Consider the following 56436-nt stretch of genomic DNA (forward strand, 5'->3'; position numbering starts at 1 on the left):
TGGGACATCTTGCCTGATGACAGTGCGGGTCAACCCCTGCAACTGTCACCACCCGGGCGTTTCCTTCGCCATGTGGCCGAGCTGTTCTGCAAACCGTTGGCCGGGGATACTCTGCTGACATTGTTGAAACATCCACTCACCCACGATGGGGGCGAGCGCGGTACCCATTTGCGACACACTCGCGAATTGGAACTGCAACTGCGCGCCTATGGCCCGCCTTTCCCAGACGCCGACAGCTTTTCCCGCTTTGCCAACAACAAAGAGGTGATGGAAGGGTGGACCAATTGGTTGGCCGCCAATTTTGCTGACCAGACTATCTCGCACCCTCTACATCTTACCGAATGGGTCAAACGATTACGCGATTTGGCCGAATCCATAGCCAGTGGTAGCCAAACTGATGGTTCCGGAACACTTTGGGATAAAAAAGCCGGTCAAGAAGCCATCAAAATCATGCAATCAGTTGAAGCCGAGGCCGGATATGGCGGCGAGATGAGCGCTCGGGATTTTGCTGATCTGCTTGGCGCCCTGCTGTCGCAAGGCGAGGTGCGCGATCGTGATGCACCGCATGGCAAAATCATGATTTGGGGTACGCTTGAAGCCCGCGTTCAAGGTGCTGGTCTGGTTATTCTTGGTGGCTTGAACGAGGGCAGCTGGCCAGAAGCAGCCAGCCCCGACCCTTGGTTAAACCGGCAACTGCGCAACCAGGCAGGTCTGCTGCTACCAGAGCGACGTGTCGGATTGTCAGCACATGATTTTCAGCAAGCCATTGCCGCGCCTGAAGTTTGGATCACGCGCGCTGTTCGCTCGGAAGATTCCGATACGGTTGCATCGCGTTGGTTGAACCGACTGTGTAACCTGCTCGAAGGCCTTCCCGACCAAGATGGACCAAGTGTTCTGGCAGATATGAGGAAAAGGGGTCAAAAATGGCTCGACTGGGCTGAAGCACTAGAGGCTCCGACAGCCTCGGCCCCTGCCCTTCGACCTTCCCCCCGGCCTCCGATTTCAGCAAGACCTCGACGCCTAACAATTACTGAAATCCCACGCCTGATCCGCGACCCTTATGCGATCTACGCCAAGCATGTTTTGCGATTGAAACCATTGAACCCACTGGTTCGGGTTCCTGACGCCTTGTTGCGCGGCATCGTAATGCACGAGGTGTTTGAGCATTTTATCAAGCAATCTGTCGACAATCCTGACCTGCTAACACGGGATACTTTGTTGGAAAAATCGCGTGATTTGCTAGCAGAACACGTCCCTTGGCCTGTTGCCCGGTGTTTGTGGCTATCGCGGATTGATCGAATTGCGACAGACTTCATTCTGGCTGAGAAAAGCAGGCGGCAATCTGGCAAGCCCATCGCGTTTGAGGTCAAAGGGGATGCGCGATTGGACCCTCTGGATTTCACCATTTCATGCCGTGCCGACAGGATCGACATGGATGAACGCGGGTTCCTGCATCTGTACGACTACAAAACCGGTGCGCCACCCTCACCCGCTCAGCAAAAGAAATTCGACAAACAACTTCTGATCGAGGCCGCAATGGCAGAACAAGGAGCGTTCAAGGACATTGGCCCTGCCGAGGTTGCGCGTGCTTTGTTCATTGGTTTGGGTTCGTCGTTGAAAGAAGTTTCCGCGCCGCTTGCGGATGAACCGCCAGCCAAGATTTGGGAGGAGTTGCGGTTGTTAATTGAAACCTATTTCGACCCTAACCAAGGCTATTCGAGCCGAAGAATGCTTCATTTAGACACTGACCACAGCGACTATGACCACCTCTCGCGCTTTGGCGAATGGGACCGAAGTGCTGACCCACAGCCGGAGGATCTGACATGACTTCCGGAATGATCAAACGTGACGCCGCCTCCGAGGCGCAGTTCCGCGCTGCCCGTCCTGATGCCTCGACCTGGTTGGCGGCAAATGCCGGCTCAGGCAAAACCAAGGTGTTAACCGATCGCGTTGCCCGTTTGCTGCTGATGGGTGTGCAACCACAGCATATTCTGTGCCTGACCTATACCAAGGCAGCTGCCAGCGAGATGCAAAACCGGTTGTTCAAGCGCCTAGGCGAATGGTCGATGCTACAGGACGAGCCCTTGATTTCAGCCCTGACTGAACTGGGTGCCCAAGATGTGATTTCGCCCGATGGACTAAAACAAGCGCGTACTCTGTTTGCCCGCGCCCTGGAAACACCCGGCGGGTTGAAAATTCAGACTATTCACTCGTTCTGTTCGTCACTTTTACGCCGCTTCCCGCTTGAAGCAGGGGTCAGCCCGCAATTTTCCGAAATGGAAGATCGCGCCGCAACGATGCTGCGATCCGAAGTGGTTGAGGATTTGGCGCAGGGTGAACACGCATCCTTGGTCGAGGCGCTAGCCCGCCATGTTACCGACAGCGATTTTGAGGCTCTAGCCACCGCCATCTGCCACCGACGAGCCGAGTTTGAAGCGCCTTTGAATTGGGCAGGGTTGTTGGACCTCTTCGATCTGCCAGTAGGTTTTGGCGAGAACGAACTTGAGCGCCTCGTTTTAATAGGCGGTGAGGAAGAGTTGCTTCAGCGCACCCGCGATATGCTAGCGACAGGGGGCAGTAACGACCAAAAGGCAGCACAAAAACTGCGTAGTATCACTCAGCCCACAATGGCAGACCTGTCTGTTCTAGAAAGCGTGTTCCTAACCGGTGCCAGCGCCAAGGAACCATTCGCCGCCAAAGTCGGCTCTTTCCCGACTAAGAAACTGCGAGAATCCCATGGTTCTCTGATGGATCAGCTTGAGCCCCTTATGTTGCGAGTTGAAGATGCTCGCGCTAAACGGTTGGGGTTAATGGCCGCTCGCAAGTCACTTGATCTGCACCGCTTTGCTGCGATCTTTCTCCCTGAATACGCCCTCCGCAAGCAGTTGCGCGGCTGGCTCGACTTTGATGATCTGATCCTCAAAGCCCGACAATTGCTAAATGACCCGGCCGTGGCCGCCTGGGTGCTGTACCGCTTGGACGGTGGTATCGATCATATTCTGGTAGACGAAGCGCAGGACACCAGCCCGGTGCAATGGGATGTGATCGAAAAACTGGCCCAAGAGTTCACATCTGGCGAGGGCGCACGATCAGACGTTGAGCGCACCATTTTTGTTGTTGGAGACAAAAAACAGTCGATCTATTCGTTCCAAGGAGCTGACCCCGATGCTTTTGACCGGATGCGCGAGGAATTTGGCACACGTTTGCGAGATACTGGAACGGCATTACAGGATGCTTCGCTCGATTTTTCGTTCCGGTCATCAGCCGCAATTCTGGGGCTTGTTGATCTTGTTTTCCAGGACCTGCCCCGCGCTGGGTTTCACAAAGAGGCGCTACACCGGGCCTTTAAATCCGACCTTCCGGGGCGAGTTGACCTGTGGCCGTTGGTGGAAAAGGTGGACGACAAGGATGAACGCGACTGGACCGACCCTCTGGATCGACCAAGTGCCCGTCATCACAACGTAATTCTTGCAGAACGCATCGCCGACTCGATCAAAGATATGATCGACGGTGGTGTAACCATCCCAATTGACGGCCCAACTCGAGGCAGCTTTGTTCGCCGCCCTGTGCACGCTGGTGATTTCCTGGTTCTAGTACAGCGGCGGTCTGATCTGTTTTCAGAGATCATTCGTGCCTGCAAAAAGGCCGATCTGCCTATCGCCGGCGCTGACCGGCTTAAGGTTGGCGCGGAACTGGCGGTCAAGGATCTCGCCGCACTTCTTTCGTTCCTTGCCACGCCCGAAGATTCCCTTTCTCTGGCTTGCGCCCTTAAGTCACCTTTGTTTGGCTGGTCTGAACAGCAGTTGTTTGATCTGTCACACCGCCGCGATCGACCGTTCTTGTGGCAAGCTCTGCGCGATCGAAGCGAGGAATTCCCCGAAACCATGGCAATTCTGAATGATCTTAGGGATCAGACAGATTTTCTGCGGCCCTTTGATTTGATCGAGCGCGTACTGACCCGCCATTCGGGTCGGCAGAAACTGCTAGGTCGATTGGGGACCGAGGCCGAAGACGGTATCAATGCGTTGCTGAGCCAGGCCTTGGCTTATGAACGCACCGATATTCCTAGTCTGACCGGGTTTCTGGTCTGGATGCAGACCGATGATCTGGAGATCAAACGCCAAATGGGCGCGGCAGGTAGCATGATCCGGGTCATGTCGGTGCATGGCTCCAAGGGGCTGGAGGCACCGATTGTTATACTGCCAGATACCGCCAAACGGCAGGCACCACGCGATGATGAGATCATGCTTGCCGAAGGTGCACCGGTTTGGAAATTGCCATCAGCACAGATGCCGTCAGCGATGACAGCGGCGCGGGAAGCTGCGCAGGATAAGTTGCAGAATGAACGCCTGCGGTTGCTCTATGTGGCTCTAACACGGGCCGAAAAGTGGCTGATCGTCGCAGCGGCGGGTGATTTATCGAAAGACGGGGACAGTTGGTATCAACGGGTTGAAACGGCGTTGACACAAGCGGGCGCTGTATCTCTGGACGCTCCGGGCGGCGAAGGTCTTCGGTTTGGGCATGGCGACTGGGATGGGCTGGAGTTCACAGCTGTTGAACAAAAGGTGCGAGAAAAGCCCGCTCTGCCCGCTGTTTTCACACACCCCGCCGCGCCATATCAGCCCCCTGCTCCTACACTCAGCCCATCAGACTTGGGTGGGGCCAAGGCCCTGCCGGGTGATCAGGGGTTGGATGAAGACGAAGCAAAAGCTCGTGGATCTCGTCTGCATATTTTGTTGGAGCACCTGCCTGGTTATCCAGAACCGGTATGGCCACGCATCGCGGATAACTTGCTGCCAGACGCACCTGACTGTGACGAACTTCTGGCCGAGGCATCTGCCGTTGTTCAAAACCCTGAACTCGCCAATATTTTTGCACCAAGCACCCTCGCCGAAGTTTCGGTTACAGCCAAACTTGGTGATGAGCGGCTGCACGGGATCATCGACAGGCTGATTGTAACTGCTGACACAGTCACCGCGGTAGATTTCAAATCCAATGCAACAGTCCCCGCAGATACGGCCCGGTGCCCCGAAGGGGTGTTGCGCCAAATGGGGGCATATGCCCATGCTTTGGCCAAAATCTATCCCAACCATCAGGTTGAAACAGCCGTTATCTGGACCCGCACTGCGACCCTGATGCCGCTACCACACGATCTTGTGTCTGCGGCATTGATGCGACGTCTGATACCTTGACGATCCGCGAGCCCGTTCTTAGGTTCCAACTCCAGTTGCCACACACTCATGGAGACATGCATATGTCCACCGTTGCCGTCACCGACGCTACTTTCGACGCCGAAGTCAAAAACTCTGATGTACCTGTAGTCGTAGACTTCTGGGCCGAATGGTGCGGTCCTTGCAAACAAATCGGCCCCGCTCTGGAAGAGCTGGCAGCCGAATACGGCGACAAAGTCAAAATCGCCAAGGTTGATGTTGACAGCAACCCTAACGCCGCTGCGGCTATGGGCGTTCGCGGCATCCCTGCCCTGTTCCTGTTCAAAGACGGCCAGGTCATTTCGAACCGCGCCGGCGCAGCCCCTAAGGCAGCGCTGCAGAGCTGGATCGAAGAAGCTCTCTGATCGTTTAAGATCAATGATTTACAAGGGGCGTCCATTTGGGCGCCCTTTTTGTTGGCCCCATGCCCATCGCAAATTTGGCGCTTCCAATCCGCTTGCTCAGCGTTCAATTTCTGGCAAACAAAGGCGAGGATGAAATGGCCAAGACACGTGTATTGGTAGAATTTGGAATGGGAACGTCACTTAGACGTGAAGATTATACCCAGGCCGCAGTCCGGGCGATCAAAGATGCCTTGTGGCACAATTCAGTCAATATGGCTGAGCTCTTCGAGTTCCCAAAAGAAGCCATGATTATTGACGCTGAAATCGGTGTTCAGAGACCTGAACAGGTTGATATCGAAACTTTGAAAGAGATCTTCCCTTACGGCCAACCCAGCATAAACGTCGTACAGGGAGGCTTGGATATCGACAAACCTCAATCAGACGGTCGAACCGTCATCGCCAATGCAGCAATCGTGGTGTCGTTTGAGATGGAGGCCGTGTGATGGCTGATAAACGTATCATTCTGGAAATGGGTACTGGCAACGACCTGTATGGTCAGGATTATACCAAGGCCGCCCGGCGTGCCGTGCAGGATGCACTGCATCACTCTTCAATCACGTTGTTTTCCAAACTTGGCGTTGATCACACCGAAATGCGGGTGGATGTCACCATTGCCGTGCAAAAGCCGGAACAGGTTGATTGCGAACTGATTGCCCAAGATCTGCCACGAGGACGGGCGACTGTGCATGCTGTTATGGGTGGTTTGGATGTTGAAGACACAGAGGCCGAAACCCGGCACGTGGTCGCCACTGCAGCGGTCGAGGCATTTTTGCCAGATATGGCAGGGCGATATAAACTAATGTCCTGAAAAGAAAAAAGCCGCCCAGGGAGGAGGGGCGGCTTTAATCTTCGGGCTGTATCGCGTGATCAGAACAGATCGTCGCGTGTCAGGCCGATGTCCTGAAGTTGTTCGGCACTCAAGCGAGACAGAATCTTGCGAGTTACGCGGGCTTCGTTCCAAGCCACAACAGAGTTTTTCAGGTTCAAAACGCTATCAACAATACGAAGAGTGGCGACTGCTCCCAGAGGAGCTTGAGTGGTGGCGGTTGCATAAGCCATGATGTGCTTCCTTTGATTTATCAGCCGACACTGTGTCGGTGTTGACCCTCATGTAAGACCGCTAAGTGAGTCTCACAATTGCCCGTTCGACAGCCCCGGATTGCGCCCAGTGCATAGCAAGTTAGCAAAAGGTAAACCGTTGCCTCTGCGGCGTCTGGCCCCCATATACAAGTTGCAATCAAACGGAGGCATTCATGGCAGACGATCAATTCCCCGGCTGGCACGGCACAACTATCATTGGCGTCAAAAAAGGCGGTGAAGTTGTGATTGCTGGTGACGGGCAAGTTTCGCTAGGGCAGACAGTCATAAAAGGCACTGCGCGCAAGGTCCGCCGTCTGTCTCCTGGGGGATATGACGTTGTCGCTGGCTTTGCCGGCTCGACCGCTGACGCTTTCACCCTGCTCGAGCGGCTTGAAGCCAAACTTGAGGCAACACCTGGTCAATTGGCACGCGCAAGCGTGGAACTGGCCAAAGATTGGCGCACAGATAAGTACCTGCAAAAACTTGAAGCCATGCTGATTGTCACCGACGGCACCGATCTTTTGGTGATTACCGGCGCTGGCGACGTTCTGGAACCAGAACATGAAGTCGCCGCCATCGGATCGGGTGGTAATTTTGCCCTCGCCGCTGCGCGTGCAATGATGGACAGCGACAAGTCTGCCGAGCAAGTGGCCCGTGATGCGATGGCAATTGCTGCAGATATCTGCGTCTACACAAATGGTCGCCTGACCGTTGAGAGTATTTCTTCGTGATCAACCGTGACGATCTTCGTGCCGCGGTAGGAGCCGGCTTGATCAAAGAAGCACAAGCAGCGTCTTTAGCCGCGCTGGCAGATAGTCGTCGGGGGGCCCGCGAAAACCTAGCTCCAGGAGACGAGCCCTTTGAACTATTCAAAGGCTTCAATGAGATTTTCATCGTTATTGGCCTTTTGATCCTGTCAACGGGCTGGGTTGCGGTGAATAGTGTCGCCATGGTTGGGGAAATCACCAACTACCAGCTCAAGATCGTCTCAACGTCAGTTATTTCGGCAGTCGCCATCTGGATTTTGGCAGAGTATTTCATCCGACGACGACGAATGATCGCCCCTGCTATCGCATTATCACTTCTTTGGGCTGCCAATGCCGGCTCAGGTATCACAGCATATTTTGCACAGCCTTTTATGCTCGCCCAAGATGATTTGTCGAGCCTGCCGTTGCCTTTGGCGTTGACCACTTTGGCCATGGCGTTGTTTTGGCTGCGATTTCGCGTCCCATTTTCTATGGCGCTCATCGCGCTTGGGGTTTTTGCCCTGACAATTATGATGGGGGCCAACCAGGCAGGAACCCCCAATAGTCTCAACGACTTGTTCCTGCTTTCCGCCGATGGGCCCTTTGCCTTTATCACTCTGGCCGTAGGTATCGCTGTGTTTGCCGTAGCTATGGCCTTTGACATGTCCGACCCACATCGGGTGACCCGACGGTCAGCGCAAGGATTCTGGCTACACGTGGTTGCAGCCCCTGCCCTTGTGAACACCATCGCACTGACCTTGCTTACCAGCGAGTCTGACATGGCCCATACTGTCCTAATGGCAGTTTTATTCCTATTTGCTGTGGTGGCCATTTTGATCGACCGACGATCTTTTCTAATCGCAGCCATCGGCTACATCGTAACATTGGCCTGGACAGTTTTTGATGGAGGAAACACCGCGATGGTCGTCCTCTTGCTTGGAATCTTTCTTGTGGTGTTGGGGGCTTTCTGGGCGCGCATTCGTGCTGCCCTGTTGCGGCCTCTTTCCGGTATTTTACCCCTGCACCTCCTACCACCATCCCATTGATCGGACGACTTATGACTGACCTGACTCCCCGCGAAATCGTATCGGAACTGGACCGGTTTATCATCGGTCAAGGTGACGCTAAACGCGCCGTGGCCGTGGCGTTGCGCAACCGCTGGCGCCGCAAGCAATTGGCGGATGACCTGCGTGACGAAGTTTATCCCAAGAATATCTTGATGATCGGCCCCACCGGCGTAGGCAAAACCGAAATATCTCGTCGATTGGCAAAACTCGCCCGGGCCCCGTTCATCAAGGTCGAGGCAACTAAGTTTACTGAAGTGGGTTACGTTGGCCGTGACGTGGAACAAATTGTCCGCGACTTGGCTGACGCTGCTATTTTGCAAACCCGCGAGTTGATGCGCGATGACGTAAAAGCCAATGCGCACCAAGCCGCCGAAGACCGTGTGCTCGAAGCAATCGTCGGTGAAGACGCGCGTGATTCAACGCGTGACATGTTTCGCAAAAAGCTGAAATCAGGAGAGCTGGACGACACAGTTATTGAACTGGATTTGGCCGACAAGTCTAACCCGATGAGTTCGTTCGAAATTCCCGGTCAGCCTGGTTCAAACATGGGCATGATGAATTTGGGCGATATTTTTGGAAAAGCCATGGGCGGACGCAGTGTTCGCCGCAAAATGACAGTGTCTGAGAGCTATGACATTCTAATCGGTGAAGAAGCCGACAAACTGTTGGACGATGAAACAGTTACCCGAGCAGCACTGGAGTCAGTTGAGCAGAATGGCATTGTGTTCCTTGATGAAATTGACAAGGTCTGCGCCCGCCAAGACGCGCGTGGTGGTGACGTCAGTCGCGAAGGGGTTCAACGCGACCTGTTGCCATTGATCGAAGGCACCACTGTGTCTACCAAACACGGCCCGATCAAAACCGATCATATCTTATTTATCGCTTCGGGTGCCTTTCACATCGCTAAACCTTCTGACTTGTTGCCAGAACTTCAGGGCCGTCTTCCAATCCGGGTTGAGTTGCGCGCGCTGACCGAAGAAGATTTTGTTCGTATCCTGACTGAAACCGACAATGCACTGACATTGCAGTACACCGCACTGATGGGCACAGAAGAAGTTGTGGTCACCTTTACTGAAAACGGCATTTCGGCTCTCGCCAAGATTGCTGCCGAGGTCAATCAATCGGTTGAAAACATCGGCGCACGGCGTTTGTACACAGTGATGGAGCGGGTTTTTGAAGAGTTGTCTTTCAGTGCTCCGGACCGTGGCGGAGAAGAGATCACCGTGGACGCTGACTTTGTCGAAGAGAACCTTGGCGCATTGGCAAAGTCTACCGACATCAGCCGTTATGTGCTGTAACCAGAATTTGGGCGACGCCATTGGACAACACCGGTGGCGCCGCTAGCCTGTTGTTAACGGCTAAGGGTAGCAGTTTGATGCATAAATTTTCTCGGGTATTCTTGGGTGTCGCAGTTATTGGCCTGGTAGCCTGCACTGATCGCTCTTTTACCCCCACCACGCCCTCTGCCTTACTGGTTGGCACCCCAAAGACTATTTTCGCCGCAACTACGCGAGAACCAGGGACTGATCTTAGCTTTGGACCTGATCGCTCTGACACTTACAGCCTTCTGGAACTCACCGTTTCGATCCCACCCAATCATCAAACCGGTAAGTTGGATTTTGCTTATTCAAAACCTGACCCAGAAATTCAGTTCACGATGGCCGGCCGTCGCGTATTCGACAATCCCGACGATTTTAAAACCCGGTTGAAAGCTGAAGTTAGCGAACTCCCAAAAGACCAACGCGAAGTGACTGTATTTGTACATGGGTTCAACTCAACCCAGGCCGAAACAGCATTTCGTGCTGCCCAACTGGCAGAGGATATTCAGCTACCAGGGGCTACAATGATCTACTCGTGGCCAAGCCAGGGAAATCCGCTTGGCTATGCCTATGATGGCGACAGCGTTCTGTTTGCCCGAGATGGGCTTGAAAAAATGCTCCGCCAAATTCGGGCGGCGAAAGTTGGACGCATTATCTTGGTTGCCCACTCGATGGGCTCACAGCTGGTTATGGAAACTATACGGCAAATTGAAATCCAGACACCGGGCTGGTCAGCGGAAAACCTGAATGGGGTTGTCTTGATGTCACCTGATCTGGATGTCGACGTGTTTCGCAGTCAAATGAACCGCATTGCGGATGTTCCGCAGCCATTTATCGTCTTTGTGTCTCGCAAGGACAAACTTCTCAACATTTCCGCTCGACTAAGAGGAACCCATTCAAGCGAAAGGTTGGGGAATCTTTCCTCTCTGGAAGCGGTGTCTGACCTTCCAATTAATATCATAGATACAACCGCTTACTCCGATGATGCTGAGTCCTCTCACCTTGTTGCTGGTACTTCGCCTGCCTTGATCGCAATGCTAAATTCTGCCCGAAAAACCGCAGAGGCATTTGGTCGCGAAAACATATCGCTTGAAATTTTGCTTCCTGGCCAAGTTTCTCATGATGGCGAGACGACGCAGGTCAGCCTCTCTGGGGTACCCGTTGATAACAGATAGTCCGGGTTAACGTGTTCTGCGGAGATATACATAGTATGCCCCTCCGCCACCGTGGCTGACATGTGCGGGCGTCACTTGTAATACAGCCTGAGCCAGTGGCGAGAGCGTCAACCATTGAGGCACCTGATGGCGTAGCACGCCGCGAGGCGTTGGGATGGGACCGGGTTCATCACGGTCCTTTCCTTTACCAGTTACGACCAGAACCAACCTCTTTCCTGACGCCTGAGCCGACAAAATAAAGCGGATCAAAGCCGGGTGAGCAGTATCTACACGCATTCCATGCAGATCCAGCTTGCCTTCGGGTTTGATCTTGCCGCGTTTCATACGCGTAAATGCCTTTTGGTCCATCTGAACTGCGGACCTAAACAACCGATCTGTGATTGCTGGTTTCAAATCGTGTCTTAGTGGCTTTTGCTTGGCGCGGCTTCCCAGCTCGAATTTATCAATTCGAGGAATAGGTTGTTTCGTCGGCTTGGGTTTCGGCAAGGGCGCTGCAGCCGGCGTGGTATGTGCTCCGGGATGCATGCGCTCGGTCTTTTTAACGACCTCTTGCCAAAGGTCGATTTCCTCAACTGTCAATTTCCGCCGTGTCATCAGAGATCTTCCGGTAGCAATGCATATGCTCGCTGGATGGGCAACAGGACCACCATGCGCCCCGGATCACGCAACCGCCCGGCTGCCTTCCCTGCTTCATCACCGGTTCCATAAAAGATATCAGCCCGCTGAGCACCCTTGATCGCGGACCCCGTGTCCTGGGCAATCATCAACCGGCGCATACTGTCAGCCCCATCTTTTTCCAGCCAAACTGGCGCCCCAAGCGGTGTATACTTTGGATCAACCGCCAAACTCCGTAGCGTGGTTACAGAACGGTTCATCGCCCCGAGCGGTCCAGCAGAAGCCGCCACTTTTCGTACTTCTCTGAAAAACACATAGGATGGATTGTGCATCAGCAACTCATAGCCATCCTGCGGGTTGCGGCGAACCCAGTTCTTGATCACTTGTGCACTGACCTGATGAACCGAATAAATTCCACGCCGCACAAGCTCTTGTCCTATAGACCTATATTTGTGGCCATTGGCCCCACCATAGCCTATTCGAATAGAGCTCCCATCTGGCAACCGAACACGGCCAGATCCCTGAATTTGCAGAAAAAATAGCTCAACAGGGTCATCCACCCAGGCGATTTCAAGCCCCCTACCCTCCATCACGCCGCTGGATAAAATATCACGACGTGGGAGCCATTGGCCTGCGTTCCGTGCTTCGGGCGGCATTTTGTAAATGGGGTACCGATAACGCGCGCTCTGGTAGCGCGAACCATCTAACTCAGGCTCAAAGTAACCTGTAAACAAGGCGTTCTGACCATCTTCGATCAAGATCGGGCGAAACATCAACTCAAAGAAAGCGCGTGCCGCCTGGGGTTTTTGATGCTGAGCAACTGCACAGAGTGAGCGCCAGTCCGGATCGTCAAAATCCATACAGGTCTGCAGAAACACATCCAGCGCTGCGGCGTGATCATCCTTCTCCCAACCATCGAGCTGGGAAAAGTTCAACAAGCTATAACTTGTTTCCGATTGCGCTTCGGATGCATTCACGGCGGCCCCCAATAGGCATGCAGCACCAAAAGCCCGCCGAAGCGCCCCAATCATGCGTCCGTGGCGACCAGATGCCAGTTTGGATCATCCGTTCCCATGTTGCGAGCAAATGTCCAAGTGTCTTTCTGACGCTTGATTGCCTTGGGATCACCTTCAATAATATCTCCACCACGGTCACGCACGACCGACGTCATTTCGGCGACAAAACGCATAGTCACTTCTGCACGGTTCTGGTCTTCATCAAACTGTGCATCAACAATCGCTGTTTCACGAACGCCAAAAAACTCAGCTTCGATTGTCAAACCCTGATCTTCACGATCAGCTACAGCGCTGACAAAACTGTCAAAAATTTCTTCGGACATGAACGGCTGGATATTATCCAATTCACCTCGTTCAAACCCCATAAGGATCATTTCATACGCCCCACGCGAGCCTTGAACAAATTCACCTACCGAAAATGACGTTTCAACACGTTTCATAGCAGAAAGCGCCTTGGCCTGCTGGCTATCTTCATCCACGTGATCAGTGATATCCCGGTCTGGCCCCCCATCGATCACTTCAAACCCAGAACGTTCCGCACGCCCGTTAGGTTTGGGAAGTGGTGGTTTTTCAAAACCTTCTCGGGAACCCAGCACATTTTTCAGGCGCAGGATTAAAAATACGGCAATACCGGCTAAAACCAAAAGCTGGATCAATGGAGACTCCATCTGGACCTCATATTAAAGACTAGGCTTTGTAACCAAAGCTCTCAGCACTTATGTAGGTGACAGGCGGGATCAAGTCCACCGTCCCGCAAATGTCACAAGGAAACTGTAAATGTACCTGCTTCTGGCCTTTCTGTTGGTGCCAATTGTCGAAATTGCTCTGTTTATTCAGGTTGGTGGGATCATCGGCCTGTGGCCAACTCTGGCGATTGTGGTTTTAACCGCGGTCTTGGGGACCTGGTTGGTTAAAACGCAGGGCCGCATGGCGTTAGGTCAACTACAATCTTCGTTTCAAAAACTTGATGACCCAACTGAACCACTGGCGCACGGGGCCATGATCCTTGTTGCCGGCGCATTATTGCTGACGCCCGGCTTTTTCACAGATGCCGTTGGGTTTTCTTTGCTGATGCCCCCGGTACGAATGGCCGTTTTTCGTTTTCTCAAGTCGCGTATCACCATGACACAGTTTCAAATGGGGTCCGGCTCGATGCACTCACGAAGCTATTCTGGGGATCAGGGTGATATCATTGATGGTGAATACAAAGACGTTTCCCAAAAGAATCCAAACCAACGCGCTTCGGGTTGGGTAAAAGGGCCAGATCAAGGTTGACCTGACCCGTTGAGGTGCAGTGGCCAAGCTGATATGCACAGCGCGAATATTATTTCAGGAGTAGTCCCATGGCCGAAAACGGCGTAACCGAAGGCGCACAGCCGCAAATCCAGATGAACGTTCTGGGCCAATACATCCGCGACATGTCGTTTGAAAATGTCATGGCACAAAAGGGTGCCAGCTCGGACGCACAACCCGATGTCAGCGTTCAAGTGAACCTGGATGCCAAAAAGCGCACTGCAGAAAACCAATACGAAGTTCTGACCAAGTTGATCATCGAATCCAAAGTTAAAGATTCAGATGATGTTCTGTTTGTGTTTGAGCTGGAATATGTTGGCATTTTCAACATCGAAGGTGTGCCAGAAGACCAACTGCACCCCTTCTTGCTGATCGAATGCCCACGGATGCTGTTCCCATTCTTGCGTCGCATCGTTTCCGACGTAACCCGTGATGGTGGTTTCCCACCACTGAACCTGGACAACATTGATTTTGTTGCGATTTACCGCAACGAGCTGGCTCGTCGTCAAACTGAAGCTGCAGCACAACCACAGCAGTAGTATCCTGAAACAGGGTATCTAATTAGAGACGCCGCTGATCTTTCAGCGGCGTCTTTTTACATTTTATGCTTTCCACAATGCGCCTTCGCCCATTTTTTCGACAAACTCGTCGTGAGCGGCTTGCTCTTCTGCGGTCAGTCGTGATTTTAGCGCTGTAGGACGCTGGGTTGGGCGCCAATCATCATCAACGGCTCCAGTCTTACTTGATGTGGTTGCAGACAAGGCAAAATCTGGCTGTCGACCGCCAATAAGCTCAAGATAAACTTCTGCCAAGATCTCCGAGTCAAGCAACGCGCCGTGCAGTGTTCGGTTTGAGTTATCAATGTGAAACCGGCGACACAGTGCATCCAGTGTTGCCGGCGAGCCCGGAAACCTCTTTCGCGCGATTGCCAGCGTATCCAACGCTTGCTCCATTGGAAGTTCCTGCAACCCCATCCAACGAAGTTCAGCATTCAAAAACTTCATGTCAAAGCTGGCATTGTGGATGATCATTTTGGAATCACCAACAAAATCCAGAAACCCCTGCCCCACTTTGGCAAACACCGGTTTGTCTTTCAGCGTTACCGCACCTGGCGCGGGCGTTTGTGGCGGCTCCAGCAAATCGGGACCAATTCCATGCACACCAAAAGCCTCAGTTGGCATTGACCGTTCGGGATTGATGTAAACGTGGTAGGTTTCCCCTGTTGCCATGTGGTTCATCAACTCCACAGCACCGATTTCTACAATCCGGTCACCCGAAAATGGATCAAATCCGGTGGTCTCGGTATCCAGAACAATCTCACGCATTTGCCATCTTCTCCCGGATGTCTTTCAGAACCCGATCCACTTGCACTCGCGTGTGTTCCAGAGTGTCAGTAACGATCACATAATCGGATCGGGCAGTTTTCTCTTCTATCGGCATCTGCTTTTGCAAGATTTGTTGATATTGCTCAAGCGTCATGGTTCCACGTTCAAGAACACGCTTTTGCTGTGTCTCTGCATCAATCGAAACACAGGCCACGGCGTCCATTTCAGCAGAGCCACCAGTTTCAAACAAAAGCGGAATATCAAAGACCAGAATGTCTGATCCCGCTATTTTTAGAAAGGCGTCCCGATCTTGCGCCACCAATGGGTGAACAATTTCTTCAATCATTTTCAAGGCATTGGCGTTATTTCCAATAATCGCCTTCAACGCCATTCGGCTTACCCGCCCATCCTCTATTGCCTCGGGAAACTGAGCTTGCATTGCATCAACAGCTGCACCGCCAATATCATACAGCCGATGTACCGCCGCATCAGCATCCCACACCGCACATCCAGCGTCGGCAAACAGCTTGGCCGTTGTGCTTTTGCCCATGCCGATGGAGCCGGTAAGTCCCAAATTGAAAGTCATCGTAACGCAGCAGCGCGTGTGGCCTTATCTACTTTTGGCCGCTGACCAAACCAGCGTTCAAAACCAGGTACAGCCTGATGAAGCAACATTCCCAAACCATCCACTGTAATACAGCCAATTTCTTCGGCGTATTGCAGCAAGTCCGTCTTAAGCGGAGCATAAATCAAATCAGTCACCACAGTTGTGGGCTGCAGGCCATCCAAAGGAACCCGCAACCGGGGTTTTCCTACCATTCCAAGTGACGTTGTATTGACCAACAACGCTGCTTCTTCGATGACGTTGCCGGCCTGGACCCATTCAACGACCCGAATACGGGCACCAAATTCTTGTCTCAGCTGATCCGCGCGACCCCGGGTTCGGTTTGAGAGGATGATTTCTGGAACGCCTGCTTCTAGCAGTGAGGCTACAACAGCACGGCAGGCTCCACCTGCCCCCAGAACCACTGCTGCGCCGCTTTTGGGATCCCAAGTTGGCGCAGCTTGATGCAGGTTGGTAATAAATCCATAGCCATCTGTGTTGTCAGCCAGAATTGTCCCATCCTTGCGGAAAATCAGCGTATTTGCCGCTCCTATCAGGGTTGCTCGATCAGTCACTTGGTCCGCAATCGACATTACCGTCTCTTTGTGAGGGATCGTCACATTGGCGCCAACAAAACCCATCTTAGGCATCGACCGAATGACGTCCTCTAGGTCCTTTGTTTCCACATGCATTGGTACGTAATGACCGGCGATGCCATATGCATTCAGCCAATGCCGTTGCAGTTGCGGAGATTTGGAATGGGCCACCGGACAGCCTAGTACCGCCGCCAACGGAATTATAGTGTGACTCATTGCTCGATCATCCCCTGAAGTGCCAAGTAGTTAATAAGTTCCATCAGAGGTAAACCCAAAACATTAAAGTAGTCGCCGTCAATGCCTGAGAACAGGCGTACCCCTTCTTCTTCCAGTTTATATGCCCCAACAGCGTGTTGAATACTGTCCCAATTGCGCTCTACGTACCCCTGCAGATAAGCATCTGAACTGTTACGCATGCACAATCGCACCTGTCCAACATGGCGCCAGATAGGTTCCCCATCTCGACAGATCACCGCCGCAGACAACAGCATATGTCGCTTGCCACGCATCGCAAGCAGTTGCTTTAGCGCTTGCTCAGGATTTTCAGGCTTGGACAACAAGTTCCCCTCAAAATCCAATACCTGGTCGCAACCCAAAACCAGGGATCCAGGGAATTTAGTACTTACTTTTCGTGCCTTTAACTCGGACAAGGCATCTGCAATATCTCTCGGAGGAGCACCCTCTCCCAGCAAAGCGAGCTTCGCCGATGTCTCATCGACATGCGGTTTTTCAGTTTCAAAATCGATGCCAGCTTGGCGCAACAGTTGCGCACGAATGGCAGATACCGAAGCAAGAATGATGTGGGTAGTCATGTGGAAAACCCCATGGAAAAGTTTCTGATCGTTCTGGGATGGTTTGTATGGAATTTCCGCTCAAAGCAAGCATTGGGGGTTTACGCAACATCTCGGGAAAAAGCCGGCAGATTCGCCCTCCTAGGATAAGCATAACTTCTGAACTTGGGATATCTGCGCCGTCCCAAAGTATTAACGCAGTTATCCCCACGGTAACTTTGGTAAATAGAGTCTTAACGGTCTTATTTCTAAGGTTCCGTCAAAATTCATCCCAAATTCATCGCTCAGATCTGGAAACTTATCCATGCTGGGGATAAGCCCGTGAGTGACTCACTTATCCACTGGATTCATAGGGTCCTACAAAAACATCATCCTTTCTTATAAATACTTTATTTATAGGGAACCCAAACCGGCCCGAGGAAAACCGACCATGGATCTGACTGATCTGATGTTCACGCTCTACCCATATGCGAAGTCACTTCACATCATGGCAGTGCTGAGTTGGATGGCTGGTCTCTTCTATCTCCCACGCCTGTTTGTGTATCACGTGGAGCAGGCAGAGAAGGTTCAGCAAACCATTCCAATCTTCCTGATTATGGAAGGCAAGCTTCTGCGCCTTATCATGAGGCCGGCAATGATTGTTACTTGGGCAGCTGGGTTGTTTATGGTGTTTACGCCTGGGATCGTGGATTGGAGCTATATCTGGCCATGGACCAAGGGCGCATCAGTGATAGCCATGACTGGGTTCCATCATTTCCTGGTGAAACGGCATCAATCTTTCGCAAAAGACCAGAATACCCTCTCAGGGCGCCAATATAGGCTTCTGAATGAGGTCCCTACCCTTTTGATGGTGTTCATCGTGGTATCAGTGGTTTTTAAATTCTGAGGCAATATTTGACTCCCCCTGAACGACCGCATATGTAATCGATCCAAGCGAGCCCGTCCGGGTCACCGCGTTTTCCATTCTTCAGTGTCACCGCATCCCGATTTGGGTGCATAAAGGCTGCTTATATATGACCGTCGAAACTCTGAGTCTTGCTACTCTCAAAGCAAAAAGCCCCAAAGATCTCTTGGCTATGGCCGAAGAACTGGAAATCGAAAACGCCTCGACTATGCGTAAAGGTGAGATGATGTTCCAGATTCTGCGCGAACGTGCAGATGAAGGCTGGGAAATCTCAGGAGACGGCGTTTTAGAGCTCCTACAAGACGGATTTGGTTTTTTGCGCTCGCCTGAAGCGAACTATTTGCCAGGTCCGGATGATATTTACGTTTCACCTGAAATGATCCGTAAGCACTCTCTGCGGACTGGTGATTCCATTGATGGTGTTATCAAAGCGCCACAGGATGCCGAACGCTATTTTGCTCTGACAACTGTCACTCTGATCAACTTTGAAGAGCCAGAAAAAGCGCGTCACAAGATTGCTTTCGACAACTTGACGCCACTATATCCCGATGAGCGGTTGAAGATGGAGGTTGATGACCCCACCGTCAAAGACCGTTCTGCACGTGTTATCGATCTTGTTGCGCCAATTGGTAAAGGTCAACGCTCGCTTATTGTTGCGCCTCCACGGACCGGTAAAACCGTAATCCTGCAGAATATCGCTCATTCGATCGAAAAAAATCACCCAGAGTGCTATTTGATCGTGTTGTTGATCGACGAACGTCCGGAAGAAGTGACCGACATGCAGCGTTCGGTCAAAGGTGAAGTGGTCTCCTCCACCTTTGACGAGCCGGCAACACGCCACGTTGCCGTTTCGGAAATGGTCATCGAAAAGGCCAAGCGTCTCGTGGAACATAAACGTGACGTGGTCATCCTGCTCGACTCGATTACACGACTGGGTCGCGCGTTTAACACTGTTGTCCCCTCCTCCGGTAAGGTTTTGACCGGTGGTGTGGATGCCAACGCTCTACAGCGCCCAAAACGCTTCTTTGGTGCCGCACGGAACATCGAAGAAGGTGGATCTCTGACAATCATCGCCACCGCCTTGATTGATACCGGTTCGCGGATGGACGAAGTTATCTTTGAAGAATTCAAGGGCACTGGTAACTCTGAAATTGTTCTGGATCGTAAGATTGCTGATAAACGCGTCTACCCTGCTATCGACATCCTCAAGTCTGGTACGCGTAAGGAAGAGTTGCTTGTCGACAAGGTTGATTTGACCAAGACCTTTGTTCTGCGTCGAATCCTTAATCCCATGGGACCAACCGATGCCATTGAATTCTTGCTGTCAAAACTGAAACAGACCAAGTCAAACAGCGACTTCTTTGACTCAATGAACACCTAATCCGGTCGATACTAAGAAAGGCCAACCCATGGATACGATCTTTGCGTTGGCCTCAGCTCAGGGCAAGGCTGGAGTAGCCATTATCCGCGTGTCGGGACCTCTGGCCCATGAAGCTGGGGTACGACTGTCTGGGCCTGATCTGCCGACGAATGGTAGAACTCTTCGTATTTTGCGAAATCAGAATGGTGATCCACTCGATCATGCTCTGGTACTGACTTTTTTGGCACCCAATAGTTTTACTGGAGAAAATGTCGTTGAATTTCAAATACATGGAAGTACTGCAGTCACATCAGCTGTCCTAGAATCGCTCTCTAAAATTCACGGTTTGCGTCATGCTGAACCGGGAGAATTTACCAGAAGAGCACTAGAAAACGGCAATCTGGATCTTGCGCAGGTCGAAGGACTCGCTGATCTGATTGATGCAGAGACCGAGGCTCAGAGGAAACAGGCACATGCCATTTTGGGTGGCGGGCTTGGAAAAATTGCTGAACGCTGGCGTTTTGATCTAGTACGAGCGGCTTCACTGATTGAAGTTACCATCGATTTTGCGGACGAAGACGTTCCAGTTGATGTTACTCCAGAAGTGACTGTCTTATTGGCTGGTGTCCAAGAAGATCTCAAAAGAGAGACAGCCGGTGTCAAAATAGCCGAGAGAATTCGACACGGTTTTGAAGTAGCCATCATCGGAGCTCCAAATGTTGGTAAATCCACCCTTCTAAATACTTTAGCTGGTCGTGAGGCCGCAATTACTTCAGAATATGCCGGCACCACACGGGATGTGATCGAGGTTCGGATGGATCTGGCTGGCCTGCCCGTCACGCTTCTTGATACGGCCGGCTTGAGAAAAACTGAGGACCATGTCGAAGGCATTGGAATCGCACTCGCTCGCACCAGAGCCGAAGATGCCGACCTAAGGGTCTTTTTGGTTGAGGAAGATGAAACTCTGGATGTTGAAGTAAGACCTGGTGATATCCGTCTTCTGCCCAAAGCAGATACTCGTACCGAAACCGATGGCACCATTTCTGGTCAAACCGGATATGGGTTGGACAAGCTTATTTCTCACATTACTGAAGTGCTGTCATCGCGTTCTGCCAGTGTGGGTATTGCCACACGAACACGCCATCGGGATTCTATGAATTCTGCATTGTCGAGCCTTAACGAGGCGCAAGAAATCCTACTTCAAGGATCTGAATTTTATGATATAGCAGCAGATGAGCTGCACTCGGCAATACGTTCCTTGGAAATGTTAGTTGGACGGGTCGGTGTGGAAAATCTCTTAGATGAGATTTTTTCGAGTTTTTGCCTGGGAAAATAGGGAGTGTTTCACGTGAAACATTCAGCCTTTGATGTAATAGTAGTTGGTGGTGGCCATGCGGGTACCGAAGCAGCGCACGCGGCCGCACGTATGGGCTCCCGAACGGCTCTGGTGACCCTACGCAAGAGGGATATCGGTGTAATGTCCTGCAACCCAGCTATAGGTGGACTAGGTAAGGGTCACCTGGTCCGCGAAATTGACGCCATGGATGGTGTCATGGGTAAAGTTGCTGACATTGCCGGCATTCAGTTTCGACTACTGAATAGACGAAAAGGGCCTGCAGTACAGGGACCTCGAGCACAGGCAGATAGAAAAATCTATCAACAAGAGATGCTCAAACTCACCGAAGCGCAACAAAATCTCTCGATCATCGAGGGAGAGGTGGTTGATTTTCTTATGGAAACTGACGCCGTCCAAGGTGTCGTCCTGGCGGATGGTTCAGAAATTAGTTGCCAATCTGTCATTCTAACCTCTGGGACTTTTCTGAGGGGAGTCATCCATATAGGGGATGTTCGCGAACCCGGTGGACGCATGGGGGACAAACCCTCAAATAAGTTGGCGACCAGATTGGATAGTTACAAGCTGCCACTAGGTAGACTGAAAACAGGTACGCCACCCAGATTGGATGGGAAAACGATCAACTGGGACGGGCTGGATGTCCAGCCTGGAGATGAAGATCCTACGTTTTTCTCTTTTTTGACGAAAACACTGAATGCGCCTCAGGTCTCTTGCGGTATCACTCATACCAACGAAAAAACACACAGTATCATCCAGAAAAACTTAGAACGATCCGCGATGTATGGTGGCCACATTGATGGGGTAGGGCCGCGATACTGTCCTTCAATTGAGGACAAAATTGTACGCTTCGCTGATAAAACGTCTCACCAAATATTTCTGGAACCAGAGGGTGCAACCGATCACACCATTTACCCAAACGGTATCTCCACGAGTTTGCCAGTTGAAGTGCAGGAGGAATACGTTCACTCAATTGTTGGATTGGAAAATGCGGTAATTCTCCAGCCCGGGTACGCGATCGAGTACGACTACGTCGATCCAAGAACACTGTCTTTTGATCTCTCGGTTAAAGATATTCCAGGACTATTTTTGGCAGGGCAGATCAATGGAACAACAGGATATGAAGAAGCCGCAGCTCAAGGTTTGGTGGCGGGGCTAAATGCGGCATTACGCTGTCAGGGTAAGGAATCTGTTCTTTTTAGCCGGTCTAACAGCTATATTGGCGTGATGATTGATGATTTGACTACCAACGGAGTTATTGAACCCTATCGTATGTTTACTTCCCGGGCAGAGTTTCGTCTATCCTTGCGTGCCGATAACGCGGATCAACGATTGACCCCGATGGCGATTGAACTCGGCTGTTGTGGTGATGGCAGGAAAAAGCTCTTTGTCGACAAGCAGGATCTGCTTCACTCTGCATGTAAACTTCTAAAAGATGAAACGTTCACTCCAAAGCAGGTTTCTTCCGCTGGCATTGGAATTAGTCAGGATGGCAATCGACGTAATGGTTATGATATATTGGCGTTTCCGGATGTTGTTTTTGAGGATTTGGAGCCTCTCATTCCAGAACTTGGTGAAGTGAAGACTGAAGTCCGACGACAAGTAGAACGAGACGCTTTGTATGCTAAGTATATCGAGAGACAAGCCCGACAAATCGAAGCGATGAAAAAGGAAGAGGGTCATATAATCCCTGAGGACTTTGACTACACAGTTGTACCAGGCCTTTCCAATGAGCTTCAAACAAAGCTTAGCCGAACCCGTCCACATAACCTCGCTCAGTCTGCTCGTATTGATGGCATGACGCCTGCGGCGCTTGCGCTTATATTGGCAAGGCTCAAGAGAGATGCCAAGTTGCGGGGGAAGTCGGCGTGATGAACAGTGATCTACTGGGTAAGCTAGATGTTTCACGTGAAACAATGGATCGGTTGGAAATATTCGAACAGGTGATCCATAAATGGAATCCAAAGATAAACCTCGTATCACGAACGAGTTTGGATGAATTATGGAACCGACACATCATTGATTCAATACAAGTCTACCGAAACGCTCCGAAAGTCCAAAATTGGACTGATATTGGCAGCGGGGGTGGGTTTCCCGGTTTGATGGTTGCAATAATTTCCGCAGATGAACATCCGGAAATGAAGACAACTTTGATTGAAAGCGATCAAAGAAAGTCAGTATTTCTCCGGACCGCGGCGCGGGAATGTGGCGTTAGCGTAAAAGTTCTATCTGAAAGAATTGAAAAGGCTCCTTGTCAAAACTCCGATGTTCTGTCAGCCAGAGCCCTTTCTGATCTTAATACCTTGTTAGGATTTACAGAACGCCATTTGAATTCAGATGGGATCGCTTTGTTTCCAAAAGGCGCCACCTGGAATAAAGAGCTTGAAGATGCGCAACGGCATTGGCGTTTTGATGTAGAACCGATTACAAGTTTGACTGAGCCCGACGCTGTCATTTTGAAAATAGAGGGAGTGACCCGTGTCTGATCTTTCCCGCCCATCTGGGCCTCGCATAATTGCGGTTGCTAATCAGAAGGGGGGGGTAGGTAAAACAACAACCACCATCAATCTGGCTGCTGCGTTGGTAGAAAGCGGACTGCGTGTGCTGGTTGTTGATCTTGATCCGCAAGGAAATGCGTCAACAGGTTTGGGTATTGAAGCCTCTGACCGAGAAAATACGACTTATGACTTGCTGATTGGTGAAACTCCACTGCAGGACGTCATTCGATCTACGGTAATCGAAGATTTATGCATTGTACCTGCGACCGTTGATCTAAGTTCTGCAGATATTGAACTGATGGCAAATGAGAGGCGCAGCTTTCTTTTACATGATGCGCTACGGCAAACTCAAATGGACGAGTATGAATGGGACTACATACTGGTCGACTGCCCACCGTCTTTGAATCTTTTAACGGTCAACGCAATGATAGCGTCAAATTCCGTTCTAATCCCGCTCCAGAGTGAGTTTTTTGCCCTCGAAGGCGTGTCTCAGTTAATGATGACTATTCGTGAGGTGCGTCAAACCGCCAATGCCGATCTACGTATAGAAGGTATAGTTTTGACAATGTACGATAAGCGCAACAATCTGTCTCAGCAAGTTGAAGAGGACGCACGGGAAAATTTGGGTGATTTGGTGTTCAAAACCAAAATCCCGCGAAATGTAAGAGTTAGCGAAGCACCATCTTATGCGCTTCCTGTACTGCAATACGATTCGCAATCACAGGGTGCCCAAGCCTACAGATCGTTGGCCATTGAATTGGTCAAAAAGCACCAGAGACTAGCAGCGTAGCCAGGGGAGAACAGAGTATGTCGAACAAAAAGGGTAAACCTCGCGGCCTTGGGCGTGGATTGTCAGCACTAATGGCGGATGTGAACCCTGAACCCATCGCATCTGGTGAGAAGGCGCCTCGAAATGCCGAGGTCAATGTCCCGATTGAGAAAGTTATAGCGAACCCTGAACAGCCCCGCCGACAGTTCGTTCAGGTCGATCTTGACGATCTTACAGCGTCGATTAAGGAAAAAGGTGTTCTGCAGCCACTGATCGTGCGTCCTCGTGATGGTGGGATGTACGAGATCGTTGCAGGTGAACGTCGGTGGCGTGCGTCGCAGGCGGCGCAATTGCACGAAGTACCGGTTTTAATACGGGACTACTCTGATGTTGAAGTCATGGAAGTGGCTTTGATTGAAAACATTCAGCGCGCTGATTTGAATGCCCTGGAAGAGGCACAAAGCTACAAGTTGTTGATGGAGAAATTTGGACATACCCAGGAAAAAATGGCTGAGGCACTTGGTAAGAGCCGTAGCCATATCGCCAATTTGGTGAGGTTGCTACATTTGCCGGAGGATGTACAAGTTCTTGTTCAAGAACGGAAATTGTCTGCTGGTCATGCGCGTGCCCTGATAACATCCGACAATGCGTCAGACTTGGCCAAAAAGATTGTCAAAGGCGGTTTGTCGGTTCGCGCCACCGAGGCGCTGGTGAAAAAAGATGCTGCTGGAGACACGCCACGTGGTCCTCGTGCACCTAAAAAGTTGGCTGAAAAGGATGCCGACACCAGAGCGCTCGAAAATGATCTGTCGGCAATTCTAAGAATGGCGGTTTCGATAGATCACAGGGCTGGTGGTGAATCCGGATCTGTGACGATATCCTATGAAAACTTGGATCAGCTAGACAGTCTTTGTGGGGCTCTTAGCCGTTAGGGCGGCTCCAGATGAAGACTAGGACGCAGCTCAACACTATTGATTGAATAATCAAGACGTGGCTGGGGACTCCAAGCACCAAAGACAGACCAAACACGGCGGTAATCGAAACGGTTGCTGCCTTTTTTGCATTTGGTCGAATTGCACCTCTTTCGTTCCAATCCTGGATCATCGGCCCAAAAAGGTTATGGGCCAGTATCCAGTTGTGTAACCGCTCTGACGAGTTTGCGAAAAAGAAAGCGGCAAGAAGAAGAAATGGAACAGTTGGAAGCAGCGGCAGGACAACGCCAATAACAGCCAGCCCAACACAGAAAAGTCCCAGTCCAGAATACAAAAACCGCATGACTTCCTAATCCGCTAATAGCTCTCTCAACACGGCGTTCAAAACAGCGCGCCCTTGGTCTGTAGCACTCAATATTGAACCAGACTGACTTACCATACCTAAGTCCAACAAATGGTGAATTTTGTCTTGGGGTAGGGCGTGTCCAGCCAGATTGGCGTAACGGTCAGTATCAATTCCTTCGACAAGCCGCAGTCCCATCATCAACATCTCGGCGCTTGTTTCTTCGGGCACAAGTTTGTTTGATGCGATGTCACCCGATCCGTTTGAAACTGCTTTTAGCCAAGCACCCGGGGCACGAATGCTCTCGGTGGCAAAACGGCTACCATTCAAGGTCAGTCGACCGTGGGCTCCTGGGCCAATTCCAACATAATCGCCATACCGCCAATAGATCTGGTTGTGCAGAGACTCGGCGCCTGGACCTGCGTGATTTGAGACTTCATAGGCGGGCATGCCGTGTTCGACGCAAATGTCTTGCGTGGCTTGATACATGTCAGCCGCAGTATCATCGGTTGGCAGATTGCGCAGTTTGCCGCGGGCATAGCGATCCCCAAAGGCAGTGCCTTCTTCGATGGTCAATTGGTACAGGGACAGATGGTCAATTGCCATCGACAGGGCCTGTGTTAGCTCTTGCTCCCAGTCCATAAGTGTTTGCCCTTGTCTGGCATAGATTAAGTCAAAGCTGACTCGGTCAAAACAATTTCGGGCGATGTCGAACGCCGCGCGCGCTTCGGCAACTGAGTGGATGCGACCAAGGCGGCGGAGGTCTTCGTCGTTGAGAGCCTGAATGCCCATCGACACACGGTTCACGCCGGCATCGTGATAGCCAGCAAACCGGCCAGCTTCAACTGATCCGGGATTGGCCTCGAGCGTTACTTCGATATTATTGGCAAACGGCCAGTTTTCTCGCGCGCCTTCGATAACTGCGGCAACCATTTCGGGCTGCATAAGAGAAGGGGTGCCGCCACCAAAGAAAATGGAATTCAGAACGCGGTTGGGTGTAAGTTGGGAATGGCGCTTCAGCTCGCTCGTATACGCCTTAACCCATTCTTTTTGATCAATATTTGCAGTCACATGGCTGTTGAAATCACAATAGGGGCATTTGGCTTGGCAAAATGGCCAATGTACATACAGGCCAAAGCCCCCATTGCGCCAATCATCCACTGAAACTGGCCTCAACAAACTGGGCTACCGCCTGACCGCGGTGGCTGATCTTGTGCTTTTCCGCCGGCGGCATCTGGGCACAGGTTACATCCAGCCCATCAGGTTGGAACATTGGGTCATAGCCAAAGCCGTTCACGCCGCGGATTGGCCAGACCAATTGGCCCGGCATCACGCCTTCAAACACCTCGTCATGACCATCGGGCCAGGCAAGAACCAATGTGCACCGGAATTGAGCAGTGCGCGGCGCAGGGGCATTGGCTGCCTCTAACTCGTTATGGGCACGTGTCATGGCCATCATGAAATCACGACCATTTCCGGTTTCGGCCCAGTCGGCGGTATAAACGCCGGGTGCACCATCTAACGCGTCAATGGTAATGCCCGAGTCATCGGACAACGCCGGCAGACCAGTCGCCTTGGCGGCGGCATGGGCTTTGATGCGGGCATTGCCAACAAACGTATCTTCGGTTTCTTCCGGCTCAGGAAGATCCATCTCACCGGCGCTAACAACCGTTACGCCAAAGGGAGAGAGGAGATGTTTCATCTCCTCCAGTTTTCCCTTGTTATGAGTGGCAAGCAGCAGCTTGTCGCCGGTGAACTTACGGGTCATGCGCAGGCAGCCTTTTGCATCTCAACCAGTTCCGATGTTCCTTTTTCCGCCAGGTCCATCAGCTGGTTCATTTGGTCACGCGAGAAGACAGAGCCTTCGGCGGACATCTGAACTTCGATGAGCTTGCCTGAACCAGTCATGATAAAGTTGCCATCAACACCAGCTTCAGAGTCTTCAGGATAGTCTAGATCAAGAACAGTCTGGCCGGCATAGATACCACAAGACACCGCAGCGACTGGGTCAACCAGCGGATCAACAGTTACATCACCAGCTGTCATCAGCTTGTTTACCGCGAGGCGAAGCGCAACCCAACCACCGGTGATAGAGGCACAACGTGTTCCACCATCAGCTTGTAAAACATCGCAGTCCACAGTGATCTGACGTTCACCCAGGGCAACCCGGTCAACACCGGCCCGCAATGCACGGCCGATGAGACGTTGAATTTCAACAGTCCGGCCACCTTGTTTGCCGGCAGCAGCTTCGCGACGCATTCGAGTGTTGGTTGCGCGAGGTAGCATACCGTATTCGGCAGTTACCCAACCCAGACCTGAACCTTTGATAAAGGACGGCACCCGAGGCTCGATCGAAGCAGTGCAGAGCACGTGGGTTTCGCCCATTTTGATCAGGCAAGAGCCTTCGGCGTGTTTGGTGAAACCGGTCTCGATTGACACGGCGCGCATTTGGTTCAGTTCTCGGCCTGAAGGTCTCATTTGGATGTCCTTTGATTGATGGCTTGGGGATATCCCCGGGCACACTGGTGATGCAAGCCTGATTGACCTTTTGCTCGCAGCCTCTTTAATGGCAGCTCAGCTCTGCTTGCCTTATAGTGTGGGGTGCATGACGACTGGGATCCAGATGAGCGACGCAAAAAATATCCTTAAAGACATGAACGATCGTTCGCGAGAGGTGTTCCGGGCCGTGGTAGAAAACTACATGGACCGTGGTGGCCCTGTTGGCAGCCGTACCCTGACCCGAAGTTTAAGCGAAAAGGTCAGCGCTGCTACCATCCGCAATGTAATGCAGGATCTGGAGCATCTTGGATTGCTCGATAGTCCTCATATCAGCGCCGGCCGGGTTCCAACACAGTTGGGCTTACGGATGTTTGTAGACGGGCTGCTAGAGGTCGAAGATCTGAAAGCCCATGATCGGGAAAAAATCGACGCAACGCTTGGCGGTAATGCGGCGGATGTTGGCAGCATGCTGGATAGGGTTGGTTCGGCTTTATCGGGGGTTACACAAGGCGCGTCTTTGGTTCTGACACCCAAACACGAGGCCGAAATCCGTCACATCGAATTTGTTTCTTTGGCTCAGGACAGAGCTTTGGTGGTTCTGGTGTTTTCGGATGGGCAGGTCGAAAATCGAGTATTTACCCCTCCACCAGGGCAAACGCCCAGTTCAATGCGCGAAGCGGCCAATTTTTTGAACGCGCTGATCGAAGGAAAGACACTGTCGCAGTTACAAGGTGTCATTAAGGAAGAGATATCTAACCGACGTCAGGAAATTGATTTGCTCGCTCAAGGCATGGTTGAGAGTGGGCTGGCGGTTTGGCAGGACCAAGGTGAAGAATCAGCAAGATTGATTGTGCGGGGCAGGGCGAATCTTCTGGAGGAAAACGACGCAGACGAAGGGCTAGAACGTATCCGAAGCCTGTTTGATGACCTTGAACGCAAGCAAGACATAGCCGATTTCCTGCAACTGACCGAAGACGGCGACGGTGTGCGCATTTTTATTGGTTCAGAGAACAAACTTTTCTCACTTTCGGGTTCCTCTTTGGTGGTGTCTCCCTATATGAACTCGGATCGAAAGATCATTGGCGCGGTTGGGGTGATTGGCCCCACTCGGCTGAACTACGGACGGATCGTGCCGATTGTGGACTACACGGCACAGCTGATCGGAAAGCTGATTTCTGATCGGAGTTAGAGGTGAAACATGGCAGAGCCGAAGAACGAAGATTTTCTGGACGACATCGATACCGCTGAAGCGGAAGAAATGGCTGAAGAGTTTGCTGAGATCGATGACGAAGCGATTGAGCTGGACGAGCTACGAGCTGAGCGGGATCAGCTGAAAGACCGTTTCATGCGGGCACTGGCGGATGCCGAGAACTCGCGCAAGCGCGGTGACCGTGCACGCCGTGATGCTGAACAATACGGTGGTTCCAAGCTGGCCCGTGATATGCTGCCGGTTTATGACAACATGAAACGCGCGCTTGAAGCCGCCACCGACGAGCAGAAAGCTGTTTCAGCAGCGTTGATCGAAGGTATTGAGCTGACGATGCGAGCGCTGCTGGGGGTTTTCAGCAAACATGGTGTTCAGATTGTAACACCTGAAGTTGGTGACCGTTTTGATCCCCAAATGCACGAAGCGATGTTCGAAGCGCCTGTTCCAGGAACCAAAGCTGGCGACATCATTCAGGTCGCTGCCGAAGGCTTCATGCTACACGATCGCTTGCTGCGCCCAGCACAGGTTGGCGTGTCTTCGACACCGGCCTAAACAATCGGCCAGTTAACTGTTAGAAAGCTCCCAGTTTATGGGAGCTTTTTTGTTTTGAAATTTATTAGATCACTTATCTTGACCGTCGTCGCGATGTTGGCTGGAGCTGCTGTTCAAGCTCAGTCATTTCCTGAAATAGAAGATATATTCGTCAATGATTTTGCCGAGATATTGTCTGCGACAGAGAAGCAGGATCTCCTAATTCAACTACAAACCCTACGTGCCGAGCACGATATCGAACTTACAACAGTCACGATTGATAGAATGTCAGACTATGGACATAGCGGCCCAATCGAGCCTTTCGCCACTGGTTTGTTTAACTACTGGGGGATCGGAAACGCGCAGCGCAATGACGGGATAATGATCTTGGTATCCCGGTTTGACCGAACTCTGCGGATCGAAGTGGGCGCAGGTTATGGAGCCTCCAAAAACGCGGTAATGACGGAAATTATAGAAGAAGTCATGTTACCGGAATTCCGCCGGGAAAAATACGCTGCGGGCCTGCTCAAGGGGGTGAATGAAGTGATTTCTGATCTGACTGGCGAATTACCGAGTGAGGAAGAAACAGGTGCTTTGCAACGTAGTTGGAGGAAACTCGAGCAGTTTGTTGGACGAAACGTAGTCGCTGTTCTAGCCATCATATCCGGCTTTGGTATGTTTCTCGTTGCTCTTGGCCGGTTTTGGTACCGAAATCGTCCACGGTATTGCCCCGTCGATGGTAGCAGATTGATTTGGCTGGACGAGCAAACGGAAGATGCTCACTTGGATAGTGGACAACAGACCGAGGAAAGACTGAAAAGCAAAGATTACGATGTATGGGATTGTCCAACTTGTAGCCATGTTACCGTTGTAAGTTACAATAAACGTTTTTCACGCAAATCAGCTTGCCGAAGCTGCGGCTACAAAACCTTGCAAAGTGATACCACCATCGTCACTCATGCTACCAACTCTTCGACAGGTCTTGAGCGGATCGATTATCACTGTCACCATTGCGGAGACCGGTATTCGGGGACGCACACCATCCCAATGACGACCAACAGTTCATCGTCAAGCAACTCCTCCGGAGGAGGGTCGTCCTCGGGGGGCGGTGCCAGCGGAAGCTGGTAGACAAAAGCGTGACCAAGTTATGCATCTTGTGTCGTAAGTAATGGAAAAAAGGGGCGGCTCATCAGGAAACCACCCCCTTGGGACTATCGGCTTGCGTCTTTTAGTCGATAGAGCATTTCCAGCGCTTCACGTGGCGACAGATCATCAGGGTGAACATTGCCAAGCAGCTCCTCAACAGGTGAGGGGCCTGTTGGCGCGGTTGGTTGTGGCGGGGGCGCTGCAGCAAACAACGGTAGATCGTCGATTTGGATTTTTGCACCACCACTGTCTCGGCTGCCTTGTTCTAGCATATCCAAAACATCACGGGCACGGGTCACAACACTGGCGGGCAGGCCGGCAAGCTGTGCCACCTGAACACCGTAAGACCGATCTGCAGCGCCTTTGCGGACTTCGTGCAGAAAGATGATTTCGTTTTCCCATTCCTTAACCGTGACCGTCGCGTTATCGACGCCGTCTAACGTAGCAGCCAGTTGTGTTAGCTCGTGGTAGTGGGTTGCGAATAATGCGCGTGATTTGTTGCTTTCGTGCAGGTGTTCCAGCGTGGCCCAGGCAATGGACAAACCGTCATAGGTGGCTGTTCCACGCCCGATTTCATCCAGGATAACCAATGCACGATCATCAGCCTGGTTCAGAATGGCGGCGGTTTCGACCATTTCGACCATGAATGTGGATCGGCCACGTGCGAGATCATCCGAAGCCCCAACACGGCTGAACAATTGGCTGACCAACCCGATATGGGCTCTGTCAGCCGGCACGTAGCTGCCCACTTGGGCCAGCAGGGCAATCAGCGCGTTTTGGCGTAAGAAGGTCGATTTACCAGCCATGTTAGGACCGGTAAGTAACCAGATGGCGGCGCCGTGTGAGGCGGTGAGATCAGCGTCGTTGGCTATAAAAACTTCACCGCCCTGTTGGCGCAAAGCCTGTTCCACCACCGGATGTCGGCCCCCCGAAATCTCAAAGGCGCGGCTCGCGTCTACCTGTGGCCGGTTCCAGTTTTCACCAGTTGCCAGATCGGCAAGGCTGGTCAGCAAATCTAGTTCAGCCAATCCACGTGCCGCTCCGTTCAACAAGGCGGATAGGGTCAAAATAGAGCCAGAAAGCGTTGAATAGATCCGCTTTTCGATTTCTAACGCCTGATTGCCGGCGTTGAGAATTTTGGTCTCTATCTCGCTCAACTCAACTGTAGTGAAGCGCACCTGATTGGCAGTGGTTTGCCGGTGGATGTAGTTTTCGGACAGCGGAGGTGACAGCATCTTGTCGGCATGTGTGGCGGTTGTCTCGATGAAGTAACCCAGCACATTGTTGTGCTTGATCTTTAGCGAGGTGATGCCGGTGTGTTCCGCATACTGCTTTTGCATAGCGGCAATCACAGACCGGCCTTCATCCCGTAGCGTGCGCGCTTGATCCAGTTCGTCGTCATATTCGGTAGCGATAAATCCACCATCGCGTGCCAAAAGGGGCGGTTCGGCGATCAAGGCCGCATCCAGCAGGCCAAGCAGATCGTCAAAGCCCTGGAGATTGCCAATGGCTTGGGAGATCAATTCGGGTAGCTCTAGATCCAAACACGAGGCCGCAATGGCTTCTGCCTGGGTCAATCCATTGCGGATTGCTGCCAGGTCACGTGGCCCACCACGGTCCAGCGCCAACCTAGACAAGGCACGATCCAGATCTGGTGTGCACCGTAGGGCCTCGCGTAATTGTTCCGACAGTTGGCTTTGATCAACAGCGTAGTCCAGCGCTGATAACCGGGCGTGGATCACATCCAAATTGCGTGATGGGCTAGACAACCGTTGTTCCAGCAGGCGGGCGCCCCCCGGAGTGACCGTGCGATCCACGACAGACAGCAGCGATCCGGCCCGACCACCTGATAGAGATCGAGTAAGTTCCAGATTGCGCCGTGTTGCGGCGTCGATCTGCATCACGCGGTCTTCGGCTTCCTGCTCGGGCGGCTGAAGCAGCGGTAGTTTACCCTTTTGGGTGATCTCAAGATAGTCGATCAGTGCACCCATCGCCGAAACCTCGGCCCGGGAAAACGCCCCAAACCCATCTAACGCGCTGACTTTGAACAGGGAACAGATGCGCTTCTCGGCTGCGGTACTGTCAAAGCTGGCTTTGCCCAACGGGGTTAGAGGAATTTTGTACTCATCCGCCAAAGGACGAATGTGATCATATGCCGGGCCATCTGCAACAATCAGCTCCGAGGGGCCAAGACGTGCAAGATCGGGGGACAAACGTACTCGCGCTACGGGCATCACGTGAAACGCGCCGGTTGAAATATCGGCCCAGGCCAATGCGGCCTGATCTCGCAATTCTGCGTACGAAACCAGGAAGTTATGCCGTCGCGCCTCGAGCAGAGAATCCTCGGTTAGGGTGCCGGGCGTGACCAATCGTACCACATCGCGTTTCACAACCGACTTATTGCCGCGTTTTTTGGCCTCGGCAGGAGTTTCCAACTGCTCGCCCACTGCAACCCGGAATCCCTTACGGATTAGCGTGAGTAGGTAACCTTCAGCAGCATGAAACGGCACCCCGCACATTGGGATGTCGTCGCCGTTGTGTTTGCCGCGTTTTGTCAGCGCGATGTCCAACGCCTCGGCAGCGTTCACCGCGTCGTCAAAGAACATCTCGTAGAAGTCGCCCATGCGATAGAATAACAGCGCATCTGGATATTGAGCTTTGATCTCGAGATATTGCGCCATCATCGGCGTTACGGCCATTTATAATCCCCCAGTATTCGTTGCACGAGATGTACAACGGGGGTCGGCAGAGGAAAACCAGAATGTGATCGGGCCGGGGATTCCCCAGCCCGCGCCCTTTAGCCAAGTGCCATCAAACTAAGCGGTGAGGCATTTGCAATGGAAAGCGATTGGATGCCGAGCTGTTGCTGTACATTGAGAGCTATCAATTTGCTCGCGGTCTCTTCCATATTTGTATCGGTCATGGCGCTGATGCCCATTTTCATGCTGTCCGCCAGCTTACCGACAAAATTGTTCTGATCCGAAATCCGGGAAACACTGGCTCCAAGTGATGCCGCGCCTTCGATCGCAAAGTTCAGAAACCCTTCGATCTCACCCAGCGCTACTTTTGCACTGGCGGCATCAGTGATTGCGGTACGGTTATTGATGTCGAAACTTGGGCTTCCCTCAAAATCTATACTATCAACCGAAATCGTAGAAAGGTTAGGCGCGGCCGATCCTTGGCGGTCCAACGACGCGGCAACAGTGAGTGAAGTGCTACCAGTACCGTCTATGTCTGTTTTGAGCAGGTTAACGCCATTGAACTGTGTCGAGGAAATAATCGAATTCAGCTGCTCCGTTTTATGCGCCATCTGTTGTTCGATCTTGCTGTGATCAACGTTTCCACTGCTGGCCAAAATGGTCAGCTCTTTCATTTCAGTTAGAACCTCAGTCAAGCGTTCTGCACCGACCGCAGCCACTGATGCAGTTGCTTCTCCAAGTGACAAAGAGTCGGAAACAGCAGCGAATCCAGCTACATCAGTTTCCATCATTTGCGATACAGCCCACAGCGCGGCATTGTCTTTCGCCTGGTTTATCTCTTTGCCGGTTGAGATGTTTTCTTGGACCTCTTCCTTTTGCTCGACGGTGCCACCAAGCATTTGTAATGCGACCATCGCACCGGAGTTGGTATTGATACTTGTCATTATTTGTTGCCCTTCCATTGAGAAAGCAGGGCCAAGAGCAAGGGAAATCTCGGTTGGGAGAGCAACGAGAGGCCGTTCTGACCAGTTCTCTTGGCGCATCTATAGGTCCCAGCCATTAACCAAGCCCGGGACTGCGTTAAGTTTTGATAAACAATCGGAGCACTGAGGTGGTTTAACTGTGGCGAAAATCTGGCGAAAGGCTCAGTGTTTTAGTTGAATTTATTTGAAACGGTTGCTTGGAAAATATGACGCAGTTGGATTGAGAGGTGCGAGAGCCTGCGATAAGACTGTTCTGGTTAGTCAGAGGAAACACCCACCCCATGCCCAAAGCAAAGATCACCAACGAAGAGGCGCTTGCCTTTCACCTGGAGCCAACGCCCGGTAAATTCGAGATTTCAGCTACCGTTCCAATGACTACCCAGCGGGACCTGTCTCTGGCCTATTCTCCCGGTGTTGCGGTCCCATGTGAGGCAATCGCGGCCAACCCGGAATGCGCCTATGACTACACCAATAAGGGTAACCTGGTTGCGGTGATTTCCAACGGTACCGCTGTTCTGGGCCTGGGCAACCTTGGCGCTCTGGGCAGTAAGCCGGTGATGGAAGGTAAGGCGGTTCTGTTTAAACGCTTTGCCGATGTGAACTCGATCGATATCGAGCTGGACACCGAAGACCCCGAGGCTTTCATCAATGCGGTCAAGCTGATGGGGCCGACCTTTGGTGGCATTAATCTAGAAGACATCAAGGCGCCCGAGTGTTTCATCATCGAGCAGCGCCTCAAGGAAGAGATGGACATACCTGTCTTCCACGATGACCAACACGGTACTGCAGTGATCTGTGCTGCCGGCTTGCTCAATGCTTTGCATATCTCTGGTAAGAAGATTGAGGACGTCAAAATTGTTCTCAACGGGGCAGGGGCAGCGGGTATCGCCTGTATCGAACTGCTGAAGCGCATGGGCGCAACTCACGACAACTGCGTCGTATGTGACACGAAAGGTGTTATTTATCAGGGCCGTACCGAGGGTATGAACCAGTGGAAATCGGCCCATGCCATCTCAACTGAGCTGCGCACGCTAGAAGAAGCCATGGACGGCGCTGATGTTTTCTTGGGTGTTTCGGTCAAGGGCGCGGTTACTCAGGACATGGTCAAATCGATGGCGGATAATCCGGTCATCTTTGCCATGGCCAATCCTGATCCGGAAATCACCCCAGAAGAAGCCCATGAAGTTCGCGTTGACGCCATCGTTGCCACTGGCCGGTCCGATTATCCCAATCAGGTCAACAACGTACTTGGTTTTCCATACCTGTTCCGCGGCGCATTGGATATCAACGCCCGTGCTATCAATGACGAGATGAAGATTGCATGTGCCCACGCACTGGCCAACCTTGCGCGTGAGGATGTGCCTGATGAGGTTGCGCTGGCTTATGGCAAAAGCCTGTCATTTGGTCGGGATTACATCATCCCAACCCCGTTTGATCCCCGTTTGATCCACCGTATTCCACCGGCTGTTGCCAAGGCGGGCATGGATACTGGCGCTGCACGTCGTCCTATCATTGATATGGATGCTTATGAGCTGAGCCTGAAAAGCCGCATGGATCCAACCGCATCCATTCTGCGCGGGTTAAACGCCCGTGCGCGTTCTGCGCAAAGCCGGATGATCTTTGCCGAGGGCGATGATCCACGGGTGCTGCGTGCTGCTGTGAATTACCAGCGTTCTGGCTTTGGTAAGGCGTTGGTTGTTGGGCGTGTCGATGATGTGAAGGCCAAGCTGGAAGAGGCTGGAATGGGAGATGCTGTCCGCGAGCTGGAAGTGGTCAACGCCGCCAACACCACGCATCTCAATACCTATAAGAGTTTTCTCTATAGTCGTCTCCAGCGCAAAGGGTTTGACCAAAAAGACATCCACCGTTTGGCGGCGCGTGACCGTCATGTGTTCTCGTCCCTGATGTTGGAACATGGTCACGGTGATGGTTTGGTGACGGGTGCCACCCGCAAATCGGCACATGTGCTGGACCGGATTAATCATGTGTTTGATGCCGACGCTGCCCATGGCGCTGCCGGCGTAACGGCGCTGCTACACAAAGGACGGATTGTTCTGATCGGCGATACACTGGTACACGAATGGCCGGATGAAAACGATCTCGCTAATATCGCTGAACGTTCTGCTGATGTTGCCCGCCATATGGGACTGGAGCCTCGGGTGGCCTTTGTTAGCTTCTCGACCTTTGGCTATCCGGTTTCTGAACGAGCAGAGAAAATGCACCTAGCTCCAGCAGTGCTGGAACAGCGCGGTGTTGATTTCGAATTCGAAGGTGAAATGACCGTGGATGTGGCCCTGAACGCGGCCGCGCAAGAGGCATATCCATTCTCGCGCCTGACTGGCCCAGCAAACATCCTGATCGTGCCGGCCCGTCACTCGGCGTCGATTTCGGTCAAACTGATGCAGGAAATGGGAGACGCCACGGTTGTTGGGCCAATCCTTAGCGGTGTGGATAAGTCGATCCAAATCTGTTCAACCACGTCGACCGCTAACGATATCCTTAACATGGCGGTCCTAGCTGCCTGCGATATCGGGTAACGGCTATGGCAATCTGGAATCTCGGTTCAATCAACGCGGATATGGTCTATGCCCTGCCGCACCTCCCGCAGCCAGGGGAAACCTTGGCCGCGCTGGACTATCAGCAATTTCTGGGCGGTAAGGGGGCAAATATGTCTGTTGCTGCCACCCGCGCGGGATCGGCGGTTCATCACATTGGCGCCGTGGGTGCGGACGGTTTGTGGGCGGTTGACCGGATGTCCGATTATGGTGTTGATACCCAGCACATTGCGCAGATCGATACGCCAACTGGTCACGCCATAATCGCGGTCGATCGCGAGGCCGAAAACCAGATCATTCTGTTCCCCGGTGCCAATCGAGCGTTGACCACTGATCAGGTCGAACAGGCTCTAACACAGGCTGAATCGGGCGATATTCTGGTGATGCAGAATGAAACCAACATGCAGGCCGAGGCTGCAAAACGGGGTCACGAGTTGGGACTGCGTGTATGTTATGCCGCAGCTCCATTTGACGCCGATGCTGTGCAGGCCGTGCTTCCGTATCTTGATGTTTTGTTCCTGAACGAAGTTGAAGCTCAGCAGTTGCAAGAGGCCACAGGCAAAAGCCCGGATCAGCTTGGCATCTCGGATGTGATTGTCACCCTCGGCTCCAAGGGCGCGCGTCATTTTCATGCTGGATCAGGTGAAACAACGGATGTCCCGGCGCATAAGGTCACTGCAGTAGATACGACAGGCGCCGGTGATACCTTTACTGGTTATGTTTTGTCAGGCTTGGATCGGGGGCTGTCCATGCACCAATCGCTGGAACAGGCCAATCGTGCCGGCGCACTGATGGTGACACGTGCGGGTACGGCTGATGTAATCCCGGATTTAAACGAAGTTCAAAACGCCAGTTTTAACTAGTGTTCACCAACAAAGGGCGCTGCATCACCCCATAGTTCAAGAACCCGGGCATCGCGGCGGCAGGCTTGGCGATAGCGTTTATAGGCCTCGGACTGGCGTTTGAGGCCAAAACGCGTAACGACTAGGCTGCGCCCTTTGTAGTAGTCTTGGTGATAGCCCTCTGCGGGAAAGAATTGCGTAAGTGGCAAAATAGGTGTCACGATAGTACGGCCCAAGTCACTTTGTGCTTGGGTCTTAACTTGTTCCGCTAGAGCCAAATCTCCCTTGTTAGAGACAAATATCGCGGTGCGATAGCTTTCTCCGCGATCACAGAACTGCCCACCAGCATCTGTTGGATCCACGGATCTGAAAAACATCTCTAGCAAGGTCTTACGGCTCACTATTTGCGGGTCAAAAAAGATCTGTACCGCTTCGTAATGTCCAGAGCCGCCCTTGCTCACCTGTTTGTAGGTTGGGTTTTGACTGTCGCCACCGGTATAGCCAGATATCGCGCCAGTTACGCCAGGTACCGATTCAAAATCGCTTTCGACACACCAGAAACAGCCGCCGGCAACAACCAGAGCCTCGGGTGTTTGCGCTTTTACCTCATGTCCACGCAGCAGGACGGCGAAGACCATTAGTATGGCAAGGATTACGGGTTTTGGATTGTTGGATATACGCATGACAGTCTCCATTTCCTTGACCCTGACGGGTGCGAAAAGAAGGCTCAATGGGGTGAAATCGTTTGTCACCTATTGGTGAGAGGAGTTTACCGCCTGCGAATTCTTTAGGGGCTCAACCCAGCAATTTGCCGAGCTTTAGGGCGACAGCCATATCGCCCGAGATTTTCAATTTTCCCATCAGCACGCCAGTCATCGGGTTTAGTTTACCAGTCAGAAGTTTGACCAAATTGTCCTGCGAAAGGCGAATGGTGCAGTCGGTTTTCTGATCCACAGTGCTGGCATGGTTGTCAGCCAGCACGATAACACCGTCATCACCACAGTCGAATTTCAACGATCCATCAAAATGGGTGCCATTAAGCCCTGTTTGAATGCGATCCGCGATGTCTTGAAGCATTATTTGTCCCCTTGCCTGACGTTAGCGTTAAGTCGGCAAGGGAGATTGGGCAATGTTGACCAAACGGGAGGCGATCAATTTACACGCCGGAAAGTGTTTTCACCGTCAGGGGGCAGAACTCGCCGTCATAGAAAGCTTCGAGAACTTGAACAAATTCTGACGCGGCGCCGGGTACTGCAGCAAACAAAGTCATCGAGGAACGCAGTTTTTTAGCGTCAGTAGCACCAAAAATTTGATCCGCAGCGGTGTCTTTATGCGACAGCACAAGACGGCTCACTTCGATCAATCGGCGGTTCAACTCAGGATCGTTCAAATAGGCGGTGGCCTCGGCCAAATCCTCGATCCCATAGAGCTGCGCCATGTGGGACTTGCCCAATTCAGCCAGTTGAGGAAAGACAAACCACATCCAATGGCTTGTCTTTGTTCCAGCCTTTAGCTCGGCCAGGACATCGTTCCAAACGGTGTCCTGCGCCTCGATAAACATCTCTAATTCATCAGAGAAGTCGTCTTCTTCCATTACTTGACCCGCTTGTTCCGCATAGCAATCAGCTTCAAGCGTAGGGCCTGCAATTGGATAAATCCAGCGGCATCTTTCTGATCGTATGCACCAGCGTCATCTTCAAACGTCACGTGCTCTTCGGAATACAGCGAATGCTCGGACCAGCGGCCAACACAGGTGGCAGACCCTTTGTACAGCTTCAGGCGAACAGTACCGGTGACATGCTCTTGGCTGGCATCGATCGCAGCCTGCAGCATTTCACGCTCGGGCGAATACCAGAAACCATTGTATACCAGTTCGGCATACTTTGGCATCAGCTCGTCTTTCAGATGCATCGCGCCACGATCCATGGTGATCGACTCGATACCGCGGTGTGCTTCTAGCAGCAGTGTACCGCCCGGAGTTTCGTAGATGCCGCGGGATTTCATGCCAACAAATCGGCCTTCGACCAGGTCCAGACGGCCACAGCCGTGCTTGCCGCCATATTCGTTCAGCTTGGTCAGGATGGTCGCTGGTGACATTGCTTCGCCATTGATGGAAACTGCATCACCTTTTTCAAAGCCAACTTCGATGAACTCAGGCTCGTTTGGCGCATCTTCGGGGTGCACAGTACGCTGGTACACATAGTCTGGTGCTTCGACGGCCGGATCTTCCAGCACTTTACCCTCAGAAGAGGTGTGCAGCAGGTTAGCATCAACCGAGAAGGGCGCTTCGCCACGTTTGTCTTTGGCAACTGGGATCTGATGCTGCTCAGCGAACTCCAACAGACGGGTCCGCGAGGTTAGGTCCCACTCACGCCAAGGTGCGATTACCTTGATGTCAGGGTTCAGCGCATAAGCTGCCAGTTCAAAGCGAACCTGGTCATTGCCTTTACCAGTTGCACCATGCGCAACGGCGTCAGCACCGGTTGCTTCGGCGATCTCGACAAGACGTTTGGAGATCAGCGGGCGTGCGATCGAAGTACCCAGCAGGTACAGTCCTTCATACACAGCGTTGGCGCGGAACATTGGGAAGACAAAGTCACGCACAAATTCTTCGCGGACATCTTCGATATAGATGTTTTCTGGGGCGATCCCTAGCAGTTCAGCCTTGGCGCGGGCGGGCTCAAGCTCTTCGCCCTGACCCAAGTCAGCAGTAAAGGTAACAACCTCACAGCCATACTCGGTCTGCAGCCATTTCAGGATGATTGAGGTATCAAGGCCACCGGAATAGGCCAGAACAACTTTTTTGGGCGCGGACATGGGATTTCCTCTTAAGCAGAACGCTTGGCCGATAGCTGGTTTCGCGCGCAAGGGCAAGGATTTCTGGGGTTTTCGCGAGGAGTTCTGCGGTCTAGGGTCCGCAGCAGATTTTGACTGGCATTTGGAAGGACGATTTATGATTGGTTGGAGCATATTTGCCCATTCTGTTGGGATGGTGACACGCAACCTGTCCACGGCACTGAAGATTACAGTTGTACCAGTTTTGATCGGGTTCGGCTTGATTGCAGCGATATTTGTGATGACCGGTCTCTCATTGGATATGTTTGACGAACAAAATTCGGCAGACACGTTGTTTCAAGACGGGAACTTAGGTTCCTTAGTCCTGGCCTTACTTTTAGGCGCCGTTACAATGGTCGTGGTCCAACTTTGGGTCTTTGTGTCCTGGCACCGGTTTATCTTGTTGGAAGAATACCCAACTGGCTGGGTTCCGGAATTTCGTACTGATCGGATGGTTGCTTATTTTGGTTGGGGGCTTTTGCTTGCTATCATCATCATTGCAGCCTTGATTCCAATAGGAATAGTTGCTGCCTTATTGGCCGCTGCTCTGTCGCAGGTTTCGCTGACGGCTGCGATGTTGGCACCATTGGTTTCCATAATCCTAGGGTATCTGATCTTTTATCGCATTTCAGCCATTTTGCCTGCTGCTGCAGTTGGCAAGCAGCTTAGCATTGGGCAGGCGTGGGAGGCGACCAAAGGATCAAGTGGCGCACTGCTAGTAGCTGGCATTTCGACAGGAGTTGTTCAGTTCTTGCTTCAGTATGTTGGTGAACTGTCCATGGCAGTGTTCCTCCCCTTCGGAATTGCCTTTCAAGTGCTGACCGCTCTGGTGATGTCTTTGGTCAACGTCAGCATTCTGACAACGATCTACGGGCACTATGTTGAAGGTCGCGAGATTGACTGAATGTAGACCCTAAGGTGTTGTTATAAATAATAACTATGCCACAAGGCTGTGACAGAAAGATATAGAAGGGATAACTTATGAAGGGTTGGGCAATTTTTGTGCACTCTTTGCACTTACTGTGCACGAACCACAAAAATGCGTTGCGCATTTCTTCGCCACTCATCTTTGTGATCATTCTAGCCAGCATTTTTGTAGGTCCGGGCTCTTCGGGGACCAGCGAACAGCTTGAAACGATGCCAAGTTGGGAAGTCATGTACGGTGTTCTAACTGTACTAGAGCTTATCGCGGCGCTTTGGGTGGCGGTAGCATGGCATCGATTTGTCTTGTTGGAAGAGACGGGCGGAGTCTTACCTCCGTTCAATGGCGGTAGAATTCTATCCTATTGGGGACATGCAATTATGTTGACGCTGGCGGTTGGCACTGTGGCCGGCATCATTGCTTTAGTTGTTGTATCCCTCACGCCTTCTAATTTTTACCTGCGTTGGTTTGGTATCTCGTTGGTTATTTGGGGAGGGCTTTGGACATTTTACCGTCTGTCACCAATGTTGCCAGCTGCGGCATTGGGTAGATCAATCGGGTTTTCCGAAGCTTGGGAGGATACCAAAGGAATTTCGATGGCTATCCACTTGGTTGCGATTCTTTTTCTGATGCTAAATTTTGTTGGTGGATTTGGTGCAATGCAGTTGTTTCCTGACAGTACTTTCGTCGGAAGTCTTGTTAAGGGCGGCCTTAACTGGGGTATCTCGATGGTTGGGGTCAGTTTGTTGACGACCATTTATGGTGTTGGAACTGAGGGCCGAGAGATCGGCTGAACAAAACAGTAATCGCTGTTTGGCGCTGCATCTGCCCCTTGCTTTGGGCGCGGGCATAAGCCACTCAGTAGAATATGACTGATTTCCAGACCCAGGCCCGTGCTGCCGAAGCCGCCATGCGTGATGTGTTTCCTGCAACGCCGTTGCAGCGCAATGCGCATTTGTCCGAACGCTTTAGTGCGGACATCTATCTGAAGCGTGAGGATCTGAGCCCGGTTAGGTCATACAAACTGCGCGGCGCCTATAACGCCATGCGCAAGCAACCAGGACAGGATCTGTTCGTCTGTGCCAGTGCTGGAAATCATGCCCAAGGCGTTGCCTATATGTGCAGCCATATGGGGGTCAAAGGCGTAATTTTTATGCCGGTGACCACGCCACAGCAGAAAATCCAAAAAACTCGCATGTTTGGCGGAGAGCAGATCGAGATTCATCTCGTGGGTGACTATTTTGACGATTGTCTGACTGCAGCGCAGGAATGGTGCCAAAAAGAGGGCGGCCACTTTTTATCGCCATTTGATGATGCGGATGTGATCGAAGGCCAAAGCTCGATTGCGGTAGAGATCGAAGAACAACTAGGGCGATTTCCGGATCACGTCATTCTCCCTGTTGGGGGCGGCGGAATGTCATCTGGTGTTGCCTCGTGGTTTGGTGATCAGGTCCATTGTTTGTTTGCTGAGCCGGAGGGCGGTGCCTGTCTGCGTGCGGCTTTGGCTGCTGGACATCCCGTTGCTTTGGATCACGTTGATACATTTGTTGACGGCGCTGCTGTTGGAAAAATAGGCGTGCAGCCTTTTGGTTTGCTGCAGCATGTTCCGCTTCCAGATGTTCTGAGCATTTCCGAAGATCGGATCTGCACCACAATGATTGAAATGCTCAATGTTGAAGGCATTGTTCTGGAACCGGCAGGGGCTTTGGCCGTCGAAGCGCTGGGCGATGTGCGCTCGTGGATTCGCGGCAAAACCGTTGTTTGTGTAACGTCTGGTGGAAATTTCGACTTTGAACGCCTGCCCGAGGTTAAAGAACGGGCACAGCGATACTCCGGTGTAAAAAAATACTTCTTGCTGAGACTGCCGCAGCGGCCAGGTGCGCTGAAAGAGTTTTTGGGGATCCTGGGACCTGAGGATGATATCGCAAGGTTTGAGTACATGAAAAAATCAGCACGAAACTTTGGTTCGGTGCTGATCGGCATTGAAACAAAGCGGCCAGAGAATTTTCCGAAACTGTTTGCCCGGTTGGAAGCTGCGGGATTCACCTATACCGACATCACTAATGATGAAACATTGGCTCAGTTTGTGATTTAATCCGGGATGCCTCAGTTTTAGAAGCGAGTAGGTAACTCACTGATAAAAGTGGATTTTGAAGTCTGGAATTCGACTATTATCGACGGCACATCAACTGTGTCTGCCTGACCTTGCGCCGACTGTCGCTCACCATCCTGGCACATCGCCGAAAAGGCCTGAAATCCCAAGCTTAATGCGCTGCCTTTCAAGAAATGCAGATCCTGTTCCAGTTGAGACCGGTCCTCAAGGGTGCCAAGGCGTTCGATGACCTCTTCAACCTCTTCCAGGAACAGCTCAACAACTTCACCAAAATCTTCGGCACCCACTTCTTCACGAAGCTCTTTAACTCTTGGCCAATCAATCATGATAAAATCCTACACTCTTTCCCAATCGAGGTAAAAATACCGCGCAAATCGTAAAATTAAGGTGAATGGTGAAAAATATCTCAAAATTTAAAGTTCACAGCTTATTAAGCGCTCGACGTGATATTGCCGGAAGTTACTAGAAAACCGCCGTCATTAACGAGGTGCATTCGGTGTTGCCAGACAGTACATTTGATAACGACGAGCAAGTTGACAATGGGTCGATTCGACGAGTTTTGGTCGTAGACGACAGTCGGCTTCAGAGACGCATCCTTGTTGCGTCCCTGAAGAAATGGGGATTCGAAGTTACCGAAGCTGAAAGCGGCGAGGCCGCGATGGAAGCCTGCAACATCGATCCACCTGACCTGATTCTGAGTGACTGGATGATGCCCGGAATGAACGGCTTGGAATTTTGCCGAGCTTTTCGTGAGCAATCCAAGGAAAGCTATAGCTACTTTATTCTGCTGACTTCCAAGAGCGAGAAAAATGAAATTGCCGAGGGGCTGGATGCTGGTGCGGATGACTTTCTAACCAAGCCCGTCAACTCGGATGAACTTCGCGCCCGTATTTCCGCCGGAGAACGAATTTTGCGAATGCAGCGTGAGCTGTCGGAAAAGAATCGAATTGTTTCAGATACTTTAGATGAACTTCAAAGCGTCTATGATGCGATCGACAAGGATCTAGTGCAGGCCCGTAAGATCCAGGAATCCTTAGTACCTGAATTGTCACGCAAGTTTGGATCTTCTTCGGTTAGTTTGCTGCTCAAACCCTGCGGCCATATTGGTGGCGATCTCGTGGGGATGTTCTCTCCCGGTGTAAATCGACTTGGGTTTTATTCAATCGATGTGTCCGGGCATGGGATTACATCAGCCATGATGACAGCGCGTCTTGGTGGCTATTTGTCTTCGAACTATTTCGACCAAAACATTGCGATGGAGAAACGCTTCAATCGCTTTTATGCCCTGCGGCAACCAGAAGAAGTGGCCAGCCTGCTGAATGCACGGCTGATTGCTGATACTGGCATCGAAGAATATTTCACCATGGCCTACTGCATAGTTGATCTGCGCAGTGGTATTCTGAAAATGGTGCAGGCCGGGCATCCGCACCCACTAATCCTCCGCAAAGACGGCTCAACCGAGTTTTTGGGAGAGGGTGGAGTACCTGTCGGGCTGATTCCCGACATTCCATATTCGCAGGTTGAAGCCGTAATGGAGCCCGGCGATCGCTTGCTGCTTTATTCTGATGGTTTCACCGAAGCGCGGCTGGTGAATGGTGAGATGCTTGAACCTGAGGGGCTTCTGGACCTGATTGCCAAATGTGATTCGCGGCAAAGTGGACAGGAATTCCTGGATGATCTTTACTGGAACCTCACCCAAGTGATGTCACCAGAGTTCGGTCTAGAGGACGATGTTTCAGCCACTGTGTTTGAATATAACGGTCCCTGAAATATCCGCAGGGCTCCCGCCCATCGTTGATCATCAAAGATGACCGGTCTTCTGTTGGGCGTAGCGCGCGCCCAAGGGTGACCTTGGGCTGATAGATCAATTTATGTTGTGTCTGAATATTTCAATGCACTTTATGCAGTTAGCTGTTTTTCCAACGCGTTTGCGAAGTAACGATCACCTGGATTTTTAAGCCGGCTCACCGCTTCTGCGCAATCCATCCAGATCGCTTCGTGCGCATCTTCGCCAGGAGCACCCATGCAGAGCAAGGGTCGGGCGATATAGATTTGGCATAGCTTTTCAGCCCAAAGATCGTACTCGGGCATATAGACAAATCGCCGGAAAACCCCAAACCGGCGAGGTGTTGAAATTGTCCAGCCAGTTTCCTCTAGAACTTCGCGGTGCAAGGCGGGAATAGGCGATTCTCCGGGATCAATCCCGCCACCGGGGAGCTGCAAATCGGGATCAGGGTCATACTGGCAGGTTAACAACAAACGGCCATCACGTGGTAACAAAGCATATGCACCAGGGCGGCGGGTATAGCGGCGGCCCTTATGTGGTGGCTCTCCAAATCGTCTGATCACGCAGTGACCCCTTTCATCCAATTGTGATAACCCTATATAGGCTCGATATGCCAACCCTGGGCGTGTAAGGAAACCCCAATGACTCTTGGAACAAAAATTGCATGGGACGACACAGTCCTGCCTTTCCAGCTGGATAACGTCGACATGCGTGGCCGCGTGGCGCGACTGGATGGTGTGCTTGATGGAATTCTCAAGCAACATGATTACCCGTCACAAGTCGAAGCCTTAGTGGCCGAGATGGCTTTGCTGACTGCCTTGATCGGTCAGACAATCAAGCTGCGTTGGAAGTTGTCGCTTCAGGTGCAGTCCAAAGGCCCAGTGCGGATGATTGCCACCGACTATTACGCGCCTAAGGCCGAGGGTGAGCCAGCGCGCATTCGGGCCTATGCCAGTTATGATGCCGAACGGCTCACGGATGCAACGCCTTTTGATCAGGTCGGTGATGGCTATTTCGCTGTCATGATTGACCAAGGTGAAGGTAACAAACCTTATCAGGGCATCACGTCTTTGGATGGTGAGTCTATTTCTGTCTGTGCCGAGGCTTACTTTGCCCAGTCAGAGCAACTACCAACTCGGTTCAGCCTCAGCTTTGGAAAATCGTCTGAGCCAGGTAACCCTGAGCATTGGCGCGCTGGCGGTATTATGCTGCAAAGCATGCCTAAGGCCTCTCCATTTGTTGCCCAGTCCGATGGAACAGGGGAAACTCTGACCGCCGCAGATTTGGTAGAGGGTGAAGAGGGCGAGAACTGGAACCGCGTTAATGTTCTGTTGAATACGGTTGAAGACCTGGAACTTATAGGGCCATCGGTACCACCAACCGACTTGCTTGTTCGCCTTTTCCACGAAGAGGCTCCGCGAGTGTTTGACCCGCAGGCTGTCATGTTTGGTTGTACCTGTTCCGAAGACCGGGTGCGCCAAAGTCTGTCGATCTATTCGGCAAAGGACATTGAAAAAATGACCACAGATGAAGGACGGGTTACTGCCGACTGCCAATTCTGCAGCGCGCACTACGATCTCGACCCGAAAACGGTTGGCTTTGACTCGGAGAACCCGCCGAGTGCCTAACTTGATCGAAACATTGCGTGCTGCCTTGGAGCAACCCGGGGATGGCTCGTCTGATTTTGATCTTAATCCGGATGTAAAACTTCCGGCGGGGCGTAAACTTCGCCCTGCTGGTGTATTGGTTCCAATCACAATCACCAGCGGTGAACCTCGCGTGATTTTGACCAAACGGTCCTCAGCTCTCAAGCATCACCCAGGTCAGATTGCTTTCCCAGGTGGAAAGCAGGATGATGGCGATGACGATGTAACCGATGCTGCGCTGCGTGAGGCATGGGAAGAAATTGGGCTACCTCGAGACATCCCTCAAGTCATAGGCCATTTACCGAACCACGAAACCGTGACCGGCTTTCAGGTCACCCCGGTAGTGGCCCTGCTAGATCAGGGTTTCCCGATACGCCCAGAGCCGGGAGAAGTGGACGAGGTGTTTTCTGTCCCTTTGCGGCACCTACTGTATCTTGAAAACTATATAATTGAGTCGAGACGTTGGCGTGGGGTCCAGCGTCGCTACTTTACCGTGCCCTTTGGTCCCTACTATATCTGGGGCGCAACAGCGCGCATGTTGCACGGACTGGCACTACGGACGACGTGATGACCCCAATTGATCAACCCTGGCTGACAGATTCCACGACGCAAGCCGTATGCAATGCTATTACGGCCAAGGGAGCAGAGCTATACTTTGTTGGTGGTTGCGTACGCAATGCACTGATGGGCGTAGATGTTTCCGATTTGGATATGTCTACCAATGCGCATCCCGAAACCGTGGTTGAACTGGCCGAAAAGGCGGGGCTAAAGGCGATTCCTACCGGGATAGATCACGGGACAATTACCGTTGTCTGTGATGGCAGACCGTTTGAAATCACCACCTTTCGCAAGGATGTAGCCACCGATGGCCGCCGCGCTACTGTTGCCTTTGCCACAGACATTGCCGAGGACGCAGCGCGCCGTGATTTCACGATGAACGCGATCTATGCTCTCCCTGATGGCACCCTCGTTGATCCGTTGGGTGGTATGGATGATCTGCGTGCGCGCAGGGTGCGGTTTATCGGAACCGCCGAAAATCGTATTCGCGAGGATTATTTGCGTTCTCTTCGTTATTTTCGGTTTCACGCCTGGTACGGCGATCAATCTGCTGGGTTTGATCCAGATGCTCTGGCCGCAATTGCTGCTAACCTAGATGGGTTAGGGCAGCTTTCACGCGAGCGGGTTGGTGCGGAGCTGTTGAAACTGTTGGCCGCCGCTAATCCTGCGCCTGCCATTGCGACAATGCGGCAAACTGGCGTTCTGATGGAATTGCTTCCCGGTGCGGATGAGCGCGCCTTGGCTCTGCTGATTCATCTAGAGGCCGGAATGACGCCAAGCTCGATCCGCCGCCTTGCCGCGCTCGGCGGGCCGCAAATGGGAGAGCACCTGCGCCTAAGCAAGGTTCAGTCAACCAATTGGCGCACGTTGCGAGAGCAAGCATCGACGACAACCGGGGCTGCTGAGTTGGCGTACCGTTTAGGTGAAACACAGGCGCGGGATGTTCTGTTACTTCGCGCAGCCTCGTTGGAACAGCCTAAAAACCCCAATTTAGAGACTGAAATTGCTCAAGGGGTAAGTGCGAGATTTCCGCTGTCTGCGCGTGATCTGATGCCAGAAATCACCGGGAAAGCGCTGGGTGAAACTTTGAAACGGCTCGAGACTGAATGGATCGCCTCAGGATTTTCGCTCAACCGTGAGGCATTGCTGGCGCGCCGCTAGAACAGCTCTGCTCAACTAAAACGCGTGACAACTTAAAAAATCTGTCTTACGCATAGGCATCGACAACTGTCACATGACGGAGGAATGCATATGTATCGTGGGATCTGGCTCAACTAACGCCGATATCCTTCCGAGTTTTGACCGGGGGGCTTCGGCGCCACCTCTGTCTGCATTTGCATCCTTTATTCGCTCACCTGGAGCACCGTTATGTTTCGTTACTTCGAAAACCTTGTAGATCCGTATTGCGACTATCCTGAACAGGACACGCCACCAACGCGTCTGTGGCCGTTCATGCGCGACTACTGCCGCCCGTTCAAACGTATCTTTATCTGGACCGCCTTAATGTCTCTGGTGGTCGCCGCAGTTGAGATCGGCCTGATCTACTATATGGGGCGGATGATTGATTACTTTGGCGAAGGACCGCAGCAGGTCTGGGCCAATTACGGCACCGAATTGATCTTGGTTGCGATGTTCATCTTGTTCATCCGCCCGGCCTTGCAATTGTTGGACGTGGTGCTGCTCAACAATGCGATTCTGCCGAACTTGGGTACGCTGGTCCGTTGGCGCGCGCACCGACATGTGCTGCGTCAATCCGTTAGCTGGTTTGAAAACGATTTCGCCGGCCGTATTGCCAACCGTATTATGCAAACACCTCCGGCTGCGGGCGAAGTGGTTTTCCAAGTATTCGATGCTATCTCCTATTCGCTGGCCTATTTGATAGGTGCAGCTTTGTTGCTGATGGTTGCTGATGTGCGACTACTGGTACCATTGTTGATTTGGTTTGTTTTCTACGGATTACTCGTGAAATGGACCGTGAAGCGGGTTGGCCCCGCGTCACAGGCTTCATCAGACGCGCGATCTGCAGTGACCGGATTAGTTGTTGATTCCTACTCCAATATCCATTCAGTCAAGATGTTCGCTCACCACGATCTTGAGCTTACCGGAGCAAAAAAGGTTATCGAAAACACGCGTCAAACATTCCAGACCGAAATGCGGATTTTCTCAGTAATGGATGCCGTCTTGGTGACACTGAACGGGCTGTTGATTGTCGGTGTGGTTGGATGGGCTATTTACCTGTGGATGCAGGGGCAGGCCTCGGTGGGTGTTATTGCTGCTGCTGCTACGCTGACTTTGCGGTTAAACGCGATGACCGGCTGGATCATGTGGGCACTGACTTCGTTTTTCCGTGAACTTGGTGTGGTGGCCGAGGGTATGGAGACCATTGCCCAACCAATTGAACTGGTTGATGCAGCCAATGCCGAACCTTTGCTGCTGACCGATGGCAAGATCGAGATCAAGAACTTGTCGCATCACTATGGGCGTGACTCTGGCGGTTTGGACAAGCTGAACCTGACCATTCAACCCGGCGAGAAGATTGGCCTGATTGGCCGCTCGGGGGCGGGTAAATCGTCATTGGTCAAGCTGCTGTTACGGTTTTATGACACCGAAGCCGGGCAAATCCAGATCGACGGCCAGGATATTCGTGCGGTTACGCAGGATAGTTTGCGCGGCAACATTGGTATGGTGCAGCAAGACAGCTCGCTATTGCATCGCTCGGTACGGGATAATCTTCTATATGGTCGGCCCGACGCATCTGAGGAACAGATGATCAAGGCTTCCAAACAGGCCGAAGCCCATGATTTTATTATGGACCTGGAGGATCCTCAGGGACGCAAGGGCTATGACGCCCATGTGGGTGAACGCGGTGTGAAACTGTCCGGCGGTCAGCGTCAGCGTGTCAGTTTGGCCCGCGTGATCCTCAAAGATGCGTCGATCCTGTTGCTGGACGAGGCCACAAGTGCGCTCGACAGTGAGGTTGAAGCCATCATTCAGCAGACTCTATATGGTATGATGGAGGGCAAGACGGTGATTGCGATTGCACATAGGCTGTCCACCATCGCACAGATGGACCGTATTCTGGTGCTGGACCAAGGCCGCATTGTCGAAGAAGGTTCACATGATGAATTGCTCCAGGCCCAAGGTCTGTATGCCCAGTTCTGGGCGCGGCAATCAGGCGGGTTCCTGAATATCGAGGCAGCAGAATGAATATTGGCAATTGGATTGACGCATTTAGACCGGCCGTAGGGGCTCCACCTCAGACGTTGTGGGCCTTTATCCGCTGGTGCCTGTCGGGCGCTTGGCCAATGTTGTTTCTCGCCGCGATGTTTTCCGCCTTTGCTGGCGCGATGGAGGCTGGAACAGCCTATATTCTGGGCCTTGTGATTGACACAGCGATTGTCAGTGGCCCCGAGGGGTTCTTTAGCACTGGCAACATTTGGATGATTGTGGGCTCAATCGCCTTCTTCCTGGTTGCCCGGCCTATTTTGTTCGGGTTTTCAGCGGCCTCCAACGCCATCATCGTACGGCCTAATGTGGCCCCCTTGGTTCTGTCGCGCCTCAACAACTGGACAATGGGGCAGTCGGTTAGCTTCTTTGATGACGACTTTGCTGGCCGCATTGCGCAAAAACAGATGCAAACCTCAAATGCGGTAACCAGTGTTGCTGCCGAAGTCATCAACGTGGCTGCCTTTGCTTTGGCCTCATTGGCTGGCTCCTTGGCATTGCTGGGTGCGATTGATTGGCGGATCACCATCCTGTTTTTTGCATGGCTGGTTGGCTATTTCGCAACAATCAGGTGGTTTCTTCCACGGGTACGTCAACGGGCAGCAGCGCGTGCTGGCGCACGGGCAACCGTCACCGGACAAGTGGTTGATTCCATCACTAATATCAAAACGGTCAAGCTGTTCGCCCACGCGGATCACGAGGAAAAGACCGCCCAGGATGCAATGGCCGATTTCCGCTTCAAGGCGTTGGACTTTGGCTACCTGTCGGCGTCTTTTCGTTTCTGTCTCATGTGCCTTGCAGGCTTGCTTCCGGTAATGCTGGTTGGTGCAACCTTGTTGCTGTGGCAATCGGGGCTCGCAACCGAGGGCGATATCGTTGCTGTTGGCGCGGTGGCGATCCGCATCTCTCAGATGACTGGTTGGGTCAGCTTCACGCTGATGGAGATCTATTCCAATGTTGGTGAGATCGAAAATGGCATGAATACATTGACTGCGCGCAACCGGGTTGAGGATCAACCGGCGGCAACAGATCTGGTTGTTCCACGGGGTGAGATTGTTTTTGAAGAGGCAGGCTTTGCCTATGGACGCGATATTGGTGGGATCAATGGGGTTTCATTGACTATTAAGCCAGGTGAAAAGCTGGGCATTGTCGGCGCATCCGGGGCAGGAAAGTCGACTTTGGTTTCGCTCCTTATGCGGCTCTACGACGGCGAAAGTGGCCGTATTTTGATCGATGGGCAGGATATTTCCGGTGTTACCCAAGACTCACTGCGCCGCCAGATCGGAATGGTCACGCAGGAAACCGCCATGTTCAACCGGTCCGCCCGCGACAACATCCTGTATGGGCGGCCAGACGCTAGTGAAGCTGATCTGATCCGGGCTGCAAAACAGGCCGAGGCGGATGAGTTCATCGCAACACTGCAAGATGGCAGTGGGCGGCAGGGGTATGACGCGCATCTTGGCGAACGTGGTGTGAAACTGTCAGGCGGACAAAGACAGCGGATCGCTCTGGCGCGCGCTATTCTGAAAGATGCGCCAATTCTGGTGCTGGACGAGGCGACCTCGGCACTGGATTCCGAGGTTGAAGCAGCCATACAATCGGCCTTGCACAGGGTAATGGAGGGCAAGACCGTTTTGGCGATTGCGCACCGTCTGTCTACTCTTAGCGAGATGGATCGGATTATAGTGATGGATCAAGGGCGCATCGCAGAAAATGGCAGCCATGACGAGCTATTGGCGCGCGGCGGGTTGTATGCTCAGTTCTGGGCGCGTCAGTCTGGTGGCTTTATTCGGACCGAGGCGGAAACGCGCGCAGCTGAATAAGGCTTTTGCCAAAGTACGCTTTGGTCTGTATCAGGGCGCGCATGAGTACATCAGCCAGAACCACCGCCAGTATCACTCGTCTCGGACACCAAGGCGACGGAGTCGCCGAAGGCCCATTATTTGCCCCTCGCACTTTACCGGGTGAAGTGGTGACAGGTGTTGTTGACGGCAGCGCGCTGGGCGACATCCGTATTGAGACGCCATCTGAGCACCGGGTGCAGGCGCCGTGCCGCCATTACAAGTCCTGTGGAGGGTGCCAACTACAGCACGCCGATGACGGTTTTGTAGCTGATTGGAAAGTTGGGATTGTTCGCAATGCGCTGGGCGCCCAAGGGCTGGAAACAGTGTTCCGCCCCATCCATACCTCTTCACCGCAATCCCGCCGACGTGCGACTCTGGCTGTTCGGCGCACCAAAAAAGGCGCGATGGCCGGGTTTCACGGCCGCGCCTCTGGTGTGATCACCCAAATCCCTGACTGCCATCTGCTCGATCCAAAGCTGCTCGCCGCAATCCCAATGGCCGAAGATCTGGCGATGATTGGTGCCAGTCGTAAAACACCGCTGGCTGTTACCGTCACGCTGTCTGATATCGGGCAGGATGTACTAGTAAAAAACGGCAAGCCGTTGGATGGACCGTTGCGGATGGCTTTGGCTCAATCTGTTGAGAAGTTGGGAATCACTCGGCTAACCTGGGATGACGAACAGATCGCCATGACCCAACCGCCTACTCAGACATTTGGCCCTGCCAAGGTTTGCCCCCCGCCTGGTAGTTTTCTACAGGCGACCCGAGATGGCGAGGCAGCATTGCTGGCAGCGGTGCAGGAAATTGTTCAAGGTGCCAAACGCGTTGTTGATCTGTTCGCAGGCTGCGGAACTTTTGCGCTGCCGTTGGCCGAACAGGCCGAGGTGCTTGCTGTTGAAGGTGACCGCGAGATGGTCAAAGCGCTGGAGGCTGGTTGGCGGCAGGCCAAGGGCCTTAAGGTGGTCAGGACGGAAGCGCGTGATTTGTTCCGTCGTCCGCTGATGCCAGACGAGTTGAACCCATTTGGGGCCTTTTACGAAGCCGCCGTCATTGACCCCCCCCGCGCCGGTGCTGAGGCGCAAGTAGCTGAGCTGGTCAAAGCACAAACCCAAACTATCGCCTATGTATCTTGCAATCCGGTCAGTTTTGCGCGCGATGCCAAGCTGCTGGTCGATGGTGGCTATACACTGGACTGGGTTCAGGTCGTTGATCAGTTCCGTTGGTCATCCCATACCGAGCTGGTTGCAGCTTTCACCCTTACCGACTGAGCCCTTTCTGGAATTCTTATTATGTCCATTATTCAACGTATGACTGCGGTGCTGGATAGTCCGCGCTTTGGAAATTTCATCACTGCGGTTATCCTAGTGAACGCTGTCACCCTTGGGTTGGAAACGGCACCATCCATCATGGCCAAGGCCGGTGGGATTATCACACTGATTGATGAGGTCTGCCTATCGATTTTTGTGTTAGAAATTTTGGCCAAACTGGTGGTGCGGCGTCACAGGTTCTTTCTAAGCGGATGGAATATATTTGATTTCATCATCGTTGGTATTGCTCTTGTACCAAGTGCACAGGGGCTGTCGGTGCTGCGGGCATTGCGAATCCTGCGCGTGTTACGTGTCATTTCAGTTGCACCCAGTTTGCGCCGGGTTGTTGAAGGCTTCATCACAGCGCTACCGGGCATGGGATCAGTGTTCCTGCTGATGGCGATAATTTTCTATATTGGTTCGGTCATTGCGACCAAACTATTTGGCGAAAACTTTCCTGAATGGTTCGGCACCTTGGGACTATCCGCCTATTCCCTATTCCAGATCATGACACTGGAAAGTTGGTCTATGGGAATCGTTCGTCCCGTGATGGAGATTTACCCTTATGCCTGGGTATTTTTTGTCCCATTCATCATGGTAACCACATTTGCAGTGGTGAACTTGCTTGTCGGTTTGATCGTGAATTCGATGCAGGATGCCCACAGCGCCGAGGATACTGAGCGGACAGACGCCTATCGAGACGAGGTTTTGGCCAGACTTGAGGCAATTGAGCAGCGGTTGCCGTCACAAAATGAAAAAAAATAAAGAAGTGGTTTTGGTTAACGAAGTATTTAGGGCTATTCTGGCACAAAGATAAAAAAAGTAACGAGAGCAGAAACCAGGCAATCACCATGGATAGACGAGCATTCGGATTGGGTGCAGCGGCAACTTTGAGCCTTGCGGCGGGTTGCAGCGGAGCCCCCAGCAAATTTCAAAGTTATCAAGGTCCCGGTGTCACTTCAGTGGTGATTAACAAGGGCGCGCGCAAAATGTACTTGCTGCACAAGGAAGAAGTGCTGCGCGAGTATAAGGTCGACCTGGGTTTTGCTCCGCAAGGTGACAAGACATATGAAGGCGATGGGAAAACCCCTGAGGGCACCTATGTCATCAATCGCCGGAACCCCAATAGCGCGTTTCATTTGTCAGTTGGTATTTCTTACCCCAACGCTCAAGACGTTGCTCAGGCCCATGCTTTGGGCAAAAGCCCGGGTGGAGACATTTTCATTCATGGAATGCCAAATGATCCCAAAGATCGCAAACGGGCGGCGCGGGTGGATGACTGGACAGCGGGATGTATCGCTGTAACCAACGAGGAAATTGAAGAAATATTTGCCATGGTGCCAGCAGGCACGGCGATTACTCTTCGCGCATAACACCCACATCAACGAACATTAAAAAAGCGGCTCTTGGCCGCTTTTTCCTTTTGATGTCATCAATTGGGGCTAGCCGCCCATCACTAAGGTCCACCAGATTTTTCCGTTGGATTCCTGAAACCACGAGAAACCCAAATTGATGGCTTTGGGGTCCATGATGACAGCGCGGGTTGCTGGTTCTTCCATCCAAGCAGACAGAGTCTCCAACTCGCTTTCATAGGTTTCCGAAATCGCTTCACCTAACATTGACCCAACATACCCAGTACGCGCGACACGATCCAAAGGTGACGATCCATCTGAGCCAAAATGCCAAGGACGGTTCTGCACTGACATATCACGTGAATGTGTAGCGGCGGCGGCGTTCAATTGTGAATTAAGCTGCACAGCCGGTGCGCCCGAAGCCTGTCGAAGGGCGTTTACCGAATCAAGCATACGGAATTGAACTTTGTCGACATTTCGGATGCGATAGGTGTTGCCACCACCTGAACTACCATCAGGTACTGGGGTACAGGCTGCTATCAGCGTTAGAATGGCTGCAGTGACAATCAGTAATACACGCTTCATTTTGCACCTTGTTCAATATCTAGCTTCAGCACTTAGCGCGACTGTGACATTGGCGCAAATGCACTTGCTGCAAATATCGGTAGTGACAAGGGTTTGATTTGCGACTGAGGCATTCACGCCATATTATGCGCATCAACAGTTTCCCATTTGTGCAGGTAATGCAGATCATGTCTTCCAAGTTATTTCACGCGCCAACTCGCCGGTTGTTTTTGACTGGTTCAGCTGCGTTGCTGAGTACTCCAGCAATTGCCCAGGTCGCAGATCCTGCGGAACCGGTATATGATCCTTTGCGCCCACCACCCGAACCAGAACCGCCTGTGCAACGCAATATTTCAGCTTTTAGAGCAAAAAATTGGCAACCTTACTTCGATAACCTGAAAAATGGCGCAGTACTGGTCGATAT

Annotated in this window: 57 protein-coding genes (2 of these 57 only partly in view); 36 read left to right on the forward strand and 21 right to left on the reverse strand. The window is 52.2% G+C overall.

All coding sequences use genetic code 11. The annotated features are described in order from the left end of the window. From addB to AC2T28_RS04055, 5 genes are all read left to right on the forward strand, one after another. Positions 1–1827: the 3' portion of a double-strand break repair protein AddB gene (gene addB / locus AC2T28_RS04035; RefSeq protein ID WP_486747660.1), read on the forward strand. It extends 1104 nt beyond the left edge of the window; only the last 1827 of its 2931 coding nucleotides appear in the window; its start codon lies off the left edge, out of view; it ends in the stop codon at positions 1825–1827. Between the two features lie 8 nt (positions 1828–1835). Then, a complete protein-coding gene (addA, locus tag AC2T28_RS04040) occupies positions 1836–5192 on the forward strand; it encodes a double-strand break repair helicase AddA (protein ID WP_486748015.1) in 3357 nt (1118 codons plus the stop codon). Between the two features lie 62 nt (positions 5193–5254). Continuing rightward, a complete protein-coding gene (gene trxA / locus AC2T28_RS04045) occupies positions 5255–5575 on the forward strand; it encodes a thioredoxin (RefSeq protein WP_486747661.1) in 321 nt (106 codons plus the stop codon). 134 nt (positions 5576–5709) lie between these two features. Beyond that, positions 5710–6057: a Lin0512 family protein gene (locus AC2T28_RS04050; RefSeq protein ID WP_486747662.1), complete on the forward strand. Its 348-nt coding sequence runs from the start codon at positions 5710–5712 to the stop codon at positions 6055–6057. Then, positions 6057–6422 carry a Lin0512 family protein gene (locus AC2T28_RS04055; RefSeq protein WP_486747663.1) on the forward strand — a complete coding sequence of 122 codons (366 nt, stop codon included), beginning with the start codon at positions 6057–6059 and terminating at the stop codon, positions 6420–6422. Before AC2T28_RS04050 ends, AC2T28_RS04055 begins: the two co-directional genes overlap by 1 nt. A 59-nt stretch (positions 6423–6481) precedes the next feature. On the opposite strand, the gene AC2T28_RS04060 is transcribed toward AC2T28_RS04055, so the two are convergent. Further along, a complete protein-coding gene (locus tag AC2T28_RS04060; protein WP_486747664.1) occupies positions 6482–6673 on the reverse strand; it encodes a DUF1127 domain-containing protein in 192 nt (63 codons plus the stop codon). Positions 6674–6867: 194 nt separating this feature from the next. On the opposite strand from AC2T28_RS04060, the gene hslV reads away from it, so the two are divergent. The 4 genes from hslV to AC2T28_RS04080 all read left to right on the forward strand — a co-directional run bounded on the left by hslV (position 6868) and on the right by AC2T28_RS04080 (position 11001). Continuing rightward, positions 6868–7425: an ATP-dependent protease subunit HslV gene (gene hslV, locus AC2T28_RS04065; protein WP_167683215.1), complete on the forward strand. Its 558-nt coding sequence runs from the start codon at positions 6868–6870 to the stop codon at positions 7423–7425. After that, positions 7422–8486: a hypothetical protein gene (locus tag AC2T28_RS04070; protein WP_486747665.1), complete on the forward strand. Its 1065-nt coding sequence runs from the start codon at positions 7422–7424 to the stop codon at positions 8484–8486. The genes hslV and AC2T28_RS04070 overlap by 4 nt, the downstream gene beginning before the upstream one ends. 11 nt (positions 8487–8497) lie before the next feature. Continuing rightward, positions 8498–9805 carry an ATP-dependent protease ATPase subunit HslU gene (gene hslU / locus AC2T28_RS04075; protein WP_486747666.1) on the forward strand — a complete coding sequence of 436 codons (1308 nt, stop codon included), beginning with the start codon at positions 8498–8500 and terminating at the stop codon, positions 9803–9805. Positions 9806–9882: 77 nt separating this feature from the next. After that, positions 9883–11001 carry an alpha/beta hydrolase gene (locus AC2T28_RS04080; RefSeq protein ID WP_486747667.1) on the forward strand — a complete coding sequence of 373 codons (1119 nt, stop codon included), beginning with the start codon at positions 9883–9885 and terminating at the stop codon, positions 10999–11001. A gap of 6 nt (positions 11002–11007) precedes the next feature. Here AC2T28_RS04080 and AC2T28_RS04085 read toward each other — a convergent pair whose 3' ends face one another. The 3 genes from AC2T28_RS04085 to AC2T28_RS04095 are packed head-to-tail and all read right to left on the reverse strand — an operon-like array spanning position 11008 to position 13300. Then, complete coding sequence (locus AC2T28_RS04085) at positions 11008–11595, reverse strand: Smr/MutS family protein (RefSeq protein ID WP_486747668.1); 588 nt, start codon at positions 11593–11595, stop codon at positions 11008–11010. Beyond that, entirely contained in the window at positions 11595–12647 is a 1053-nt protein-coding gene (gene mltA, locus AC2T28_RS04090; protein ID WP_486747669.1) for a murein transglycosylase A, read from the reverse strand. The genes AC2T28_RS04085 and mltA overlap by 1 nt, the downstream gene beginning before the upstream one ends. After that, positions 12644–13300 carry a Tim44/TimA family putative adaptor protein gene (locus AC2T28_RS04095; protein WP_486747670.1) on the reverse strand — a complete coding sequence of 219 codons (657 nt, stop codon included), beginning with the start codon at positions 13298–13300 and terminating at the stop codon, positions 12644–12646. The genes mltA and AC2T28_RS04095 overlap by 4 nt, the downstream gene beginning before the upstream one ends. Before the next feature lie 109 nt (positions 13301–13409). Between AC2T28_RS04095 and AC2T28_RS04100 the strand changes: the two genes are divergently transcribed. Both AC2T28_RS04100 and secB read left to right on the forward strand, forming a co-directional pair. After that, on the forward strand, positions 13410–13907 hold the full coding sequence (locus AC2T28_RS04100) for an FxsA family protein (RefSeq protein ID WP_486747671.1): 498 nt from the start codon (positions 13410–13412) through the stop codon (positions 13905–13907). Between the two features lie 68 nt (positions 13908–13975). Further along, positions 13976–14464 carry a protein-export chaperone SecB gene (gene secB / locus AC2T28_RS04105; RefSeq protein WP_486747672.1) on the forward strand — a complete coding sequence of 163 codons (489 nt, stop codon included), beginning with the start codon at positions 13976–13978 and terminating at the stop codon, positions 14462–14464. Positions 14465–14527: 63 nt separating this feature from the next. Here the strand turns inward: secB and dnaQ are convergent, their stop codons facing one another. From dnaQ to AC2T28_RS04125, 4 genes are read right to left on the reverse strand one after another with little or no spacing between them, the layout of a single operon-like run. Next, positions 14528–15250: a DNA polymerase III subunit epsilon gene (gene dnaQ / locus AC2T28_RS04110; RefSeq protein ID WP_486747673.1), complete on the reverse strand. Its 723-nt coding sequence runs from the start codon at positions 15248–15250 to the stop codon at positions 14528–14530. Further along, a complete protein-coding gene (gene coaE / locus AC2T28_RS04115; RefSeq protein WP_486747674.1) occupies positions 15243–15836 on the reverse strand; it encodes a dephospho-CoA kinase in 594 nt (197 codons plus the stop codon). The genes dnaQ and coaE overlap by 8 nt, the downstream gene beginning before the upstream one ends. Further along, positions 15833–16666 carry a shikimate dehydrogenase gene (locus AC2T28_RS04120; protein ID WP_486747675.1) on the reverse strand — a complete coding sequence of 278 codons (834 nt, stop codon included), beginning with the start codon at positions 16664–16666 and terminating at the stop codon, positions 15833–15835. Before AC2T28_RS04120 ends, coaE begins: the two co-directional genes overlap by 4 nt. Further along, a complete protein-coding gene (locus AC2T28_RS04125; protein ID WP_486747676.1) occupies positions 16663–17262 on the reverse strand; it encodes a Maf family protein in 600 nt (199 codons plus the stop codon). Before AC2T28_RS04125 ends, AC2T28_RS04120 begins: the two co-directional genes overlap by 4 nt. A 409-nt stretch (positions 17263–17671) precedes the next feature. On the opposite strand from AC2T28_RS04125, the gene AC2T28_RS04130 reads away from it, so the two are divergent. The 7 genes from AC2T28_RS04130 (at position 17672) to AC2T28_RS04160 (ending at position 25055) form a co-directional block, all read left to right on the forward strand. Then, on the forward strand, positions 17672–18127 hold the full coding sequence (locus AC2T28_RS04130) for a CopD family protein (RefSeq protein ID WP_486747677.1): 456 nt from the start codon (positions 17672–17674) through the stop codon (positions 18125–18127). Between the two features lie 127 nt (positions 18128–18254). After that, positions 18255–19526 (forward strand): transcription termination factor Rho, encoded by a 1272-nt coding sequence (gene rho, locus AC2T28_RS04135; protein ID WP_486747678.1) that lies wholly within the window; start codon positions 18255–18257, stop codon positions 19524–19526. Positions 19527–19554: 28 nt separating this feature from the next. After that, a complete protein-coding gene (mnmE, locus tag AC2T28_RS04140) occupies positions 19555–20841 on the forward strand; it encodes a tRNA uridine-5-carboxymethylaminomethyl(34) synthesis GTPase MnmE (RefSeq protein WP_486747679.1) in 1287 nt (428 codons plus the stop codon). Between the two features lie 12 nt (positions 20842–20853). Continuing rightward, positions 20854–22728 (forward strand): tRNA uridine-5-carboxymethylaminomethyl(34) synthesis enzyme MnmG, encoded by a 1875-nt coding sequence (gene mnmG / locus AC2T28_RS04145; protein ID WP_486747680.1) that lies wholly within the window; start codon positions 20854–20856, stop codon positions 22726–22728. Next, the gene (gene rsmG / locus AC2T28_RS04150; protein WP_486747681.1) at positions 22728–23342 is read left to right on the forward strand and encodes a 16S rRNA (guanine(527)-N(7))-methyltransferase RsmG; all 615 of its coding nucleotides are present in this window, start codon (positions 22728–22730) and stop codon (positions 23340–23342) included. The genes mnmG and rsmG overlap by 1 nt, the downstream gene beginning before the upstream one ends. After that, positions 23335–24144, forward strand: coding sequence for a ParA family protein (locus tag AC2T28_RS04155; RefSeq protein WP_486747682.1), 810 nt, complete (start codon positions 23335–23337; stop codon positions 24142–24144). Before rsmG ends, AC2T28_RS04155 begins: the two co-directional genes overlap by 8 nt. A gap of 17 nt (positions 24145–24161) precedes the next feature. Continuing rightward, the gene (locus tag AC2T28_RS04160) at positions 24162–25055 is read left to right on the forward strand and encodes a ParB/RepB/Spo0J family partition protein (protein ID WP_486747683.1); all 894 of its coding nucleotides are present in this window, start codon (positions 24162–24164) and stop codon (positions 25053–25055) included. Here the strand turns inward: AC2T28_RS04160 and AC2T28_RS04165 are convergent. The 4 genes from AC2T28_RS04165 to rph are packed head-to-tail and all read right to left on the reverse strand — an operon-like array spanning position 25045 to position 27876. Beyond that, the gene (locus AC2T28_RS04165; RefSeq protein ID WP_486747684.1) at positions 25045–25398 is read right to left on the reverse strand and encodes a YbaN family protein; all 354 of its coding nucleotides are present in this window, start codon (positions 25396–25398) and stop codon (positions 25045–25047) included. The genes AC2T28_RS04160 and AC2T28_RS04165 overlap by 11 nt on opposite strands. A 6-nt stretch (positions 25399–25404) precedes the next feature. Further along, a complete protein-coding gene (gene hemW, locus AC2T28_RS04170) occupies positions 25405–26559 on the reverse strand; it encodes a radical SAM family heme chaperone HemW (RefSeq protein WP_486747685.1) in 1155 nt (384 codons plus the stop codon). Next, a complete protein-coding gene (rdgB, locus tag AC2T28_RS04175; RefSeq protein ID WP_486747686.1) occupies positions 26552–27166 on the reverse strand; it encodes an RdgB/HAM1 family non-canonical purine NTP pyrophosphatase in 615 nt (204 codons plus the stop codon). The genes hemW and rdgB overlap by 8 nt, the downstream gene beginning before the upstream one ends. Continuing rightward, entirely contained in the window at positions 27163–27876 is a 714-nt protein-coding gene (gene rph / locus AC2T28_RS04180; protein ID WP_486747687.1) for a ribonuclease PH, read from the reverse strand. Before rph ends, rdgB begins: the two co-directional genes overlap by 4 nt. A gap of 145 nt (positions 27877–28021) precedes the next feature. Between rph and hrcA the strand changes: the two genes are divergently transcribed. From hrcA to AC2T28_RS04195, 3 genes are all read left to right on the forward strand, one after another. Next, entirely contained in the window at positions 28022–29086 is a 1065-nt protein-coding gene (hrcA, locus tag AC2T28_RS04185; RefSeq protein ID WP_486747688.1) for a heat-inducible transcriptional repressor HrcA, read from the forward strand. 9 nt (positions 29087–29095) lie between these two features. Beyond that, positions 29096–29656, forward strand: coding sequence for a nucleotide exchange factor GrpE (locus AC2T28_RS04190; RefSeq protein ID WP_486747689.1), 561 nt, complete (start codon positions 29096–29098; stop codon positions 29654–29656). 78 nt (positions 29657–29734) lie between these two features. Continuing rightward, positions 29735–30763, forward strand: a complete 1029-nt coding sequence (locus AC2T28_RS04195; RefSeq protein WP_486747690.1) for a TPM domain-containing protein — start codon at positions 29735–29737, stop codon at positions 30761–30763. 83 nt (positions 30764–30846) lie between these two features. Here AC2T28_RS04195 and mutS read toward each other — a convergent pair whose 3' ends face one another. Together mutS and AC2T28_RS04205 are read right to left on the reverse strand one after the other, a co-directional pair. Then, on the reverse strand, positions 30847–33480 hold the full coding sequence (gene mutS / locus AC2T28_RS04200; RefSeq protein WP_486747691.1) for a DNA mismatch repair protein MutS: 2634 nt from the start codon (positions 33478–33480) through the stop codon (positions 30847–30849). Between the two features lie 98 nt (positions 33481–33578). Further along, positions 33579–34424, reverse strand: coding sequence for a flagellin N-terminal helical domain-containing protein (locus tag AC2T28_RS04205; protein WP_486748016.1), 846 nt, complete (start codon positions 34422–34424; stop codon positions 33579–33581). 320 nt (positions 34425–34744) lie between these two features. On the opposite strand from AC2T28_RS04205, the gene AC2T28_RS04210 reads away from it, so the two are divergent. Further along, positions 34745–37000 (forward strand): NADP-dependent malic enzyme, encoded by a 2256-nt coding sequence (locus tag AC2T28_RS04210; RefSeq protein WP_486747692.1) that lies wholly within the window; start codon positions 34745–34747, stop codon positions 36998–37000. Between the two features lie 5 nt (positions 37001–37005). Then, on the forward strand, positions 37006–37881 hold the full coding sequence (locus AC2T28_RS04215) for a ribokinase (protein ID WP_486747693.1): 876 nt from the start codon (positions 37006–37008) through the stop codon (positions 37879–37881). Here the strand turns inward: AC2T28_RS04215 and msrA are convergent. The 4 genes from msrA to AC2T28_RS04235 form a co-directional block, all read right to left on the reverse strand. Continuing rightward, positions 37878–38543, reverse strand: coding sequence for a peptide-methionine (S)-S-oxide reductase MsrA (msrA, locus tag AC2T28_RS04220; RefSeq protein WP_486747694.1), 666 nt, complete (start codon positions 38541–38543; stop codon positions 37878–37880). The genes AC2T28_RS04215 and msrA overlap by 4 nt on opposite strands. A 112-nt stretch (positions 38544–38655) precedes the next feature. After that, positions 38656–38937, reverse strand: coding sequence for an SCP2 sterol-binding domain-containing protein (locus AC2T28_RS04225; protein WP_486747695.1), 282 nt, complete (start codon positions 38935–38937; stop codon positions 38656–38658). A 79-nt stretch (positions 38938–39016) separates the two neighbouring features. Beyond that, positions 39017–39454 carry a DUF1810 domain-containing protein gene (locus AC2T28_RS04230; protein WP_486747696.1) on the reverse strand — a complete coding sequence of 146 codons (438 nt, stop codon included), beginning with the start codon at positions 39452–39454 and terminating at the stop codon, positions 39017–39019. Then, positions 39454–40677 (reverse strand): argininosuccinate synthase, encoded by a 1224-nt coding sequence (locus AC2T28_RS04235; RefSeq protein ID WP_486747697.1) that lies wholly within the window; start codon positions 40675–40677, stop codon positions 39454–39456. The genes AC2T28_RS04230 and AC2T28_RS04235 overlap by 1 nt, the downstream gene beginning before the upstream one ends. Here AC2T28_RS04235 and AC2T28_RS04240 point away from each other — a divergent pair. From AC2T28_RS04240 to ilvA, 3 genes are all read left to right on the forward strand, one after another. Continuing rightward, on the forward strand, positions 40676–41599 hold the full coding sequence (locus AC2T28_RS04240) for a hypothetical protein (RefSeq protein WP_486747698.1): 924 nt from the start codon (positions 40676–40678) through the stop codon (positions 41597–41599). The two genes, AC2T28_RS04235 and AC2T28_RS04240, sit on opposite strands and share 2 nt — an antisense overlap. A gap of 77 nt (positions 41600–41676) precedes the next feature. After that, positions 41677–42411, forward strand: coding sequence for a hypothetical protein (locus AC2T28_RS04245; RefSeq protein ID WP_486747699.1), 735 nt, complete (start codon positions 41677–41679; stop codon positions 42409–42411). Positions 42412–42485: 74 nt separating this feature from the next. Then, positions 42486–43712, forward strand: coding sequence for a threonine ammonia-lyase IlvA (gene ilvA / locus AC2T28_RS04250; protein ID WP_486747700.1), 1227 nt, complete (start codon positions 42486–42488; stop codon positions 43710–43712). 17 nt (positions 43713–43729) lie between these two features. Here ilvA and AC2T28_RS04255 read toward each other — a convergent pair whose 3' ends face one another. Then, positions 43730–44056 carry an Hpt domain-containing protein gene (locus AC2T28_RS04255; RefSeq protein ID WP_486747701.1) on the reverse strand — a complete coding sequence of 109 codons (327 nt, stop codon included), beginning with the start codon at positions 44054–44056 and terminating at the stop codon, positions 43730–43732. Positions 44057–44229: 173 nt separating this feature from the next. Here AC2T28_RS04255 and AC2T28_RS04260 point away from each other — a divergent pair, with 173 nt between their 5' ends. Further along, positions 44230–45498, forward strand: a complete 1269-nt coding sequence (locus tag AC2T28_RS04260) for a PP2C family protein-serine/threonine phosphatase (protein ID WP_486747702.1) — start codon at positions 44230–44232, stop codon at positions 45496–45498. A 131-nt stretch (positions 45499–45629) separates the two neighbouring features. Here the strand turns inward: AC2T28_RS04260 and AC2T28_RS04265 are convergent, their stop codons facing one another. Beyond that, entirely contained in the window at positions 45630–46079 is a 450-nt protein-coding gene (locus AC2T28_RS04265) for an NUDIX hydrolase (protein ID WP_486747703.1), read from the reverse strand. A 78-nt stretch (positions 46080–46157) separates the two neighbouring features. Here AC2T28_RS04265 and hslO point away from each other — a divergent pair, with 78 nt between their 5' ends. The 8 genes from hslO to AC2T28_RS04305 all read left to right on the forward strand — a co-directional run bounded on the left by hslO (position 46158) and on the right by AC2T28_RS04305 (position 55469). After that, positions 46158–47144 (forward strand): Hsp33 family molecular chaperone HslO, encoded by a 987-nt coding sequence (hslO, locus tag AC2T28_RS04270; RefSeq protein ID WP_486747704.1) that lies wholly within the window; start codon positions 46158–46160, stop codon positions 47142–47144. Beyond that, positions 47137–47730 carry a CoA pyrophosphatase gene (locus AC2T28_RS04275; RefSeq protein ID WP_486747705.1) on the forward strand — a complete coding sequence of 198 codons (594 nt, stop codon included), beginning with the start codon at positions 47137–47139 and terminating at the stop codon, positions 47728–47730. Before hslO ends, AC2T28_RS04275 begins: the two co-directional genes overlap by 8 nt. Then, positions 47730–48881: a CCA tRNA nucleotidyltransferase gene (locus tag AC2T28_RS04280; RefSeq protein ID WP_486747706.1), complete on the forward strand. Its 1152-nt coding sequence runs from the start codon at positions 47730–47732 to the stop codon at positions 48879–48881. The genes AC2T28_RS04275 and AC2T28_RS04280 overlap by 1 nt, the downstream gene beginning before the upstream one ends. Before the next feature lie 207 nt (positions 48882–49088). After that, positions 49089–50927: an ABC transporter ATP-binding protein gene (locus AC2T28_RS04285; RefSeq protein WP_486747707.1), complete on the forward strand. Its 1839-nt coding sequence runs from the start codon at positions 49089–49091 to the stop codon at positions 50925–50927. Next, positions 50924–52768, forward strand: a complete 1845-nt coding sequence (locus AC2T28_RS04290) for an ABC transporter ATP-binding protein (protein ID WP_486747708.1) — start codon at positions 50924–50926, stop codon at positions 52766–52768. The genes AC2T28_RS04285 and AC2T28_RS04290 overlap by 4 nt, the downstream gene beginning before the upstream one ends. A 41-nt stretch (positions 52769–52809) precedes the next feature. Then, positions 52810–54057: a class I SAM-dependent RNA methyltransferase gene (locus AC2T28_RS04295; RefSeq protein WP_486747709.1), complete on the forward strand. Its 1248-nt coding sequence runs from the start codon at positions 52810–52812 to the stop codon at positions 54055–54057. 21 nt (positions 54058–54078) lie between these two features. Then, a complete protein-coding gene (locus tag AC2T28_RS04300) occupies positions 54079–54861 on the forward strand; it encodes an ion transporter (RefSeq protein ID WP_486747710.1) in 783 nt (260 codons plus the stop codon). Between the two features lie 86 nt (positions 54862–54947). Further along, entirely contained in the window at positions 54948–55469 is a 522-nt protein-coding gene (locus AC2T28_RS04305; RefSeq protein ID WP_486747711.1) for a L,D-transpeptidase family protein, read from the forward strand. Between the two features lie 69 nt (positions 55470–55538). Here AC2T28_RS04305 and dalA read toward each other — a convergent pair whose 3' ends face one another. Next, entirely contained in the window at positions 55539–56033 is a 495-nt protein-coding gene (dalA, locus tag AC2T28_RS04310; protein WP_486747712.1) for a divisome-associated lipoprotein DalA, read from the reverse strand. A 167-nt stretch (positions 56034–56200) separates the two neighbouring features. Here dalA and AC2T28_RS04315 point away from each other — a divergent pair, with 167 nt between their 5' ends. Beyond that, positions 56201–56436, forward strand: the start of a protein-coding gene (locus tag AC2T28_RS04315) for a L,D-transpeptidase (RefSeq protein WP_486748017.1). It continues 379 nt past the right edge of the window; 236 of the gene's 615 nt are visible here — the first part of the coding sequence; the start codon lies at positions 56201–56203; the stop codon falls past the right edge of the window.

The organism is Parasedimentitalea nitratireducens (assembly GCF_057444295.1).

Excerpts from the sequence above, each read along its gene's own strand:
- AC2T28_RS04095 (WP_486747670.1), bottom strand. The coding sequence starts at position 13,300 with ATGGAGTCTCCATTGATCCAGCTTTTGGTTTTAGCCGGTATTGCCGTA.
- AC2T28_RS04305 (WP_486747711.1), top strand. The coding sequence starts at position 54,948 with ATGGATAGACGAGCATTCGGATTGGGTGCAGCGGCAACTTTGAGCCTT.
- AC2T28_RS04165 (WP_486747684.1), bottom strand. The coding sequence starts at position 25,398 with ATGCGGTTTTTGTATTCTGGACTGGGACTTTTCTGTGTTGGGCTGGCT.
- dalA (WP_486747712.1), bottom strand. The coding sequence starts at position 56,033 with ATGAAGCGTGTATTACTGATTGTCACTGCAGCCATTCTAACGCTGATA.
- trxA (WP_486747661.1), top strand. The coding sequence starts at position 5,255 with ATGTCCACCGTTGCCGTCACCGACGCTACTTTCGACGCCGAAGTCAAA.
- rho (WP_486747678.1), top strand. The coding sequence starts at position 18,255 with ATGACCGTCGAAACTCTGAGTCTTGCTACTCTCAAAGCAAAAAGCCCC.
- AC2T28_RS04255 (WP_486747701.1), bottom strand. The coding sequence starts at position 44,056 with ATGATTGATTGGCCAAGAGTTAAAGAGCTTCGTGAAGAAGTGGGTGCC.
- mutS (WP_486747691.1), bottom strand. The coding sequence starts at position 33,480 with ATGGCCGTAACGCCGATGATGGCGCAATATCTCGAGATCAAAGCTCAA.
- rph (WP_486747687.1), bottom strand. The coding sequence starts at position 27,876 with ATGAGACCTTCAGGCCGAGAACTGAACCAAATGCGCGCCGTGTCAATC.
- AC2T28_RS04160 (WP_486747683.1), top strand. The coding sequence starts at position 24,162 with ATGTCGAACAAAAAGGGTAAACCTCGCGGCCTTGGGCGTGGATTGTCA.
- hslO (WP_486747704.1), top strand. The coding sequence starts at position 46,158 with ATGACTCTTGGAACAAAAATTGCATGGGACGACACAGTCCTGCCTTTC.
- hrcA (WP_486747688.1), top strand. The coding sequence starts at position 28,022 with ATGAGCGACGCAAAAAATATCCTTAAAGACATGAACGATCGTTCGCGA.
- secB (WP_486747672.1), top strand. The coding sequence starts at position 13,976 with ATGGCCGAAAACGGCGTAACCGAAGGCGCACAGCCGCAAATCCAGATG.
- AC2T28_RS04210 (WP_486747692.1), top strand. The coding sequence starts at position 34,745 with ATGCCCAAAGCAAAGATCACCAACGAAGAGGCGCTTGCCTTTCACCTG.
- mltA (WP_486747669.1), bottom strand. The coding sequence starts at position 12,647 with ATGATTGGGGCGCTTCGGCGGGCTTTTGGTGCTGCATGCCTATTGGGG.
- AC2T28_RS04050 (WP_486747662.1), top strand. The coding sequence starts at position 5,710 with ATGGCCAAGACACGTGTATTGGTAGAATTTGGAATGGGAACGTCACTT.
- addA (WP_486748015.1), top strand. The coding sequence starts at position 1,836 with ATGATCAAACGTGACGCCGCCTCCGAGGCGCAGTTCCGCGCTGCCCGT.
- AC2T28_RS04130 (WP_486747677.1), top strand. The coding sequence starts at position 17,672 with ATGGATCTGACTGATCTGATGTTCACGCTCTACCCATATGCGAAGTCA.
- AC2T28_RS04295 (WP_486747709.1), top strand. The coding sequence starts at position 52,810 with ATGAGTACATCAGCCAGAACCACCGCCAGTATCACTCGTCTCGGACAC.
- hslU (WP_486747666.1), top strand. The coding sequence starts at position 8,498 with ATGACTGACCTGACTCCCCGCGAAATCGTATCGGAACTGGACCGGTTT.
- AC2T28_RS04285 (WP_486747707.1), top strand. The coding sequence starts at position 49,089 with ATGTTTCGTTACTTCGAAAACCTTGTAGATCCGTATTGCGACTATCCT.
- rsmG (WP_486747681.1), top strand. The coding sequence starts at position 22,728 with ATGAACAGTGATCTACTGGGTAAGCTAGATGTTTCACGTGAAACAATG.
- AC2T28_RS04085 (WP_486747668.1), bottom strand. The coding sequence starts at position 11,595 with ATGACACGGCGGAAATTGACAGTTGAGGAAATCGACCTTTGGCAAGAG.
- AC2T28_RS04125 (WP_486747676.1), bottom strand. The coding sequence starts at position 17,262 with ATGACTACCCACATCATTCTTGCTTCGGTATCTGCCATTCGTGCGCAA.
- AC2T28_RS04235 (WP_486747697.1), bottom strand. The coding sequence starts at position 40,677 with ATGTCCGCGCCCAAAAAAGTTGTTCTGGCCTATTCCGGTGGCCTTGAT.
- AC2T28_RS04205 (WP_486748016.1), bottom strand. The coding sequence starts at position 34,424 with ATGACAAGTATCAATACCAACTCCGGTGCGATGGTCGCATTACAAATG.
- AC2T28_RS04245 (WP_486747699.1), top strand. The coding sequence starts at position 41,677 with ATGAAGGGTTGGGCAATTTTTGTGCACTCTTTGCACTTACTGTGCACG.
- AC2T28_RS04215 (WP_486747693.1), top strand. The coding sequence starts at position 37,006 with ATGGCAATCTGGAATCTCGGTTCAATCAACGCGGATATGGTCTATGCC.
- dnaQ (WP_486747673.1), bottom strand. The coding sequence starts at position 15,250 with ATGCGTGAGATTGTTCTGGATACCGAGACCACCGGATTTGATCCATTT.
- mnmE (WP_486747679.1), top strand. The coding sequence starts at position 19,555 with ATGGATACGATCTTTGCGTTGGCCTCAGCTCAGGGCAAGGCTGGAGTA.
- coaE (WP_486747674.1), bottom strand. The coding sequence starts at position 15,836 with ATGACTTTCAATTTGGGACTTACCGGCTCCATCGGCATGGGCAAAAGC.
- rdgB (WP_486747686.1), bottom strand. The coding sequence starts at position 27,166 with ATGACCCGTAAGTTCACCGGCGACAAGCTGCTGCTTGCCACTCATAAC.
- msrA (WP_486747694.1), bottom strand. The coding sequence starts at position 38,543 with ATGCGTATATCCAACAATCCAAAACCCGTAATCCTTGCCATACTAATG.
- ilvA (WP_486747700.1), top strand. The coding sequence starts at position 42,486 with ATGACTGATTTCCAGACCCAGGCCCGTGCTGCCGAAGCCGCCATGCGT.
- AC2T28_RS04080 (WP_486747667.1), top strand. The coding sequence starts at position 9,883 with ATGCATAAATTTTCTCGGGTATTCTTGGGTGTCGCAGTTATTGGCCTG.
- AC2T28_RS04055 (WP_486747663.1), top strand. The coding sequence starts at position 6,057 with ATGGCTGATAAACGTATCATTCTGGAAATGGGTACTGGCAACGACCTG.
- AC2T28_RS04190 (WP_486747689.1), top strand. The coding sequence starts at position 29,096 with ATGGCAGAGCCGAAGAACGAAGATTTTCTGGACGACATCGATACCGCT.
- AC2T28_RS04240 (WP_486747698.1), top strand. The coding sequence starts at position 40,676 with ATGGGATTTCCTCTTAAGCAGAACGCTTGGCCGATAGCTGGTTTCGCG.
- AC2T28_RS04290 (WP_486747708.1), top strand. The coding sequence starts at position 50,924 with ATGAATATTGGCAATTGGATTGACGCATTTAGACCGGCCGTAGGGGCT.
- AC2T28_RS04060 (WP_486747664.1), bottom strand. The coding sequence starts at position 6,673 with ATGGCTTATGCAACCGCCACCACTCAAGCTCCTCTGGGAGCAGTCGCC.
- AC2T28_RS04100 (WP_486747671.1), top strand. The coding sequence starts at position 13,410 with ATGTACCTGCTTCTGGCCTTTCTGTTGGTGCCAATTGTCGAAATTGCT.
- AC2T28_RS04225 (WP_486747695.1), bottom strand. The coding sequence starts at position 38,937 with ATGCTTCAAGACATCGCGGATCGCATTCAAACAGGGCTTAATGGCACC.
- AC2T28_RS04300 (WP_486747710.1), top strand. The coding sequence starts at position 54,079 with ATGTCCATTATTCAACGTATGACTGCGGTGCTGGATAGTCCGCGCTTT.
- AC2T28_RS04280 (WP_486747706.1), top strand. The coding sequence starts at position 47,730 with ATGACCCCAATTGATCAACCCTGGCTGACAGATTCCACGACGCAAGCC.
- AC2T28_RS04230 (WP_486747696.1), bottom strand. The coding sequence starts at position 39,454 with ATGGAAGAAGACGACTTCTCTGATGAATTAGAGATGTTTATCGAGGCG.
- hslV (WP_167683215.1), top strand. The coding sequence starts at position 6,868 with ATGGCAGACGATCAATTCCCCGGCTGGCACGGCACAACTATCATTGGC.
- AC2T28_RS04120 (WP_486747675.1), bottom strand. The coding sequence starts at position 16,666 with ATGAGTCACACTATAATTCCGTTGGCGGCGGTACTAGGCTGTCCGGTG.